The organism is Komarekiella delphini-convector SJRDD-AB1 (genome assembly GCF_014831675.1).
Classification (GTDB): Bacteria; Cyanobacteriota; Cyanobacteriia; order Cyanobacteriales; family Nostocaceae; genus Komarekiella.
The window spans coordinates 1-57671 of the sequence record NZ_VJXY01000014.1; the positions used below are offsets into that span (position 1 = coordinate 1).

At 41.5% G+C, this 57671-nt stretch carries 51 protein-coding genes and 1 pseudogene (1 of these 52 running past the window's edge); 38 read left to right on the forward strand and 14 right to left on the reverse strand.

Features of this window, described 5'->3' with window-relative positions; genetic code table 11:
- Both FNW02_RS14295 and FNW02_RS14300 read right to left on the reverse strand, forming a co-directional pair.
- Positions 1-327 (reverse strand): AMP-binding protein (locus tag FNW02_RS14295; RefSeq protein WP_431356810.1); only part of this gene is annotated, 327 nt, incomplete at its 3' end.
- A 64-nt stretch (positions 328-391) separates the two neighbouring features.
- On the reverse strand, positions 392-1066 hold the full coding sequence (locus FNW02_RS14300) for a DUF6875 domain-containing protein (protein WP_191758207.1): 675 nt from the start codon (positions 1064-1066) through the stop codon (positions 392-394).
- 885 nt (positions 1067-1951) lie between these two features.
- Between FNW02_RS14300 and FNW02_RS14305 the strand changes: the two genes are divergently transcribed.
- Positions 1952-2668: an oxygen-binding di-iron domain-containing protein gene (locus FNW02_RS14305; protein ID WP_191758208.1), complete on the forward strand. Its 717-nt coding sequence runs from the start codon at positions 1952-1954 to the stop codon at positions 2666-2668.
- Between the two features lie 30 nt (positions 2669-2698).
- Here the strand turns inward: FNW02_RS14305 and FNW02_RS14310 are convergent, their stop codons facing one another.
- The gene (locus FNW02_RS14310; protein WP_225225648.1) at positions 2699-3601 is read right to left on the reverse strand and encodes a LysR substrate-binding domain-containing protein; all 903 of its coding nucleotides are present in this window, start codon (positions 3599-3601) and stop codon (positions 2699-2701) included.
- Between the two features lie 298 nt (positions 3602-3899).
- Between FNW02_RS14310 and FNW02_RS14315 the strand changes: the two genes are divergently transcribed.
- The 3 genes from FNW02_RS14315 to rpsU all read left to right on the forward strand — a co-directional run bounded on the left by FNW02_RS14315 (position 3900) and on the right by rpsU (position 6467).
- A complete protein-coding gene (locus tag FNW02_RS14315; protein ID WP_191758209.1) occupies positions 3900-4781 on the forward strand; it encodes an aspartoacylase in 882 nt (293 codons plus the stop codon).
- Positions 4782-5855: 1074 nt separating this feature from the next.
- A complete protein-coding gene (locus FNW02_RS14320; RefSeq protein WP_162397713.1) occupies positions 5856-6161 on the forward strand; it encodes an RNA recognition motif domain-containing protein in 306 nt (101 codons plus the stop codon).
- Positions 6162-6278: 117 nt separating this feature from the next.
- Positions 6279-6467, forward strand: a complete 189-nt coding sequence (gene rpsU, locus FNW02_RS14325; RefSeq protein ID WP_162397714.1) for a 30S ribosomal protein S21 — start codon at positions 6279-6281, stop codon at positions 6465-6467.
- Between the two features lie 302 nt (positions 6468-6769).
- Here rpsU and FNW02_RS14330 read toward each other — a convergent pair whose 3' ends face one another.
- The 3 genes from FNW02_RS14330 to FNW02_RS14340 all read right to left on the reverse strand — a co-directional run bounded on the left by FNW02_RS14330 (position 6770) and on the right by FNW02_RS14340 (position 9004).
- Complete coding sequence (locus FNW02_RS14330; protein WP_191758210.1) at positions 6770-7393, reverse strand: J domain-containing protein; 624 nt, start codon at positions 7391-7393, stop codon at positions 6770-6772.
- 238 nt (positions 7394-7631) lie between these two features.
- On the reverse strand, positions 7632-8225 hold the full coding sequence (locus tag FNW02_RS14335) for an ATP-dependent Clp protease proteolytic subunit (protein WP_191758211.1): 594 nt from the start codon (positions 8223-8225) through the stop codon (positions 7632-7634).
- 116 nt (positions 8226-8341) lie between these two features.
- On the reverse strand, positions 8342-9004 hold the full coding sequence (locus tag FNW02_RS14340) for an ATP-dependent Clp protease proteolytic subunit (RefSeq protein WP_191758212.1): 663 nt from the start codon (positions 9002-9004) through the stop codon (positions 8342-8344).
- A 238-nt stretch (positions 9005-9242) separates the two neighbouring features.
- Between FNW02_RS14340 and FNW02_RS14345 the strand changes: the two genes are divergently transcribed.
- Both FNW02_RS14345 and FNW02_RS14350 read left to right on the forward strand, forming a co-directional pair.
- The gene (locus FNW02_RS14345) at positions 9243-10499 is read left to right on the forward strand and encodes a vWA domain-containing protein (protein WP_191758213.1); all 1257 of its coding nucleotides are present in this window, start codon (positions 9243-9245) and stop codon (positions 10497-10499) included.
- Positions 10496-11776 (forward strand): vWA domain-containing protein, encoded by a 1281-nt coding sequence (locus FNW02_RS14350; protein WP_191758214.1) that lies wholly within the window; start codon positions 10496-10498, stop codon positions 11774-11776. Before FNW02_RS14345 ends, FNW02_RS14350 begins: the two co-directional genes overlap by 4 nt.
- A 21-nt stretch (positions 11777-11797) precedes the next feature.
- Here FNW02_RS14350 and FNW02_RS14355 read toward each other — a convergent pair whose 3' ends face one another.
- The gene (locus FNW02_RS14355; RefSeq protein ID WP_191758215.1) at positions 11798-13948 is read right to left on the reverse strand and encodes a vanadium-dependent haloperoxidase; all 2151 of its coding nucleotides are present in this window, start codon (positions 13946-13948) and stop codon (positions 11798-11800) included.
- Positions 13949-14090: 142 nt separating this feature from the next.
- Complete coding sequence (locus FNW02_RS39570) at positions 14091-14219, reverse strand: hypothetical protein (protein ID WP_263627756.1); 129 nt, start codon at positions 14217-14219, stop codon at positions 14091-14093.
- A 544-nt stretch (positions 14220-14763) separates the two neighbouring features.
- Here FNW02_RS39570 and gloA2 point away from each other — a divergent pair.
- A complete protein-coding gene (gene gloA2 / locus FNW02_RS14360) occupies positions 14764-15150 on the forward strand; it encodes an SMU1112c/YaeR family gloxylase I-like metalloprotein (protein WP_191758216.1) in 387 nt (128 codons plus the stop codon).
- A 72-nt stretch (positions 15151-15222) separates the two neighbouring features.
- Complete coding sequence (locus FNW02_RS14365) at positions 15223-16050, forward strand: Rpn family recombination-promoting nuclease/putative transposase (protein ID WP_191758217.1); 828 nt, start codon at positions 15223-15225, stop codon at positions 16048-16050.
- A 64-nt stretch (positions 16051-16114) separates the two neighbouring features.
- Here FNW02_RS14365 and FNW02_RS14370 read toward each other — a convergent pair whose 3' ends face one another.
- Positions 16115-17191: a PIN/TRAM domain-containing protein gene (locus tag FNW02_RS14370; RefSeq protein WP_191758218.1), complete on the reverse strand. Its 1077-nt coding sequence runs from the start codon at positions 17189-17191 to the stop codon at positions 16115-16117.
- A gap of 255 nt (positions 17192-17446) precedes the next feature.
- Here FNW02_RS14370 and hemW point away from each other — a divergent pair, with 255 nt between their 5' ends.
- The 5 genes and pseudogenes from hemW (at position 17447) to FNW02_RS14395 (ending at position 20188) form a co-directional block, all read left to right on the forward strand.
- Positions 17447-18628 (forward strand): radical SAM family heme chaperone HemW, encoded by a 1182-nt coding sequence (hemW, locus tag FNW02_RS14375; RefSeq protein ID WP_191758219.1) that lies wholly within the window; start codon positions 17447-17449, stop codon positions 18626-18628.
- 85 nt (positions 18629-18713) lie between these two features.
- Complete coding sequence (locus tag FNW02_RS14380; RefSeq protein ID WP_191758220.1) at positions 18714-19046, forward strand: DUF433 domain-containing protein; 333 nt, start codon at positions 18714-18716, stop codon at positions 19044-19046.
- A gap of 60 nt (positions 19047-19106) precedes the next feature.
- Positions 19107-19405, forward strand: a pseudogene (locus FNW02_RS14385) (DUF5615 family PIN-like protein).
- A gap of 70 nt (positions 19406-19475) precedes the next feature.
- The gene (locus FNW02_RS14390; protein ID WP_191758221.1) at positions 19476-19736 is read left to right on the forward strand and encodes a hypothetical protein; all 261 of its coding nucleotides are present in this window, start codon (positions 19476-19478) and stop codon (positions 19734-19736) included.
- On the forward strand, positions 19733-20188 hold the full coding sequence (locus FNW02_RS14395; protein WP_191758222.1) for a PIN domain-containing protein: 456 nt from the start codon (positions 19733-19735) through the stop codon (positions 20186-20188). Before FNW02_RS14390 ends, FNW02_RS14395 begins: the two co-directional genes overlap by 4 nt.
- Before the next feature lie 66 nt (positions 20189-20254).
- Here the strand turns inward: FNW02_RS14395 and FNW02_RS14400 are convergent, their stop codons facing one another.
- Positions 20255-20662, reverse strand: a complete 408-nt coding sequence (locus FNW02_RS14400) for a universal stress protein (protein WP_162397729.1) — start codon at positions 20660-20662, stop codon at positions 20255-20257.
- Positions 20663-20751: 89 nt separating this feature from the next.
- Here FNW02_RS14400 and FNW02_RS14405 point away from each other — a divergent pair, with 89 nt between their 5' ends.
- Positions 20752-21954, forward strand: coding sequence for a phosphoglycerate kinase (locus FNW02_RS14405; RefSeq protein ID WP_191758223.1), 1203 nt, complete (start codon positions 20752-20754; stop codon positions 21952-21954).
- Positions 21955-22126: 172 nt separating this feature from the next.
- A complete protein-coding gene (locus tag FNW02_RS14415) occupies positions 22127-22744 on the forward strand; it encodes an NUDIX hydrolase (RefSeq protein ID WP_191758225.1) in 618 nt (205 codons plus the stop codon).
- A gap of 921 nt (positions 22745-23665) precedes the next feature.
- Here FNW02_RS14415 and FNW02_RS14420 read toward each other — a convergent pair.
- Positions 23666-25801, reverse strand: a complete 2136-nt coding sequence (locus tag FNW02_RS14420) for a serine/threonine-protein kinase (protein WP_191758226.1) — start codon at positions 25799-25801, stop codon at positions 23666-23668.
- A 426-nt stretch (positions 25802-26227) separates the two neighbouring features.
- Positions 26228-27925 carry a serine/threonine-protein kinase gene (locus FNW02_RS14425; protein ID WP_191758227.1) on the reverse strand — a complete coding sequence of 566 codons (1698 nt, stop codon included), beginning with the start codon at positions 27923-27925 and terminating at the stop codon, positions 26228-26230.
- A gap of 270 nt (positions 27926-28195) precedes the next feature.
- On the opposite strand from FNW02_RS14425, the gene FNW02_RS14430 reads away from it, so the two are divergent.
- The 15 genes from FNW02_RS14430 to FNW02_RS14495 all read left to right on the forward strand — a co-directional run bounded on the left by FNW02_RS14430 (position 28196) and on the right by FNW02_RS14495 (position 48331).
- The gene (locus FNW02_RS14430) at positions 28196-29752 is read left to right on the forward strand and encodes a phenylacetate--CoA ligase family protein (protein ID WP_191758228.1); all 1557 of its coding nucleotides are present in this window, start codon (positions 28196-28198) and stop codon (positions 29750-29752) included.
- A gap of 496 nt (positions 29753-30248) precedes the next feature.
- Complete coding sequence (locus FNW02_RS14435) at positions 30249-30866, forward strand: hypothetical protein (protein ID WP_191758229.1); 618 nt, start codon at positions 30249-30251, stop codon at positions 30864-30866.
- Positions 30867-30909: 43 nt separating this feature from the next.
- Positions 30910-31281: a hypothetical protein gene (locus tag FNW02_RS14440; protein ID WP_191758230.1), complete on the forward strand. Its 372-nt coding sequence runs from the start codon at positions 30910-30912 to the stop codon at positions 31279-31281.
- On the forward strand, positions 31235-33982 hold the full coding sequence (locus FNW02_RS14445; protein ID WP_191758231.1) for a hypothetical protein: 2748 nt from the start codon (positions 31235-31237) through the stop codon (positions 33980-33982). The genes FNW02_RS14440 and FNW02_RS14445 overlap by 47 nt, the downstream gene beginning before the upstream one ends.
- Before the next feature lie 129 nt (positions 33983-34111).
- Positions 34112-34915 carry a hypothetical protein gene (locus FNW02_RS14450; RefSeq protein WP_191758232.1) on the forward strand — a complete coding sequence of 268 codons (804 nt, stop codon included), beginning with the start codon at positions 34112-34114 and terminating at the stop codon, positions 34913-34915.
- A 75-nt stretch (positions 34916-34990) separates the two neighbouring features.
- The gene (locus FNW02_RS14455) at positions 34991-36040 is read left to right on the forward strand and encodes a hypothetical protein (RefSeq protein ID WP_191758233.1); all 1050 of its coding nucleotides are present in this window, start codon (positions 34991-34993) and stop codon (positions 36038-36040) included.
- Between the two features lie 134 nt (positions 36041-36174).
- Positions 36175-36999 (forward strand): hypothetical protein, encoded by an 825-nt coding sequence (locus tag FNW02_RS14460; RefSeq protein ID WP_191758234.1) that lies wholly within the window; start codon positions 36175-36177, stop codon positions 36997-36999.
- A 46-nt stretch (positions 37000-37045) separates the two neighbouring features.
- Positions 37046-37732, forward strand: coding sequence for a hypothetical protein (locus FNW02_RS14465; RefSeq protein WP_191758235.1), 687 nt, complete (start codon positions 37046-37048; stop codon positions 37730-37732).
- A gap of 14 nt (positions 37733-37746) precedes the next feature.
- Positions 37747-39360, forward strand: coding sequence for a TrbI/VirB10 family protein (locus tag FNW02_RS14470; RefSeq protein WP_191758236.1), 1614 nt, complete (start codon positions 37747-37749; stop codon positions 39358-39360).
- A gap of 28 nt (positions 39361-39388) precedes the next feature.
- Positions 39389-39970: a hypothetical protein gene (locus tag FNW02_RS14475; RefSeq protein ID WP_191758237.1), complete on the forward strand. Its 582-nt coding sequence runs from the start codon at positions 39389-39391 to the stop codon at positions 39968-39970.
- Between the two features lie 110 nt (positions 39971-40080).
- Positions 40081-41088: a porphobilinogen synthase gene (gene hemB, locus FNW02_RS14480; protein WP_191758238.1), complete on the forward strand. Its 1008-nt coding sequence runs from the start codon at positions 40081-40083 to the stop codon at positions 41086-41088.
- 670 nt (positions 41089-41758) lie between these two features.
- On the forward strand, positions 41759-43534 hold the full coding sequence (locus FNW02_RS14485) for a WD40 repeat domain-containing protein (RefSeq protein WP_191758340.1): 1776 nt from the start codon (positions 41759-41761) through the stop codon (positions 43532-43534).
- A 451-nt stretch (positions 43535-43985) separates the two neighbouring features.
- Entirely contained in the window at positions 43986-47321 is a 3336-nt protein-coding gene (locus FNW02_RS14490; protein WP_191758239.1) for a pentapeptide repeat-containing protein, read from the forward strand.
- Between the two features lie 219 nt (positions 47322-47540).
- Entirely contained in the window at positions 47541-47672 is a 132-nt protein-coding gene (locus tag FNW02_RS39575) for a hypothetical protein (protein ID WP_263627757.1), read from the forward strand.
- 98 nt (positions 47673-47770) lie between these two features.
- Positions 47771-48331 (forward strand): Uma2 family endonuclease, encoded by a 561-nt coding sequence (locus FNW02_RS14495; protein ID WP_191758240.1) that lies wholly within the window; start codon positions 47771-47773, stop codon positions 48329-48331.
- A 118-nt stretch (positions 48332-48449) separates the two neighbouring features.
- Here FNW02_RS14495 and ftsH read toward each other — a convergent pair whose 3' ends face one another.
- On the reverse strand, positions 48450-50387 hold the full coding sequence (gene ftsH / locus FNW02_RS14500) for an ATP-dependent zinc metalloprotease FtsH (RefSeq protein ID WP_191758241.1): 1938 nt from the start codon (positions 50385-50387) through the stop codon (positions 48450-48452).
- A gap of 296 nt (positions 50388-50683) precedes the next feature.
- Between ftsH and FNW02_RS38650 the strand changes: the two genes are divergently transcribed.
- From FNW02_RS38650 to FNW02_RS14525, 6 genes are all read left to right on the forward strand, one after another.
- Entirely contained in the window at positions 50684-50863 is a 180-nt protein-coding gene (locus FNW02_RS38650; protein ID WP_225225649.1) for a hypothetical protein, read from the forward strand.
- Between the two features lie 90 nt (positions 50864-50953).
- Positions 50954-52087, forward strand: a complete 1134-nt coding sequence (locus FNW02_RS14505; RefSeq protein WP_191758242.1) for an AI-2E family transporter — start codon at positions 50954-50956, stop codon at positions 52085-52087.
- A gap of 258 nt (positions 52088-52345) precedes the next feature.
- Complete coding sequence (locus tag FNW02_RS14510) at positions 52346-53035, forward strand: histidine phosphatase family protein (protein ID WP_191758243.1); 690 nt, start codon at positions 52346-52348, stop codon at positions 53033-53035.
- A 169-nt stretch (positions 53036-53204) separates the two neighbouring features.
- Entirely contained in the window at positions 53205-54224 is a 1020-nt protein-coding gene (locus FNW02_RS14515) for an ABC transporter ATP-binding protein (RefSeq protein ID WP_191758244.1), read from the forward strand.
- 168 nt (positions 54225-54392) lie between these two features.
- A complete protein-coding gene (locus tag FNW02_RS14520; RefSeq protein ID WP_191758245.1) occupies positions 54393-55280 on the forward strand; it encodes an ABC transporter permease in 888 nt (295 codons plus the stop codon).
- A gap of 45 nt (positions 55281-55325) precedes the next feature.
- Positions 55326-55718, forward strand: coding sequence for a hypothetical protein (locus tag FNW02_RS14525; RefSeq protein WP_191758246.1), 393 nt, complete (start codon positions 55326-55328; stop codon positions 55716-55718).
- Positions 55719-55802: 84 nt separating this feature from the next.
- Here FNW02_RS14525 and FNW02_RS14530 read toward each other — a convergent pair whose 3' ends face one another.
- Positions 55803-56240, reverse strand: coding sequence for a peroxiredoxin (locus FNW02_RS14530; RefSeq protein WP_191758247.1), 438 nt, complete (start codon positions 56238-56240; stop codon positions 55803-55805).
- Between the two features lie 275 nt (positions 56241-56515).
- Here FNW02_RS14530 and FNW02_RS14535 point away from each other — a divergent pair, with 275 nt between their 5' ends.
- Positions 56516-56920, forward strand: coding sequence for an Npun_F0494 family protein (locus tag FNW02_RS14535; RefSeq protein WP_191758248.1), 405 nt, complete (start codon positions 56516-56518; stop codon positions 56918-56920).
- Positions 56921-57187: 267 nt separating this feature from the next.
- Positions 57188-57671 carry the 5' end (the start) of a cobyric acid synthase CobQ gene (gene cobQ, locus FNW02_RS14540; protein WP_191758249.1) on the forward strand. It continues 992 nt past the right edge of the window, so the window shows 484 of its 1476 coding nt (coding positions 1-484); it begins with the start codon at positions 57188-57190; its stop codon lies off the right edge, out of view.

Consider the following 57671-nt stretch of genomic DNA (forward strand, 5'->3'; position numbering starts at 1 on the left):
AGGATATGCCGGGTCTAAAGGTACATACGCTCCTCCAGCCTTGAGAATTCCCAACAGTCCGATGATCATTTCTAAGGAGCGCTCTAGACAAATACCAACCAGTACCTCTGGTTCAACGCCCAAGGTACGTAGGTGATGCGCTAGCTGATTTGCCCGTTGGTTTAACTGCCGATAAGTAAGTTGGGTGTTTTCAAATACTACGGCGATTGTATCAGGCGATCGCTCTACCTGAATCTCAAACATTTGATGAATGCACAAATTCTGGTAATCAAGTGTTTGGGTGTAATTCAATTCCTGTATAACTTGACCGCCAATGAAGTGAGTCAAGGTATCTAAATGAATATTTTCCTTAATTTCTGAATCTTTAACATTTATACTCATTTTATATATGTCAATATTTCACTAAATTTTCTTCTTTAAGTTGTTCTTTAGCTAATGCTAATGCCTGATAAGCATCGTTTAACTTTGCTTTATCTGTCAGCTTATGAGCAAAATTCTTTAAATAAGCTTCCAGATACCTAATACGTAAGTATGGGTTATCTGGACTTAGAAGAAAAGGCAGATCAGATTCAACCATAAAACGGATAGCCAGTAAGGGAATCGGGCTACGAAGCGGACGGAAATTTGGGTTGTGCAGTCCAGAACTCTCATTTTGCTTGTGAAATTCTCCGAGCATTAGTCCTGACTCGACAAAGGAGGGTTTAAGTTTTTGCTGAATCCCATCAATTAGTTGAGAGGTTTCATGAATTTGGACATCAGGAAAAATAAGTAAAAATGCCTTATTTATAGCTAATTCTTTCTCTTTTGGAGTTATATCCAGGAAAATATCCCGGTAATGTCTAACAATCTCTTCTAATTGTTGTGAATCTAAATTTTTGGCGCGAATAACCGCCATTTGAATACTGTTTGATTTGAGAGCATGAGGCACAAAAGGGCAAACTGGCCCAGGTCTACCTAAATCAGGATGATGCCTTCCTAAAAAACTTTTAACCCACTCCATGATTTCAATTAAGTGGGGAATATCCTGGTGGATTTGTTCGATTTCAATAGGTGTATAAAGTTGCATTATTTTGAGATAAATATAGTAATTGTGTAATTTCTAATCAAGATTAATTTCATAAGCATAGTTAATATGAAACTAATCATCGCTAAGTTAATAAAAACCTTACGTTACATTTTGTTCAGTCAATTACTTAATATTCATATCAAAAAAAATATGAACTTTATGTATAAATGCTTATTGACATCATGAAGTTTTAGTAGAGATTTAAGTGAAATTTAGGTATTGACAGGAAGTATTAGATATGAGATAGAGATTTTAAGGTATTAATGTTTGATTTATCCAATATTAAGCAAGCGATGCCTTACGAAAAACTGCCTAGCGTCTACGCCGCCTATATAAAGGTAGTGGTCAAAAACTTGAAGTTACTAAAATCCGTTAATATATTTAATACATAAAACGTTCTCTTTGTAAAGACGCCTCCAGTAATTTCGGGAGTTTTAAGATGTTGCCATTCCAGTTCAGTTCTAGTCATTTATGATCAATATTTAGGGTGAAAGGAAATATATCTCCTTTGGTTTTCTTACTGAGACATATCTTTTTTGATATTAATAAATTTTATATATGAAATTGTATCTTGGATAAAGCCCTACACGTGCCTAGTTGACAACTAGCTCCTGAGTGATAAATATTGATTATTATTTAATTACTTAGACTGATTAATTAAATCAAACTTGTATAACTCTAGTATTGTTCCCAAAGACATATAATTTAGAGAGTTATTAATAAGAATTGGTATTTAATGTTATCTATAAAAAGTTAAATATTTACTTGGTATAAGGAGATAATTGCATTACAATGGCTTATTTTGCCCGCAGCTAGAGCACTTTGACTGTTATTAATTTGTGAATAAAAAAATACATATATTTTTGAATTACTTAATAAGAAAGTATGTTTACACGTCTCAAGGCTAAGTTCACGCGCATCGATGAGATAGTTCCTGGTATATATAAGCTCTCTGTCTCAAATGATAAAAAATTTGTTTTTAGTCAATTCCTCATCCTTGATGAGCGTCCTATGCTCATTCATACGGGTCGAGCAGAGTGGTTTGACCAAATATATGAACTTGTTTCATCTGTGTGCGACGCTTCAAAGCTTCGATATATCGCCTTCTGTCACCTGGAAGCTGACGAATGCGGCTCCCTTAATCAATGGCTTGAAGTAGCTCCGCAAGCAGAAATCATTGTGAGTCGTCTTAATAAATCGAACATAGATGATTTTGCATTGAGACCGTCAACGGTTCTTAAGAATAACAAAGCTCTTTCTTTAGGCAAAAGAGAGATCATACTTCTTGAAACTCCCCATTTCCCTCATGGATGGGAGGGTTGCATATTTTATCAGCCGCAAGAGGAGATTCTTTTTTGTTCTGATCTTGCGGCTCACCCTGGTCAATTTGAGGAGCCTGTTACTGAAAAAGATCTCACAGAATCCATTATCAAGTTTCAGCAAAAAGTTGGATTCATGTCTGAAGGAAAAAGCTTCACTCGCGGAATTGAGGCAGTAGAAAAGCTACCGATTAAATATCTTGCAACAATGCATGGTTCTATTATTCGCGGAGAGTATATATCAGATTTGCTTTCAAAGATGAAGCAAACTTTTGGTACTTAAGTTTATAGTGAATTACCTTATTAGCAGAAGTTAGTTGAATTTTTGTTGCGCTACAGTTTTTGTCACTTCTAAAAACTCGCGCAAAATTACAGATGAATCATCGCGCCGCCAAACCACAGCTAATTGTAGAGTTAAATTTTGTCCTTGAATTGGTCTGTAAACAACTCCAGTTCGCTGTAGGTTTTGGGCATTAGCGGGAAGCAATGTTACACCTACTCCACCTGCAACCAAGCCGAGTACAGTCACCATCCATGTTGCTTCTTGTACAACTTTCGGCGAAAAGCCTACCTGCTGACAAAGATTAATAATCTGACTGTATGATGGTACTAGGTCGGTAGGAGGTAAAACAAAGGGTTCTTCTGCCAGTGCCTTGAGTGGAATTTCGGTTTGGGCTGCTAGAGGATGCGTTTCTGGCAAAGCAATAATCAAAGGCTCTTGTAAAATCGGCAGAAAACTTAAAGCAGTGTCGTGGCAATTGGGATTAGGTAAACTTTCAAAAGCAATATCAATTTGGCGATCGCGCAGTTGGTTTACCTGCTGAGAAGAATTTACTTCACGCAACACCAGTATCACTTCTGGAAACAAAGGGCGAAAAACTTGCAAAATATCTGGCAAAACGCTGTTAGCAAAAGAACTATTAGTCCCCACCACTAAGCGTCCAATTTCACCCCGGCTAACTTTTTGCGCGGAAGTAATCGCTTGCTCCAACTGAGAGAACACTAAATGTGCTTCTGCTAAAAAGACTTGTCCAGCAGTAGTCAACTGTAGCGGACGTTTTTTCCGTTCAAATAATTGTAGTCCTAGTTCAGCTTCTAACGCCTGGATTTGTTGACTCAAAGGTGGTTGAGCAATATGCAAGCGTTCAGCCGCACGGCTAAAGTTTAATTCTTCAGCCACAGCGATAAAGTATCGTAAATGTCGAAGTTCTATCATTATTTTGGCTACTATATTTTTAAAATATACTTTAGTCCGTAAAAAAATATTGGACATATAGTAGCATTTTGTTTATTGTGATTCTTACAAGAAGTGATAGACAGTGAAAAGTGCATCACTTCATATCGCCTATTTCATCAAACGAGTGACCTTTACTAAATTAAAGTTTTTCACTTACAACATACTAAAGAGCAATAGAACTCTTTAGCACCAACACACACCTGTGCAGTTATGCATTCTCAAAAAACTGACAGAAGGATTCTACTTTTCTTATAAGATTTTTACACACGAGGTTTTTATGACTCAAATCAACCGAGCTGCGATCGTTGGAGGAAGCCACGGTAATGAGTTAACAGGAGTATATTTAGTCAAAAAGTTTCAACAGTATCCAAATTTAGTCAACAGATCAACTTTTGAAACATTGGTGTTACTCGGCAATCCTAAAGCCATCGAAAAAGGTAGACGATACATTGACAAAGATTTAAATCGTTGCTTCACTCATCAAGGTTTGCAAAATTCGTTACTCTCAAGTTACGAAGATATACGAGCAAAGGAAATTCAACAGTTACTACATCCACGAAATCAGCCTTTTGTGGATGTAATTATTGATTTGCACAGCACAACTGCCAATATGGGGTTAAGTCTTCTCCTGAGTAATATGCATCCTTTATTACTACAGTTAGCAGCTCATTTAAGTTCAATCAACCCTTTAGTGAAAGTATATTTTCATCAGCAACTTAGAGGAAGTGGTTTTCTCCGTTCTATGTGCGAATTGGGTTTTGTTATAGAAGTTGGTGCTGTGCCTCAAGGTGTTTTAGATGCTGAATTATTTCGACAAACTGAGCAGCTTGTTTATGCAGTTTTGGACTATTTTGAAAGACACAATCAAGGAAAAATATCGCAAAAAAATAGCACACTTACACTTTATCAATACACTGGAGTCATTGATTACCCCAGAAATGAACGCGGGGAAATTGAAGCCATGATTCATCCCCAGCTTCAATTTAGAGATTATGAACCCTTGAATCCAGGTGAGCCGCTATTTCTGACTTTTGAAGGAAAAGATGTTTTCTATGATGGAGTGTCCACTGTTTATCCCATATTCATCAACGAAGCAGCTTACTATGAGAAAGGAATTGCCATGCACCTAACTCAAAAGCAGTTGATTCATGATTATTAAATACTGAGAGATGAACTTAGTCATAAAATAGTAGACAAAATAAATTTTATGAAATTTGGCAAAATGCTACTCAAATAATTGCGAATATTAATTGGTGTGTGATACCTGAAACTAACCTCGTGTGTAATATTGCTTGATAATAAAATTAACAAGCGATCGCCGGATTAAAAAATCAGAGTTAGGACAGTACGGTTCGGTTAAGTCAAAAACTAGATAGACTGAAGGTTATCACCCAAGTGTACTGAGATCGAATGCAACTCAAATTCTTACTGACATCACCTCTAGTTGAATCAGGTACGTTACTTAAAGCGTTAGAAACAGCTATCCCATAATTAAAAAAACTGCATGTTTGATAATAGACTTTACCAAAATGCAGTTAATAATTGCTTGAATCACCAAATCGATGAGGATACTACAGATATATCATTCATTAAGAATCCTTCCAAGCTTTGTGCAACGCTACTTTTAAAATTTTCTTTTCGCTTTTTTCCGGATAATGCTTGAATAAAGCTGTATACCACTATAGTAACGAATCGTTTGGGCATCAAAACCATGAAGCCCCTATGTAAAACTCCTCTTTTTCAACACTGCTCTGAATCTGCCCCAGAGCAGTTTTATATTTTCGGGGTGTATAAGGCGAATAATGCATAAAAGTTATAGATAGACGAGTTATCTAATGCTCGTAAAATTGCTTGTAAAAAAATTATCCTATTTCGTCTTTGTTTTACACCAAAGTTCCTCTACTCTCACTAAAAAAAGGGATTGAGAGTAAGGTTGCGAATATTACGGGTAATCAACAGGACAGAATTTCACAATATACTTGATTTATATTTTTGATTTATATTTTTGCTAGATAAAAAATACTAAAGCTTAGTTGAAGCTTAGCAGCAGTTTTCGCCTAATGCTTAATATGTTACGGCGAGTGAAAACTGGATACTATGCTAAGGTAGTAGATGAGAAAAAAATTCGGTTGTAGCTTTTGTTTTTAGTATTAATAGGCTTCTACCTTTTGGTATTTACAGGCTTTTCCCCGAAATCTAAATCTCTACAAACCTCTGATTTTGGAAACAATCTATGTCAATTTACGTAGGCAATTTGTCTTACGAGGTTACACAGGATACTCTCACTGCTGTGTTTGCAGAATATGGTTCTGTAAAACGGGTTCAGCTACCTACTGATCGTGAAACAGGTCAGCTACGGGGCTTTGGTTTTGTGGAAATGGGTACAGATGCCGAAGAAACTGCTGCCATTGACGCTCTTGATGGTGCTGAGTGGATGGGACGCAACCTCAAAGTTAACAAGGCTAAGCCGCGTGAAGACAGAGGTTCCTCTGGGGGTAGACGGGGGAATAACGGTGGAGGATACTCTCAACGTTACTAAATGAAATAAAAAATTTAACTCTAACGTCTTCAGGGCAGGCTTGTTGTCTGCCCTTTTTACGCTCCAGTCTACTGGATAAGTTAGCATTGCCAAATACCAATTTAAGTAGGAGACAAAATGACCCAAATAGTTGTGGGCGAAAATGAAGGAATTGAGTCAGCCTTGCGTAGATTTAAGCGGCAAGTTTCCAAGGCTGGAATTTTTTCAGATATGAAGAAGCATCGTCATTTTGAAACACCAGAGCAAAAACGTAAACGCAAAGAAGTTGCTAAGCACAGACAGCGTAAGAGAAGTTTCCGTAATTGAGAACAAGGGAACCAAGAATTCCTTATGCTTTAGCCCTTGTCATTAACAACATCTTTTAAATCTTCCGCTTCGTTGCTAAAAAGCTTTAGAATTTAGTTCCAGGCTAATAGCTAAAGTCCATCCTTAATGGACTAAATATAAGATTTTAAACAATGTCAATGGCTAAACTCTGTAAAAGGGAAAGTTTCAGTACACGTTCCGTGAATTTGAGCTATTAGCCCAGAACTTAAGTTCTGGGCGGAATGTCCGTCAGCGTGACATGACTTATTTCCAATTATTTTTAAGATAATTTATATACTTTATTATAAAATTTGCTCTAAGCGCTGGAAATCGCGCTGTACTTCATGCCAGAGAGTTTTGTTATGGGGGTCTGTCTTCAGGGCTTTTTTGAGATAAATTCTGGCTTTGAGTAGTTGGTTTTCAGCAATTAACGCCCGTCCCCAAATTTGATAGGCAACTGCCAGCCATTGGCGTACTTCTGCATCTTCTGATAATCTTTCTGCTAAAGCTTCCGCCAGGGCGATCGCTTGGGGAAAACGTCTTTCTTGCAAAAACCGCTGTAGTTGCTCATAGGTCTTCCACTTTAGCCGCTGTTCTATTTCCAAAAGATTAGGCGGCTTTGATTTCGGCTGTTGTTGGGGTGTCACCGTTGTGACTGGTGCTTTTTCCCGGTGCGTTTCTTTGGTATCATCAGACTCAGAAGTTGATGACTTACTTAACTCTTTGGTTATTTCCTCTGGCAGTACTACTGTCAATAACAGCTTGTATGCCTCAGTTAAAGCAATAAACTTATCTTTCGCCTTTTTGTCATCTGGGTTGATATCGGGGTGATATTGCTGCGCCAGTCGTCGGTACGACGCTTTGATGTCAGCAAAAGAGGCACCCGACCTTAAACCTAATAAACGGTAACAATCTCCGAGATCCATCTTGAGCTATCAGCTATCAAATACCCAGCTATTAGCTTAAAGCCAGGACTGTTAATTATAAAGACTAATTTTCTAATTTAAAGTTCAGTTTTGACAGTTGTCTGGAAGGGGGCACGAGTCAAGGGTCAAGGAAGGGTCAAGAGTCATAAATTATTTTCTTTCTCTGCCCCTCTGCCCCCCGTCCCGCGTTGGGGGTTCCTGCCGTAGACCTCTGCCCCCCCGTCCCTCTGCTCCAATTCTACGGACGTTCTTCAATCACACGGTCAATTAAACCGTATTCCTTAGCCTCTTCAGCAGACATGAAAAAGTCGCGATCCATGTCTTTTTCAATCTTTTCTATGGTCTGACCGGTTTTATCAGCATAAATTCCATTGAGCTGATGACGAATCCGTAGAATCTCTCTGGCTTCAATTTCGATATCAGTTGCTTGCCCACGAGTACCACCAGAAGGCTGGTGAATCATGATCCGCGAGTGAGGTAATGCCATCCGTTTGCCTTTGGTGCCAGCCGCCAGCAGGAAAGACCCCATTGAAGCAGCTAAACCCACGCAAATAGTTACTACATCTGATTTAATGTGTTGCATGGTATCAAAAATAGCCATGCCAGATGTAACCATTCCACCGGGAGAATTGATGTATAAATAAATATCCTTACCTGGATCATCTGAATCCAGATACAGCATTACAGCGATAATTTGATTGGCAATTTCATCATCAATATCTCGCCCTAAGAAAATAATCCGTTCTCGGTAAAGGCGATCGTAGATGCTAATCCAATCTGTATATTGCCCTCCGGGCATCCGATAAGGAACTTTAGGAACGCCTATAGGCATTTTCGTTACTCCGTTTGTAATTTAGTCATTAGTCATTAGTCATTAGTCATTAGTCATTAGTCATTAGTCATTTTCGGTTATTTACAAAGGACAAATGACAGAGAACAAATGACTAATTAAAGGACACTTGCGGGTAGTGGCGGATTGGCGAGTTCTTCTTTTTCAAATACTCGGTCAATTAGGCCGTATTCCTTCGCTTCATAGGGTGTTAGATATAACAACCTATCCATGTCTTTGGTAATTTTTTCTGGAGGCTGTCCGGTAGTGCGATTTAGGATATCAATCATCGCTCCTTTATTTACCAGAACTTCCCTTGCCCGAATTTGAATATCCGTTGCTTGACCTTGGGCGTAGCTCTTGGGTTGGTGCAGGATAATAGAGGCGTGGGGCAGACTGGCGCGGCAACCTTTTGTGCCAGCACTGAGAAGCATCGCTGCCATACCCATCGCAGAACCGATGCAGATGGTGTGGATAGGAGGCTTAATATATTTCATTGTGTCAAAAATGGCGAAGGCTTCAGTTTCAAAGCCAATAGGTTCGCCACTGTAACCGGATGTGCCGGTGGAGTTTATGTAGATTTTAATCGGCTTTTCGGGATCGTCGGACTGCAAATACAGCAGTTCAGCGACGATCAATTCCGTGACAGCAGGCACCAGGGGCATTCCCAGATAGACAATTCGCTCCTTCAGCAAGAGGGAAGGTAAATCTGGCGGCGGTGTCCGGTAGAAATTATCGCCGTAATATGGGGCTTGAACAGCCTTGATGGGGGAAATGTCCATAGCAACTGATCGCCTGAAACTATGCCGTTAACTGTAATACATCCTAGCGCGATGCTAGCTCTCTTAAAGGTGTGGATTTCTCCCTAATGCTTCAGGAGACTTAGCATCTACCAATGCTTGGCTTCTAAGATATTCTGAATATATTAATGTATTTGTGTTGGATAAGTTTTCCGTAGCGTTAAAGTTGTGCTTTGAAGTTATTGATAAATATGTATATCCCGGATAGGAACTTTGGGTTATGAAGGTTAGCTTGCAGCCTGCCTTGAATGATGGTAATTTAGATGCGAATCAACTGAGCAGTCAACGTCAGTTGGGAATTTCGATTTCTGCGATCGCCGAAACTCTAGATCGCAAAGCCCCGCTAAATTTATGCTTAATTCTTGACCATAGTGGTTCGATGAATGGGCGATCGCTAGAAAACGTCAAAAAAGCAGCGACTCGTCTAGTTGATCGACTCAAGAGCGGTGATCGCCTCAGTGTTGTAGCTTTTGATCACCGTGCCAAAGTCTTAGTACCCAATCAAAGCATCGAAGACCCAGAACACATCAAAAAGCAAATCAACCGCTTAACTGCCGATGGTGGAACTGCGATCGATGAAGGGTTACGCTTGGGTATTGAAGAGTTAGCGAAGGGAAAAAAAGACACTGTTTCCCAGGCATTTCTTTTAACTGATGGGGAAAATGAACACGGTGATAATAATCGCTGTTTGAAATTTGCCCAATTGGCTGCTAGCTATAATTTGACATTGAACACCTTGGGATTTGGTAACAATTGGAACCAAGATGTTTTAGAAAAGATTGCTGATGCAGGCTTAGGTACTTTGTCTTATATTCAACAACCTGATCAAGCAATCGAAGAATTTAGTCGCCTATTCAGCCGGATGCAAACGGTGGGATTGACTAATGCTTATCTGCTATTCTCTCTCATGCCCAATGTTCGGCTGGCAGAACTCAAACCCATCGCCCAAGTTGCTCCAGACACAATTGAGTTACCAGTGCAACAAGAAGCAGATGGACGCTTTGCTGTGCGCTTGGGAGATTTGATGAAAGATGTAGAACGGGTAATTTTAGCTAATATTTATCTGGGACAATTACCAACAGGTAGACAAGCGATCGCTAATATGCAAGTCCGCTACGATGACCCAGCGGAAAATCAGGTAAGTCTATTTACGCCAAATATTACAGTTTATGCAAATGTAGTTGAGCGTTACCAACCAGATCTCAATCCCCAAGTGCAACAGTCTATTTTGGCATTAGCCAAGTATCGACAAACCCAGTTAGCCGAGGCGAAATTGCAACAAGGCGATCGCACCGGTGCAGCCACAATGTTGCAAACAGCTGCCAAAACAGCTCTGCAAATGGGAGATACAGGTGCAGCAACAGTGTTGCAAACTTCTGCCACACAGTTACAATCTGGTGGAGATTTATCCGATAGCGATCGCAAAAAAACTCGGATTGTCTCAAAAACTGTGTTGCAAGATACCCCTCCTAAATGAAAGTTAAATTGCTATCGGCGCTAAATGATACGAATGTTGATGTAACTCAAGCGAGTAGCCAGCGTCAACTGGCAATTTCGATTTCGGCCATCGCTAGTGAATTTGACCAAAATCTGCCACTCAACCTCTGCTTAATTCTGGATAAGAGTGGTTCCATGCATGGACAACCAATTAAAACTGTAATCCAGGCGGTGGAAGGATTAATAGATCGGTTGAAAATAGGCGATCGCATCTCAGTTGTCGCTTTTGCTGGTTCTACTGAAGTTATTATCCCTAACCAAATTGTTCTAGACCCGGAAGACATCAAATCTCAAATAAAAAGCAAACTGACTGCGAGTGGCGGCACAGTAATTGCTGATGGTTTGGCGTTAGGGATCACAGAACTGATGAAGGGGACAAAGGGCAATGTTTCCCAGGCATTTCTCCTAACTGATGGTCATGGTGAAAGCAGTTTGCGGATTTGGAAATGGGAGATTGGAGGGGATGATCACAAGCGTTGCTTAGAACTTGCCCAAAAGGCTGCTAAGCTCAACCTAACCATCAACACTCTGGGATTTGGCAATAGTTGGAATCAGGATTTATTAGAAAAAATTGCCGATGTGAGTGGTGGTACTTTAGCCCACATTGAGCGTCCTGAACAAGCAGTTGAACAGTTCAGCCGTTTATTTAAACGCATTCAGTCTGTTGGGCTAACCAATGCCTACCTGTTACTGTCTCTAGTGCCGAATGTCCGACTAGCGGAACTCAAACCCATCGCCCAAGTTGCTCCAGACACAATTGAGTTACCAGTGCAACAAGAAGCTGATGGAGGCTTTGCCGTGCGCTTGGGAGATTTGATGAAGGATATGAAACGGGTAGTTTTGGCTAATATTTATCTGGGACAGTTACCAGAAGGTAAACAGGTGATTGGGCATCTGCAAATTCGCTATGATGACCCAGCAGAAAACAAACAAGGCATACTTTCCCCGATTATGCCAGTGTATGCGAATGTGGTTCGGGTTTATCAACCTGCTGCCGATCCCCAAGTGCAACAGTCTATTTTGACATTAGCCAAGTATCGGCAAACCCAGCTAGCCGAGGCGAAATTACAACAAGGCGATCGCACTGGCGCTGCAACATTACTGCAAACAGCCGCCAAAACTGCTCTACAAATAGGAGATACAAGCGCAGCCACAGTATTGCAAACTTCTGCCACTCGGCTGCAAGCTGGTGAAGAACTTTCAGAAGGCGATCGCAAAAAAACTAGAATTGTATCAAAAACAGTTTTACAGGAATAGCTTTCTAATAATACCTAATTTTCAAAGTTGGTCTGTTGAAGGTTCGTCTATCGAAAATTGATCTATCAAAGATTGATCTATCAAAGATGGTTCTATCAAAGGTTGGTCTATTGTCTGATTTAGCTTATAGTCAAACAATTTAATTATGCGGTTACTCACTTCTATACCTAATTGGACATCGGGATCTTTGGCGGTATCTATAGCAAAAGTCCCTTTAGAAGTAGTAACGGTATTGCGTATTATTCTCCCGTCTGGAGTTGTAGGTTTTGCGTCTGTTACTGGTATCTGAGTTACTCCAGAAGATGGGACATGAATCCCGCCGAAAATACGGCTTGCAGCATTGTCCTCTATTGCTTCCGAAATAGTGTTGTATGGGAAAGCCTGCCCTGGTAAGTCCTGGGAAGGAACTGTGAAAGGTGTGTTGTCCCCGAAGAAGTTAATCAATACTTGACCTGCTGCCGCGCCGAATGCAGCGTGTCCTGAGTTGTAGTCTGGGAACGGCGGAGTTAAGGGAGTATTAAAGAAGTTTTCAGGATCTTGATATGATAATAGTGGTAGCCAGTTCAGATCACGAACTACTCCTGACACATCAAGGGGATTGTTTTGGCGGATTGCTTGAATCGGTCGCAATTGATTGTAGGTGTACTTAGAATCCCACGTCAGAATACCCACATCAGCTTGTGCAAGGTTTAACTGAGCAAACAAAAGAGCGTTCTGAGATAGATTATTGCCTTTATTCAAAGAGATTTGTTGTGCATACTGGTTCCACTGACCAGGAGGTCTGAAGGTGTTTGGGCGATCAAGTGCCCAGAAAAGAGCATTTTTCGTCTGTCCAGAAGTGCGAGTAATTGTAGTAACGCTAGTGTTCCTGAAGGCCCCTACCTGTCGGACAAGATTTTCTGCGTCTACGAACTGTTGGCTACCAAATTTTAAGGGGCCGGACAGTCCGAACTGTAGCAGTCGAGCTCTAGGATCGGCTGGGTCACGATTGGGTATATTAGGTGAAAAGGGACGAACTGATCCCCACCCTGGCAATAATGCAGCTGTAAAATCGGGGAAAGTTGGTCGCCATTCACCCGGTATATTTCCTCCCATGTAAGGTATCTGCGCCTGAGCCGAACCGTCATTGCTCCGCAAGGCTAGTATTTGCTTTGCTACTTCTCTTCCTATAGACCTACCGTTGGTCTTAGCCGTACCGTTCGGTATTGCTGCTAAAGAGGTTATTAATTGTTGGTTGAGCAGAGCTTTTATAGCTGTTTTAGCTGCTTGAATTTGTGGTGAATCTTGTGGTGTTGAAACTGTAAATAGATTGGCTAGCGTTGTATACGCCGCTTGGATAGCTGCTGCTGGTGCCGACGCGCCGCCCGTAAGCCGAGGATCAGAGGGGCTTATTCTCACAATGTAAGACCGACCGATCCGGTTGATCGCGTTTACAGCATCATAGACTGCCAAGTGAACGATCGCTTGATTGCGTGCTGCTATTGGTGGCGGTGTTCCACCTCTAGCTGTAAGAACGCCATTTGCATCACGGAAAATTCCTGAGACAAGGATGGAATTCAGAAGCGTTGCATTCCAAACAATCACAGGATCACCAGCATTAACTAACCGATTGACTACTTTACCGTTTGTAGTCGCTTGAGGGATGGCGGTATCAATTTCAGCAATCAGATGGTAGGCTCCAGGTGCTACAACACTTGGACTACGAAAGTCAGAGCTAGTAAAGTTTACGGTAACAGTTTGGGATGCACCAGGAGATAAGCTAACACTTGGAAGGCTTTGAGTTCCGAGTAGTTCATCTGTGCCCACCAAAGGGGAATTTGACGTAGTACCCAAAGTCGCTACTGAAGTGATGACTTTAGGGATACTGAGGGGATTTTTATCGAGGATTGAGTCCGGGGAGACGTATATCTTGAGATTTAAAGCTCCTTGATAAATTGCCGTACCCCGATTAGTAACAATCAGGTTAAATCGACCTTGTTTAACTGCTTCACCTAATAATGTAGGCCTCTGAAAGTTATTGTTACTAAATCTGATTTGGATATCTGGTCTTGACTGGGTTATCTGAGCATAAGCAGCTGGGATAACTGCTGTACCAAGTACAGATGCAGTTACCACGCTTTTTATAGAGAACGAAAAAAAGTGGAAGATAGTATTTGTCTGAGAGTTTGCCATGAGTTTGTGTTCTTTTGTTAGAGAAGAATAGATGAAGGATGTCTTTTCGGATAAATGGTTGTGTTGCAACAAAAAATTGAGGATTGAGTAAATTACTCAATCCTTGCTATAATTAGCTCTTTGAATGTGGGCATATTTAATATCAAACTTTTGGTAACATTTCAGCCACAGGCTGTAAGAGAACCAATAATTTGTCTATTAAACTCCAAAAGTTTGCACTGGAAATTAAGCGATCGCATTCGCTAAAATGCCAAAATTGAGTTAATGACATTACTTTTTCACAGTGCAAACTTTGCCCTTAAGAGACTATCGATAAACAAAATTTGTCTCTCAAATGGCTACTCACCATGACTTACGCATTGACAAAAAATATAATTTGTCAATGTGCAAGTCATAAATTGCTATGGGGTAATTCTAAAAACTTGAAACAGGAACTCTACTTGAGCTTTGCTTTCCTTGAGTTTTTTACGAATCTTGTTTGGTGTACTAATTTTTTTAAGTTTATTAATCACCATTAAGTACAATATGTTTTAAAAATTAAATTAAAGTAATTAAAAATTTATGAAAATACTAATATTTAGTTAAAATGAATTTATCTCCAATAACAAATAAAAGTCAACATTTTTTTAAAGTTAAGTGATTTAAATTAATTGCAGAGGATAAATTTAATTCTATTTTATGAACCAAGGTGATAAGTTGACGAGCCAGTGCATTACAGGGATTCTCCCTATTGTAGCAACTGGTATTTGAAAAACGAAATCTAATAATTATCTTTCAATGCTGGGTTTCATGCTAATTCGTAATTGGTAAGTGTTATGAAAACTACTGGTATTCATCATGTAGCTATAATTTGTTCTGATTATCAACGCTCAAAAATATTTTATGTAGAAGTTTTAGGCTTTTCGATTATTCAAGAGACTTTTCGAGCCGAGAGAAATTCTTACAAATTAGATTTACGAGTCGGAGAAAATGCTCAAATAGAGTTATTCTCTTTCCCAAATCCTCCGCAACGATCTAGTAGTCCAGAAGCTTGCGGTTTAAGACATCTTGCTTTTCAAGTTGATGATATAGAGCAAACCGTTGATTACTTAAACTCGAAAGGGTTAGAGGTAGAAACTATTAGAATTGACGAAATTACAGGTAAGAAATTTACTTTTTTTAAAGATCCAGATAATTTACCGTTAGAGATTTATGAGAATTAGAATATATAAATGTTTGTATTAAATAATTTCCGATAACTAGCAAATCAGCAAGTTATTTGGTAGAATTTCCAAATGTTTGACAATATCTGTAAATTTTTAGCTGAAAATTTCTCCAGTGATTTCGCCACTTGGTTATTAGGTGAACCCATTACTTTAACCGAACTAAGTCCAAAAGAATTATCTATCGAGCCTATTCGCGCTGATGCTCTAATTCTGCTACAGTCGGAGCAAAACATCTTACATTTGGAATTTCAAACTCAAGTCGATGCAGAAATTCCTTTTCGGATGATTGACTATCGATTGCGAGTATATCGCCGTTTTCCAGACAAAGCAATGCATCAAGTTGTAATTTATCTTAAGCAGACAAATTCAGATTTAGTGCAACAAAATACATTTACAATTCCTGGAACACGCCATAAATTTGCAGTTATTAGACTTTGGGAACAACCAACCGAAGTATTTCTGAGAACACCTGGACTTTTACCTCTGGCGGTGCTGAGTAGTACAATTGATTCAGAAGCTATACTCAACGAAGTGGCACGGGAAATTAACGGTATTACAGAATCAAGAACTCAAAGTAATATTGCTGCTTCCACGGCGATTTTAGCTGGTTTAGTATTAGATAAAGAGGTTATCAGACGAGTTTTGAGGTCAGACATTATGCGCGAGTCAGTAATTTATCAAGATATTTTACAAGAAGGCAAAGCTGAAGGCAAAGCTGAAGGCAAAGCTGAAGGGAAGGCTGAAGGCAAAGCCGAAGGCAAAGCTGAAGCTTTACTTGAAGTTGCAAGCAATCTATTCAATATTGGTATGCCATTAGAACAGATAGCAAGATTGACAGGGTTATCAATTGAGCAGTTACAGTATTTGCAGGTAAATGAGTCTGGTGAGTCCAAATAAATAATCGGTGCAGTCAACCTGCACCGATTTGATAATTTATCTTTAATTGCACCGGACATCCTTCTCACGCCAATGCTGAAGCTTGGGGCTTGGCAAAAATCATTCTTCCTGCTGTAGTTTGTAAAGCACTCGTGACTACTACTCGTAATTCACCACCCACGTAACTACTACCTTCCTCAACAACAACCATTGTGCCGTCATCTAGGTAGCCAATACCTTGACTTGGTTCTTTGCCTTCCTTGAGAATTTTAAGATCAAGGTTGTCACCAGGTAAATAGCTGGGACGGACGGCGTTGACTAAATCATTAACATTCAAAACAGGCACTTTTTGAACGCTAGCAACTTTAGATAAGTTGTAGTCATTGGTTAGCAGTGTGCCACTAATTTCTTGAGCGAAGCGCACTAACTTGGCATCCACTGTGGGAATATCGTCGTAGTCAACTGCGTTGATCAGGATGCGATCGGGGTAAGTTTCCCTAATTCGGTTGAGAATCTCTAGCCCTCGTCGTCCCCGCACCCGCTTTTGGTCTTTACTAGCATCGGCTACTTGTTGCAGTTCTTGCAAAACGAACTGAGGCACAATAATTTGCCCTTCCAGAAAGCCTGTTTCTAACAGTGCTTCAATACGACCATCAATAATACAGCTAGTATCTAAAACTTTGGTATTAGCAGGTTTTAGTGTCCCTTCCACTACCATCGTTTCCACCGTATTGGGATTAATGAACCGCAATAAGCCGCGTCCGTGAGTATCTGCCAAATTCATGCCAGTGACGGCAAGTATAATACTACCGACGACTGCCACCAGCGGCTTAATAAATCCAAAATCCGCCGGTATAGGTAGCAAAAATAACGGTGCTAGCATTAAGTTAGCTAACAATAGCCCAATCACCAAACCAATGGCACGAGTTAAGATCATTTCAAGTGGCATTTCTCGGACTTGTGCCTCTAAACGACGATATGTCGTCTGGAAACTCAGCCCGATCGCACCGCCAATTATAGCGGCAAAAACAGCAACAATTAAACGTAAAGCTTCGAGATTCGTCACCCGGTCTAGGGTTCCATTAGGTAGCAGTTCAATGCTGTAGAACCCTATTCCCGACGCTGCTAGGATAAATGAGAAAATAATAATGGCGTCAAGCATGGTTGTCTTGTTTTCCTGCAACTGTGTTAACCGATAGAGTCAAGTATTTTTTATCTCATCGGTAAGATAGATTAATGAATTCAATATTGACTTACACTAAGGGTTTAGGCAGGCAATATCTGCAATCATTATAACTAAAGAGTTTTATCTTAATATTTTTCATTGTTTTGTTGTAAAACGATAAAAACTCGTAAACAAACTATTTATTTTCATTGTTTGTAATTAGCAATTGGGTTAATTTAATTCTTCCTCAAAATGAGTCAAAAAGTTAGTGTTTCTAGTATTGCAAGTTCTGCTTATGTACATATTCCCTTTTGCAGACGGCGGTGCTTTTATTGTGATTTTCCTGTGTCTGTTATGGGCGATCGCTTGCGAGGTGAAACATCTGGTACGATTTCCCAATATGTTGAGGTACTGTGTCAAGAAATTGCCATTACACCTGCTTTTGGTCAACCCTTAAAGACAATTTTCTTTGGTGGTGGTACTCCTTCGTTGCTATCAATAGAGCAGTTGCAACGTATATTGGGAGCACTTGAGGAGCGTTTTGGCGTTGCTCCTGCGGCAGAAATTTCAATGGAAATCGACCCAGGCACATTTGATTTAGCACATATAGCAGGCTATCGTAACTTAGGTGTGAACCGGGTAAGCTTGGGTGTACAAGCGTTTCAGGAAGAATTATTGCAAGTTGCGGGGCGATCGCACTCGGTTGATAATGTTTTTGCAGCTGTGGAATTAATCCGCCAAGTTGAGATTCCCGAATTCAGTTTAGACTTGATTTCTGGTTTGCCGCATCAGTCTTTAGATCAATGGCAGAATTCTCTAGAAAAAGCGGTAGCATTAGCACCAACTCACATATCTATATATGACCTTACCATTGAACCAGGGACAGCGTTTGGTCGTTACTACCAACCTGGTGACAATCCTCTACCAACGGATGAAACCACAGTCAAAATGTACCAGATGGCGCAGCAAGTTTTGACTAGTGCAGGTTATGAGCATTATGAAATTTCTAATTATGCCCAGCCTGGCCATCAGTGTCGGCATAATCGGGTTTATTGGGAAAATCGCCCTTATTATGGCTTTGGTATGGGTGCGGCGAGTTATGTAGAGGGAAAACGCTTTACTCGTCCGCGTAAGACTAAGGAGTATTACCAATGGGTGCAAGCTGGTGGTGTGATTGATTGTGAAGTAACTCCTCCAGAGGAAGTATTGTTAGAAACTTTAATGTTGGGGTTGCGTTTAGCGGAAGGTGTGAGTTTGGCGATGTTAGCAGAAAAGTTTGGGGAAGACAAGGTAGAGGAGATTTGCAAGTGTTTGCAACCTTATTTTGATCAGAGTTGGGTGGAAGTTGTTGGGGGAAGGTTGCGTTTGAGTGATCCCCAAGGGTTTTTGTTTTCTAATGTAGTGTTGGCGGAGTTATTTGAGAAGTTGGGGTGACGAATTGCAGTACAACAAGAAATTGAAAAGCATCGGCAGCGGATATAGCTAATAGATTCACTTTATAGTCAAGGCAGCATTAAATATGACACTTAAAGAATTAGAAACACAACTTCAGGCATTAAATCCAACTGAGAAAGCAGAGGCAATACAAATATTGACTAAAACATTAAGCAACGGTTCATTAGGAATTACCAAAACTCCTGGCGTGTGTGGTGGTGATGCCTGTATTGCAAACACTCGCATTCCAGTTTGGTCGTTAGTGAATGATCGCCGTTTGGGTATGAGTGATGCTCGTATTTTAGAGGCATTTCCCCATCTTACCGCCGCTGACTTAGTAAATGCTTGGGCTTATGCGGATGCAAACCCAGAAGAAATTGAACAAGCAATCCGAGAAAATGAGGAAGTAATGCTCTAAAATTTGGAATATTAAAAATTGGCACGTCTTTATACAGATGAAAACTTCCCATTACCAGTGGTGGAATTTCTACGCATTTTTGGTCATGATGTATTAACAGCTATGAATGCAGGGAATGCAAATCTAAGGATTCCTGATGAAAATGTATTAGCTTTCGCTGCGAATAATGAGCGAGCAGTTTGACACGCAATCGCCGTGATTTTATTCGATTGCATCGGTTACAAGCAAACCATGCTGGCATAATTATCTGCACAGAAGACCCAGATTTTGAACAACTAGCAATTCGCATTAATCAGGCTATTTCTGCGGAAGAAAGCTTAAAAGGTAAATTAATTCGAGTCAATCGTCCAGCAGTATGAGGAAGATGCAACAGGAGATTAAGAATAAATTGATAATATTAAATAAAGTAAGGATACTTCAAATTATAAAATGTCTAAAGAATTAAACGAAGTTAAGGAACTTGCTAAACAACTCACACCCGACGAGCAATTGCAGCTAATTGCCTATCTAACCCAAAAGCTGCAACGTTGCGAAATCAAGCGGAAACCGAGCCGCAACTTGATGGAGTTTGCGGGAATAGCACCCAATCTTATGGGAGGAATGGATGCTCAAGAATATGTCAGACGTATACGTAGTGGAGAGCCTTTAGACCCGGAAATTGAAGAAATGCAACCCAACAAACAAGAGTGAACATTACAGACAGTTTACAGGGTGTGAGGCGCTTGTTTCTGGATACAGCACCAGTTATTTACCTCGTTGAGCAACATCCACAATACTTTGCACTTACGAGAGTGGTGTTTGAGCTACTTCAGCAAACTTCGCTAATAGGCATTGCTTCACCTGTTACCTTAGCTGAATGTCTGGTTCGTCCCTATAGTTTAGGACAAATAGAATTACAGCAAGATTTCATTGAGTTGATTACCGATAATGAAAATATTGAATTTGTGCCTATTGCTGACCAAAGCATAGCATTAAATGCTGCTCAAATACGTGCTAAATATAACATAAAACTACCTGATGCTTTTCAAATTGCCGTAGCTTTATCTATAGGCTGTGAAGCTTTTCTAACCAATGATGTTACATTTAGGCGCATCACAGAATTACCAATATTGCTGCTAGATGACTTTAATAATGCCAAATAAACAATAAAGTCATCAAAGTAGTTTTAGGTAGTGCGTTACACGGCGTTAACGCACGCTACAAGTTTTTCACGGCACAATTAATACTGGACAAGGGGAAAGGTTAATCACGCGAGTAGTAACACTATCAGTTGCGCCCTCTTCAGTTAAGCCTAGCCCCCGACAACCCATGATGATTAAATTTGCCTCGATTTCATCGGCGACATCGCAGATGGTAAACGCTGGTTTGCCTTGTCGTTCTAAAACTTCGGCTTGAATTCCTTGCTGAGAAAATAAATTTCGGGCATTTTCTAGCAGTTTGGCAACTACCTCTGGTGACACCATTGGATCTGCACTAGGCTCATCTGGGGAAGGTTCTTCTACCACAGACAGCAGTACTAGGCGACTGCCGTACTTTTGCACAACATTGGTAACTACGTCAGCAGCTTCCCGCGCTTCCCGGCTTTGATCGATTGGAAATAACACTGTCTTGAACATCTGTGTCTCCTCTGCACCCCTGACTCCGGTAAAATCTGGATGGTTCTACTTTCAAAACAATAACAAAAAGGCAATCAGGAGGGTTTGGTGTGTCCAAAAAAACTTTAGCAAATTTATCTGCCGCCGATGTATCTGGTAAACGCGCCTTAGTGCGAGTTGACTTTAATGTGCCTGTGGATGACCAAGGCAACATCACAGACGATACTCGCATTCGCGCCGCTCTGCCAACTATCAAAGATTTGACGCAGAAGGGAGCTAAGGTCATTTTAACAAGCCATTTTGGTCGTCCCAAGGGGGTAGATGACAAACTGCGTTTAACCCCAGTTGCCAAGCGCCTCTCTGAGTTGTTGGGGCAAGAAGTCGTTAAAACTGATGACTGTATTGGCGATGATGTTGCTGCCAAAGTGGGAGCATTGCAAAATGGGCAAGTACTGCTACTAGAAAATGTCCGCTTTTACAAGGAAGAGGAAAAGAACGATCCAGAATTTGCGAAAAAATTGGCAGCAAATGCTGATTTTTATGTAAATGACGCGTTCGGTACTGCACACCGCGCCCATGCTTCCACTGAAGGTGTGACTAAATTCCTGCGTCCTTCTGTGGCTGGGTATTTGGTTGAGAAGGAATTGCAATATCTGCAAAACGCGATTGAAAATCCCCAAAGTCCTTTGGCGGCAATTATCGGTGGTTCCAAGGTTTCCAGTAAAATTGGCGTGATTGAAACGTTGCTGGAGAAATGCGACAAGCTGATCATCGGCGGTGGAATGATTTTCACATTCTACAAAGCCCGTGGTTTGAATGTTGGTAAATCGTTGGTGGAAGAAGACAAGCTAGAACTGGCGAAGTCTTTAGAAGCCAAGGCTAAGGAACGCGGTGTTACCTTCCTGCTTCCCACAGATGTGGTAGTGGCAGATAAGTTTGCTCCCGATGCTAATGCGACAACCGTCAGCATTGAGAACATTCCTGATGATGGTATGGGTTTGGATATTGGCCCAGACTCCGTTAAAGTCTTCCAAGATGCCCTTGCTGATTGCAAGACGGTGATTTGGAACGGGCCGATGGGTGTGTTTGAGTTTGATAAGTTTGCGGTGGGTACAGAAGCGATCGCTCATACTCTCGCTGATATTAGCAAAACTGGCACAACTACGATCATCGGCGGCGGCGACTCGGTGGCGGCTGTGGAAAAAGTCGGTTTAGCCGATCAAATGAGCCACATCTCTACCGGCGGCGGCGCTAGCTTGGAGTTACTCGAAGGCAAGGTATTACCTGGGATTGCGGCTTTAGATGAAGCGTAAGTAGGGATTGGGGACTGGGGACTGGGGACTGGGGACTGGGGACTGGGGACTGAGGACTGAGGACTGAGGACTGGGAAAGATAAGTACCAATGACTAATGCCCAATGCCCAATGTCCCATGCCCAATTCCCAATTCCCAATGCCCAATGCCCCATTCCCTTAAATAAAAATATATGGAACCTAAATGGTTGGAATGGTCGCAAAAGTTACAAGCGATCGCCCAAAATGGTCTAACGTATTCTGAGGGTGTTTTTGATATTGAACGCTATAAACAATTGCGGGCGATCGCAACGGAAATTATGGCGACTTACTCAAATGTGGAACACAATTATGTTCTTGATTTGTTTGCCCGTGAAGTGGGATATGCAACTCCTAAAGTTGATGTGCGGGGAGCAATTTTTCAGGATAATACTATATTATTAGTCAAGGAAAGATCAGACGGCTGCTGGACTTTACCAGGTGGATGGGCTGATGTTGGTGAGTCTCCTAGTGAGGTAGTTGTTAAAGAAGTATTTGAAGAATCTGGATATCAAACACGCGCTATCAAACTACTGGCAGTTTATGACAGAGACAAACAGGGACATCCACCGTTTCCGTTTTATGTCTATAAGTTGTTTTTTCACTGTGAAATTATCGGTGGTGCTCCGTTACCGAGTATTGAAACTGAGGAAGTTGGTTTTTTTCCCGAAGATGCGTTACCAGAACTTTCTCTTGGACGTGTGACATCAGCGCAAATCACCCGAATTTTTCAGCATTATCGCAATCCAGATTTACCGACAGATTTCGATTAGGAACAGAACTTACGCACTCAGATCCCCCAACCCCCTTAAAAAGGGGGCTTTATAAATTCCCCCCTTTTGAAGGGGAGCCAGCGCGGTCTTCTCCCAAAGGGAGAGGCTAGCGCCAAGGGGGTTTCCACGCCACTCCCCACAACGAAGGGAACCTCCGCAAGGGGGTGGCTCCCCATGAGCGACTGGCGTGGGCTAGGGGGGATCTAGGTTTCAGCCTTCAGTGCGTAAGTCCTAAGGAAGTAACCTTCACCAAAACTGGTAGTTACATCATGGTTAGGTAACTCCAACAAATAAATCATCTAATCTTATGGAGTAGGCTTTTGCCCTGCTCAGTTCATAGGACGGACGAGACACTCATATCACAAGAAATATAGCTGTTCTATTTGATTTGTGAAAAATATAAATAAGAAAACGAACCGCAAAGTACACTAAGGGCGCAAAGGGAAGAAAGAAAAAAGAGATATATAATTTTCACAAATGATTTAGGACTGCTATAGTTGGATATTTTTTTACTTGGAAGTTTTTTAATGGTTAAAAAAAACGCCAAGACTAAGCAGTAAAGGCGTAGATTTATTTTTTAATTTCCGAAAGTTAAGGCGCGAGTGTCGTGAGTATAGAAAATATCTAAGTAATTCTCTTTAAGAGGTTAATATTTTTGGCTTTGATCTCGAAGTTCCGAGTTCCGAACACGAAGTTCCGAGTTCCGAACACGAAGTTCCGAGTTCTGAGCACAAAGTTCCGAGTTCTGAGCACAAAGTTCCGAGTTCTGAGCACAAAGTTCCGAGTTCTGAGCACGAAGTTCCGAGTTCTGAGCACGAAGTTCCGAGTTCCGAACACGAAGTTCCGAGTTCTGAGCACGAAGTTCCGAGTTCCGAACACGAAGTTCCGAGTTCCGAGCTTGATGGACTATATTTTTAATGTTTAATTACTCTGGGGCGTTATCTCAGCAGTAGGTGTAGGCGTAGGTGTGGCGGTTTCTGTAGGAGTTGGTGTAGGCGTTATCTCAGCAGTAGGCGTAGGCGTAGGCGTGGTAGTTTCCGTCGGAGTTGGTGTAGGCGATGGAGGAGGGGCGGGGGTTTCCGCTGTGATGCTGAGTTGATAATCTACTGGTTGTGATGCTGTTGAGACGACGACAAACTCATAAAATCCCGACTCTGGCAATTTAGTTGACAAAGTACGCTGTTTAGAATCTTCCAAAAATGCGATTTTGCCTGAAGGGGAATAGACTGAGAGCAAAACTTGGGAATTTGCTTGTAGCTTCAATTCCATAGATTGCTCTTTGGCAAGTTCAGCAATGAAAACTTTACCATCGCCGGATTTGAGAGTACCGCTGACTGTTTTGCTAGTCGCACCTTGATCAAAAACAAGTTTCTGGAAAGCGCTACCAGCGAGAATCGCACTGAGTTTATCGCTAACAAACCCGTACCAGACTTGTCCTATGGGCTGGCTTTGAAAATTTTTACCACGCTGTTCAGGAAATTTACTGAAGAAGGCAGCATCGCCCAAATCATATAAAGAACGACTACCAACGTTAATTCGGTTGACTTCTACTTTCCAGCGATCGCGTTCAGCATTTGTGTAAGTTCCCAGTTGCCTGCGCGAGTTAGCACTAAGTGAGGCGAGCTTTTCTAGTAATTGGGCGGCGGTTTGATCCCATTGGGCCCGTAAACTGTCATCTTCGGGCCCATCGCTGAGAGTGCGTCCCCGTAAACTAGGGTTGGTGTCCCAGAAGACTTGATTTACTAAGTTAACGTAGAAGTTTTCATTAATACCCAATTGTTGACGGCGATCACTTAATCTTTCTTTGCGTTGTCGTTCTGCTGGGGAATATTTCGCTAAAGGATCGACTGGCTGGGTAATAGTTGCAGTTGGCGTAGGATTGATTTCGTCTGGATTGCGATTGCTCCTACTGACTTCCCACCAAACTAGTCCAGCGGTGCTAACTAACGCCAGTGTTGCAATAAAGGTTTTCGTTGGTGTCCACCAGTTTGTTGGCGGAGGGGCGGAGTAAGAAGGAGTGGAGGGGGGAGGGGGAGAGATGGCGACGGTGGCGGATGTGGGAGCTGGTGGGGTGGGATATTGAGTTGGGGCGTAGTAGTTTTGGGGTGGAGTGAGGGCTTCCAATACTTGACGAGCTGATTGGTAGCGATCGCTCGGTCTAGGAGATAGCATTTTATCTAATACCTGTCCAAAATTGGCACTCAGGTTAATTTCTCGTCGCCATTGCCAGGATAGGGTATAAGTATCAATTAAGTCTTGCGGCTGTTTCCCTGTCAGTAGAACTAGCACCGTTACCGCCAAAGCATACAAATCGCTATGAGGAGACACCATCCCCGTTTGCATCTGTTCTGGGGGAGCGAATCCTACTTTACCCAATAGAGTTGGTGATGGAGGAGGCGCAACTTCGCCAGGTTGGTAATATTGGGAAGCAACAGTTGCCACTACTTGTTTGACACCGCCAAAGTCAATTAATACTGGAAGTTGGTCAACGTTGCGAAGAATTAAGTTATCAGGGGAGATATCCCGATGAATTACACCAAGTGAGTGGATGTACTCCAAAACTGGCAAAATTTGCTGTAATAGTTGGCGTCCTTCCACCTCTGTAAACCGCAAACCCTGCTGTATGCGCTCATTTAATAAAGAATTATAAGTTTGTCCTTCTACATAATCTTGCACTAAAAACAGGTATTCTTTGCCCTGTAAGTTGATGCGTAGCAGTTCCCGGAAGCGCGGTATTTGGGGATGTTGGAGCTTGTAAAGAACACTTGCTTCTCGCTCAAACAGTTCTCCAGCTTTTTGGACAACGTAAGCAGTCTGAACTTGAGGAGAGAATTCTTTTAAAACACAAAGTTCACGGAATCGGTTGACATCCTCGGCTAAATATGTTCTTCCAAATCCCCCTTGACCAATTTGACGCACAATTACATAGCGATCGCCTAAAGTTAATCCCGGTTTGATACCGTAACTCACGGGCGTATCTAACTGCTCACCACACTGGAGACAAAAGCGACTACCTAGGGAATTTTCGTGTCCTTTGGAACAATATAATTTTGTCATTTGTCATTTGTCATTTGTCGTTTGTCATTTGTCAAGGGTCAAGGGTCATTAATTATTCTCTCTTCCCAGTCACCAATCCTCAATCCCCATTGCCCCTTATCCCCAAAGCTACGGTGTACACACATCTCTGTACCAAACCAAAATCGTGTAGATCCTCCTAAATCCTCCTTAAAAAGGAGGACTTTGAGAAGTTTTTGCCCCCCTTAAAAAGGCTACGGTGTACACACATCTCTGTACCAAACCAAAATCGTGTAGATCCTCCTAAATCCTCCTTAAAAAGGAGGACTTTGAGAAGTTTTTGCCCCCCTTAAAAAGGGGGGTTAGGGGGATCAAAAGCTTGTGAGGCCACTCTCAAAGACTTGTGTGTACACCGTAGTTATCCCCAAAGGGGGCCCCGAGTTCCCCAGTCCCCAATCCCCAGTCACCTTACTTGCCAGATTGAACTTTACTAACTTGATCAGCTGCGATCGCATACCAAATTTGAATGAAAGCTTGCTGACTTAGTTTCCCACGCCGCTCACCAGGAAACAACTGCTCAAATTTTTCATTTGTATCTTTGTTCAGTTGACTGATGGTATAGTCTCCTAACTGTCTTGCGCGTGCTTGTCGTCTCCAATTGTCGTAATCTTTTGTACTATAGCTTCCGAGTTTACGACGAGATGCTGTACTGAGGTTAGCTTGTTCTAGTTTATTCAACAAGTTGTCAGCAATACCGTACCATTCATCGCGTAAAGCCGCATCTTCGGATTTAGAGGTGAGGCTACGTCCCTTTAATTCGGGCTTGCTAGTATAAAAAGAATTATCTACTAAACGTGTAAAAAATACTTCAGGAATTTCTAACTGTTGGCGGCGACTGAAAATTTCTTGGGGGTTGCGACTTGTGTTTCTGTCGCTTACTGGTTGTCCAAGAGGATTGGGTAACTGTGGGATTTGTGGTAACGAGATTGATGGTACGGTGATGGAAGATACGCTGCGAATGACGGCATTTACTACCGCCCAAGTACCTGCACCAGTTAAAACAACCAAAGCAGTCCCCCCAAGACTGACAGCAAAAGGACGAATCCAAACAGGTAAAGGTATCGCCTTACTAATCGCTTGCGTCTTATTGTGTAATTTACTGACGAGCGCACTAGCGCGTTGTCGTCCAGGGGACACTACCATCGTCTTAAGTTTGGTAGCATGAGTAGTCGGGATTTTGGTAGCATTTGGTGATGGTAAATCTTTCAGGACTTGATCGGCTCGTTGATAGCGATCGCTCGGTTTATAAGACAACATCTTTTTTAACACAGTTTCTAATTTGGGACTGACGTTGATTTCCTTTCCCCAGTACCAAATTCCCTGAAAGCTGTCGTATAGTTTTTGCGGTTCCTTTCCCGTGAGCAACACTAGTGATGTCACCGCCAAAGAGTATAAATCACTATTAATGAATACTTTCCCCTGGCGTAGCTGTTCCTCTGGTGCGTAGCCTTTTTTACCCAACAAAGTGTGATTTCCCACCAACTTGGTGCGCCAAAAACCTTGTGAAGCTGGTAATTGTTTGACACCACCAAAATCAATCAGCACTGGTAAATTATCAGAACGCCGCCAAATCAAATTATCGGGAGAGATATCGCGGTGAACTACATCTAGTGAGTGGATATACGACAGCACTGGTAAAATCTGTTGCAATAGAGTGATTACTTCTTCTTCACTAAAGGTCTTTCCTTGGCTTTCACGCTGCTCTAGTAATTGGTCAAAATTATCACCATCTACATAGTCTTGCACTAAAAAGAAAAAGTCTTTACTACCGATTTTCACTTGTAGCGAGGCGTGAAAACGCGGAATTTGCGGATGCTGGAGTTTTTTCAGCACACTTGCTTCTCGCTCAAATAACTCTTTAGCTTTTTGTAAATCCTGCTGGTGTTGTACTTGGGGTGCAAATTCCTTCAGCACGCATGTTTGATTGGATTTATTTCTATCCTCTGCCAAATAAGTGCGTCCAAAGCCGCCCTGCCCTAGTTGACGTATAATTTGATAGCGATTATCCACAACCTGCCCAACAGCAAGAGGTAATGGCTCACCACAATGGGTACAAAAGCGGTTACTACCATTATTTGTGTGTTGTTTACTGCAATAAACCTGCATGGTGCTGAAGGATGAATTAGGTTTTTATAAGTTACTACAACGGATGCAGTTTGATTTACGGAAAATGGTCAAGAGTCAAAGGTCAAAAAATCTTTTGGCTTATGGCTTTTAACTATTGTCAGATTCTTGGTTCTTTTTGAACAACTGCACTGGGGGAGGGTTTGTTTGCTTTATTTAGGAAAAGAGGTTTAAGAGGATGGGACAATCGCTAAAATACTCAGAGCAAGTAACGGTGGTGTTAGTTTTACTTCAGGATGAGCAATAAGTGTCATGAACTGCAAATCACAAAAGCAGAGAGCAATTAGAGCATTTGAAGATTTTTTATCTACCCCCTTAGAAACGTTACTACAACAGCATTTAGATACTCCTAATGAATCAGCAGCTTTGAGTTTATTTCACGATGTGGCTGCTAATGTACCCGCTTACAAAGCTTTTTTGGCAGAAAGAGAAATTAATCCGGCTGCTATTCAAACCTTGGAGGAGTTTCAAAAACTACCTGCGATCGCCAAAGAAAATTATATACTGCGTTATCCTCTAGCTGACTTGTGTCGTCACGGACAGTTGCAAGCGTGCGATATGATAGCCGCTTCCTCTGGTTCCACAGGTAAACCAACATTTTGGCCCCGTTTTTTTACAGATGAACTGCAAATCGCCACACGCTTTGAGCAGATTTTTCACGACAGTTTTTATGCAGATACTAGACGTACCCTAGCTGTGATTTGTTTCACTTTAGGCACTTGGGTAGGTGGCATGTTCACTACCAACTGCTGTCGCTATCTTGCCAGCAAAGGTTATCCTATCACTGTAATTACTCCTGGTAACAACAAAGAAGAAATCTTGCGGGTTGTGCAAGAACTTGGCTCAGCATTTGAGCAAGTTGTACTGTTGGGATACCCACCATTCTTGAAAGATGTGATTGATACTGGTATTGCTCGTGGTGTAGAGTGGCAGCAAAATCAGATTAAGTTAGTTATGGCGGGAGAGGTATTCAGCGAAGAATGGCGTAGTTTAGTTGGCGAAAGAATTGGTTCCCAAAATCCCTGCTACGATTTTGCATCACTCTACGGTACTGCGGATGCAGGTGTATTGGGTAATGAAACGCCTTTAAGTATTTGCATTCGCCGTTTTTTAGCAGACAATCCCGATGCAGCTAGAGATTTGTTCGGAGAATCTCGTTTACCTACGCTGCTACAGTATGATCCCGTAAGTCGCTATTTTGAAGTCCAAGATAGGGCATTACTGTTTTCTGGTGATAATGGCATACCCTTGATTCGTTATGACATTTTAGATACTGGTGGGTTAATTAGCTACGATGCCATGATCCAGTTTTTGGCACAATGGGGCTTTGATACCGTTGCAGTTTTACAAGATGAAAGACTAAAACAATCATCTATAAAGCTTACTAAATCTTATACTCAACACTCACCCAGAGGTATTCATCCCCTACCTTTCGTCTATGTCTTCGGACGTTCTAACTTTACAGTTTCCTACTTTGGAGCGAATATATACCCAGAAAATGTCACAGTAGGATTAGAACAACCAGTAATTCAAGAATGGGTGACGGGTAAGTTCGTGTTGCAGGTAAAAGAGGATGCTGACAAAAATAGATTTTTATCTGTAGTTGTGGAGTTAGCATCGGGGGTGGAGGGTAATGAAGATAAGCAGCAAACCATAGCATTTTCCATACTCTCGCAACTAGTGCGCCTCAACAGCGAGTTTGCTAACTACGTTCCCTCAGAATATCAAATGCCACAAGTTGCATTAGCTCCAACAGGTGATCCCGAATATTTTCCTATTGGAGTAAAGCATCGTTATACGCGTAAATAAAAGAGGAATAGGTTCGGTTTATAATTTAATACAGTTCAGTTAGAAATCAACATATATTTCGGGAGTTTTGTTAAGAGGCGTCAACACATACAGCGCCAACATAATCAAAACTTTAATTGTTAACCATTGAGAGCAAATTGCTTTGCTATTTTATATGTCAATTAGTCTTTATTGTTAATAACTGTTGAATAATAACTCTGAACAAGGATTATCTTGCATTTACGCGGAACTTAATAACCTGTAATTGGGGCAATTAATCGCTTAAATTGTAGCGATTTCTAGTCGATGTTTGAAAGTAAATTTATTAAAGTTTTACTTATTAAATAAACGTTAATATTTTCTTAACTTAACTCAATCAAGATTAATAGTTATGTATAAAATTTTTTACTGCAAGTTCATAATTTGATTCAAAAATAATGTTAAATCGTGTTAGATTGTGATAGTTGTAACACTAAAATCAACGTGTAATTATAATACATTGTAAGGAAATTGGCAAATGTCTAGACAAAGTTCTCACGAGAGTAACTTTTTCAAAGCTTTAACTGGTAGTGCGGTGAAAAAATCCTATAAGTTGAGAATGACACTGGAATCCTGTCTGGCTATTCTGGTTGAATCTGTACCTTTTTTAATTGCTTGTGCTGTACTTGTAAGCGTTATCAGCCTGAAAAGTCCGATCCTGCTTTTTTGTTTACTAGTTGGTAGTTTAATTGCAGTAATTGTGCAGCAAATTGGTCAGCAGGTGAATTTACCCAAGCGATCGCTTATCCCATTACAAATCTTAGCAGTAGCCATCATCTTAAGTTTGTTTTGGTTAGATTATTTTGCATACCCTGCACAAGCGCAGTTTTTTAAGAAAGCTGAAGATTTTTTTAAAAATACTCTAACCCAAGGTGCAACAACTAACAGTAATACCCAAGCAGCAGTAAGTTTAATATTCAACGTATTACGGGCACTTTATCTACTCTATATAGCCGTTGCTCTAATTGGTGTAATTAACGCAGTGCGTAAAGATGAAGATTGGCAAAGTATTGCTAGAACTCCCTTATTAGTCGTTGTTGCTGTTACCATTGCTGATGTACTCACAGGTTTTGTGATAGGCGATAGCAGCAGATAATTTATATCTATCGATTAGAGGAAGGATAACTAAGATATTTGCAATGTCTCAAGAGCGTGAACAAGAATTTCGTCCAGTCAATCAAATTCTCGGAAGTCAACCTTCATTAGGCCCAATACCTGCCGATCAAATTCTTCCTTGGACGCTAATTTCCCTAACTTCATACTTTATCATCAACGGAATTTTTGGGGGGATTTTTCAAGAGGAGTTTCAAAAATGGTTATGGACGGTACTAATTGCTGGTTGGGGAATGGGGACTTGGTGGATATTAACTGGTGGTAGGAGTTGGAGTTTTTTAAGCAAATTTGTAGGTGTTCCCACTTGGACAAGAGGCTTTGCTCGTTATCAAAGCTTGCTGGAAGTTAACCATGAAGCAAAAAATCGGAAAAAAAAGCGTCGGTATCGCAGGAAATGAAACTAGATTAACACCATTTGAAGACGCTTTACACTTGGCGACAATGTTGCGCGTCTCATTAAATGGACGTGATATTGGCGCTTACGCTTTGACGAAAGGAACACAAAAAGATAGGTTTTGCTTTGTCTTCGGTTTTGAATGTCGAGGTATTCATACCACTTTAAGACCTGAGCAAATCGATACAATTGTCAATAATATTGAAGCGGGTTTAAAAGATATCCCTAGCGATGAAAGAATGACGCTACATTTAGGGTCTTTTAGTTCAGATAAAACCCGCCAGCAAGAACTCGCATCATTGATCAAAAATGCGCCGTCACGAGATATAAAATATTTGTTGATGGCAGAGCGAGCCAGAGTCAAAGAGCTGACTATTTCTGGTATTAGGAAGCCAAAATTTTTACGTATTTATGTCACTTATACTGTTGAGTCTACCAATACCAATGCAGATGATTGGATAGAGAAACTTTTAGCAAAAGCAGAATCATGGTGGTTAAAATTCAAAGGCGAACTATCAGAAGTAGAATATCAGCGCCTCGAAACTATCATTACTAATGCTTATAAACAAGGTTTTCTGCGTTGGGAGCAACTTTTAGCCAATAAAATGGGATTGGATATCAAGCCTTTAACTGCTGATGAACTCTGGGAGGAAACCTGGAGAAGATTTAATAATACGCAGCCAATAGATATTCCCCAATTGATTACTTTAGATGAAAATGGACTACATGAACAAGTTAATTCAGACTTAGCAAGTACTAAATTACTCATCGAAAATATCCATAGTACAACTTTGCTGTTAGAGTCTGGTGTACCTTGTGCTGACCGTCGTTGGGTTAATGTGAATAATCGCTATATTGGCGTAATGACATTTTTAGAAAAACCCGGAGGTTGGTCAAATAAATCCACTCAGTTACGTTATATATGGGAATTGCTAGCAAGGGAAACGGTAGTAGATACGGAAGTATTTTGTGAATTAACTACTGCAAATCCAGCATTTGTTAAAACTACCTTGCAAAGAGTGCTGAAGCAGTCAAATATGACGACAATCATGGCTCAAGAAAAAAGCAAAACCATAGATGTCAACGCTCAATTAAAGTTAAAGAAATCTGTAGCAGCACAAGAGCAATTATATGAAGGTGCAGTACCAATTTATACGGGTATAGCGATTTTGGTACATCGTCAAAGTATAGAGAAATTAGAGGAAGCGACAAGATATATTGAAAACTGTTTTCAACGTCCAGCACGGGTGATTAGAGAAACAGAATATGCTTGGAAAATTTGGCTGCAAACTTTACCAATAGTTTGGGAGGGTTTGTTAGCAAAACCCTTCAATCGTCGCCAACTATATTTAACAAGTGAAGTTCCAGGATTAATGCCTTTAGTACTAACAAAACAAGGTGATAAACAAGGCTTTGAGTTGATTGCTGAAGAAGGTGGAACACCCATACATCTAGATTTGTTTAATCAACATAAAAATTTAGCGCTGTTTGCAACAACTCGTGCTGGTAAATCAGTATTAGTATCAGGAATTTTAACTCAGGCTTTGGCGCATGGCATTCCTGTAGTGGCGTTGGACTTCCCTAAACCTGATGGGACATCAACTTTTACTGACTATACAGAGTTTATGGAGGGGAATGGGGCGTATTTTGATATCTCCAAACAATCAAATAACTTATTTGAGCAGCCAGATTTACGATCGCTTGATCCAGAACAACAACGCGATCGCACACTAGATTATACCTCTTTTTTGGAATCAGCTTTGATGACGATGGTTTTAGGGTCATCTGCTGAGAATCAGATTCTATCGCAAACTGTGCGATCGCTTCTCAACTTGGCTTTAGAAGCCTTCTTTGCAGATGAGGGTATCAAAGAGCGATATCGTAAAGCAATAGCAGGGGGATTTGGTTCTGCGGCTTGGCCTAAAACCCCTACCTTAAGAGACTTTCTCTATTTCTGCTCTCCAGAACACCTACAATTAAATTCTGTAAGTGGGAGAGTTGAAGACGCCTTAAGCCAAATTCAGCTGCGCTTGCGATTTTGGCTTTCTAGTCGCGTTGGACAAGCAATCTCTGCACCATCTAGCTTTCCCACCGATGCACAACTTTTGGTTTTTGCGCTCAGAAACCTATCAGATAATGAAGATGCAGCAGTACTATCTTTAAGCGCCTATTCAGCAGCGTTACGACGTGCATTAAGCAGCCCAGCTTCCATATTCTTCATCGACGAAGCACCGATTTTATTTGAATTCGAGCAAATTTCTGACTTAGTTGGCAGAGTTTGTGCCAACGGCGCTAAAGCTGGAATCAGAGTTATTTTATCAGCACAAGACCCTGATACCATTGCCAAATCTAAAGCTGCATCTAAAATTTTGCAAAATTTGACAACACGATTGATTGGACGCATTCAACCAGTTGCAGTAGATAGTTTTGCAGACATCTTAAAATATCCCCGCAACATCATTTCTCGTAATGCCTCAGAAAGCTTTTTCCCACGCAAAGAAGGTATTTATAGTCAATGGCTGCTAGATGATAACGGTATTTATACATTTTGTCGCTACTATCCAGGTTACGAACAATTAGCAGCAGTTGCTAATAACCCTTATGAACAAACTGCACGCAGTCAAATGATGCAACTTCACACCGATAAATATGAAGCAATTTCTACATTTGCACGTCAGTTAGTGGCTACACTACGCAGTAGTTAACAACGATTCTAAAACTTATACACCACACATTTTTTTAACTCTTTCTCTGCGCCTCTGCGCCTCTGCGTGAAATAAAAATAAATTTAATTAATTTAAACAAATTCGTTCCCCATTCCCAAACACAGAGATATGCAAAAAACCACCTTTTTAACTCTTACTCTAGTATCTCTAGTAATGTTACCAGCAATGGCACAAGTAGGTGAAGTTTGGACTGATTTTCAATCATATTCTGTAGATTTACAAAACTATCTCCAAAATAATCTGAGCGAAAACCTAAAGCCTGTAGAACCACAAAGTAGAAGTGCTATCACTAATGCTACAGGAGAATTGAATATACCTAATCCAATCACTGCTGGACAGAGAATTCGTGATGATATTTTTATCAATTCCATATCAGACCGTTTTGAGAATAATTCAGTAGTCCGCTCAAATTTAGTTAGCAATGAAATTAATCGTCTAATTACCCGTGGAGCTGTGTCAGGTCTTTTAGGTGAAGCTGGGCAGATTCGGACAAAAACAAAGTTAATAAATACTGAAAAAACTCTGAGAAATATTGCGGGATTTAGTGATGTAGACGAAGATAGGACAATATTTCAAGAGCTATTAGAAGGAACTGGTATTAAGCAAGGAAAAGGAGAAGACTTAATCAGTCTAGCCGATAAGGTGCTTGGTCAGGGTTTATTAGCATTATTATCTGCTAACCAAGAAACTATTAAAATTCAAAAGGAACAATCAAAAATTGTAGCTGAAACATTTGCTCAAACCCTACAAACTAATCAATCTCTGCAATACTCTAACTTAAACTTAGCCAATATTTCTCAACAAATGGAAGAGGAAAATCGTGCTCGGAGAGTAGATACATCTACAGAAGCGGCGCGACTTTTGCGAGCCACTTCGCAAATGGATTTGTTTGGGACAAAAATTGATAATTAGAATTCAAAATCAAAATTTTCTATTCTCATTTAACTACGGAAAAGTACGTTCCTTTTAAAAACAGCCACTATCAAAATGCAGCTTGCTACTTTACCAATTTTTGCCCAAATAGGCATAGATGAAATTCTCGGTAATGGTGCTACAACTGCCCAAAGTATTGCCGAAGGTTGGGATAATCAATGGCTGGATTTATTGCAAAATAATACCAGTAATAACTTATATGGAGCGCTCACGAATCTAGGTGTATTCTTTGCAGTCGGAACCCTGCTGTTTTTTATGCTACAATTCCTCAAAGATTTGATATACAGCGAATATGCCCGCCCTATATCAGCTTTGATTTGGCCTTTCCTGGTGGTAATACTGTTAAGTAATTCAGGCAATGGCAGCATACTTTCTAATTTAACATTGGGAGTACGGAATTTGATAAATGCTGTAAATCAGCAAGTAGTGGTAACAACCAATACTGACCAAATTTACCAGCAAGCACTGAATATGAGTATTGCTGAAGAAGTGGCAGGTTCTTTGCTGCGTCCTTGTCAGTCAATTACTGGTGAACAACAAAATAAATGCTTTGTTAAAGCTACGGAAAAAGCTAACGAACTTTGGCAAGAATACAGAAATTTATATGGCAATAAAACTTGGATAGACAGGTTACAAAATAAGGTAAATCAGATTACATATAGCACAGGCAGTGTATCTGAAAGTGCATTTAATTCTTTGCTGGGTTCTACAGTTCAAACAAGCATTAAAAGTTTTTTAGTCTCTTTACAATATGCCTTTCAAAATTTAATAGAAGCGACTATGTTGCTGATAGCAACCTTAGGGCCGCTGGCTGTGGGTGGGTCTTTGCTACCTGTAGCCGGTAAACCTATTTTTGCGTGGCTTACCGGGTTTTTATCTATTGGCATCGCTAAAATTTCATTTAATATTATCGCTGTGTTAACTGCCACAGTTATTGTTAATGGGCCTGGGCAAAATGCTAATGTTGATCCAGATTTAACGTGGTTCATAATTTTTCTGGGAGTTTTGGCTCCGATTTTATCTTTATTAGTGGCTGCGGCTGGAGGTTTTGCAGTCTTCAACGCTATCAGCAATACGGCTTCTCTGGTAAAAGATAGGATATAAGTTGTTAGCTGGAGGAGATTGATAAGTAATTAAAAATAAAAAAATCCAGTCGTGAGCAGCATTTTAGTTAATCACTAAGCACAAGTTAAATCCAAGTTAAATAAGCAATAACTGTTGGGTTGGGAGATAAGTAAATGGTACGATTACTAGAAAAAAGACAACGGACAGGAAGTATTTTAACAGCTTTTGCGATCGCTACCTTCAGTTTGCATGTACTAGTTTTACTTTTGTTCCTATTTCAAGGGATTAAAATTCGCCAACTCAGTTTAAGAAAACCTCCCAACTTTGTGCAAATGATAGATGGTAAATCAGTAGCCGTTACTGATGATTTGGAACGAGAACCAGAAGCAATTCGCCAATTCATCAGTAAAACGATGATATCAATGTTTAACTGGTCTGGAAATTTACCACCACAAACTATTGAAGAAGTCGCAAACCCCAAATCGGATTTAGGAATCCTGATTAGAACAACACAAGGCGGTAGCCAAAAAATTAGCACCAGTAGTTGGATAGCTAGTTTTGGCTTATCAGAAGACTTTCGCAAAGGTTTCTTAAGCACAATTGCAGAAATAACACCGCCAGAAGTTTTCTCTGAAAATCCCAGCCAAGCTATGACATCACAGTTAGTTATTAAGCGGGTTTATCCACCCAAAAAAATTGCCCCAGGAAAGTGGCGCGTGGGTATGGTAGCTGACTTAATTCAAAAAAAACAAGTTAATGATAGTAGAGTTATCACGCCTTTCAATAAAGATTTACTTGTGCGTGCAGTCGATTATTTCGCTAATCCCCAAGCTAACAATGCCACTACCCTCCAAAAAGCAATTTATAGTATTCGTACTGATAAACTAGAAATATATGAAATTCGGAATTTATGTTTGTTAGACGAGTATAACAACCTAAATGAAGAACAACTAAAGCAATGCGGAACTAGAACTAAGTCTGAGAACTTCTTAAGATAATAAATTTTCAAATTAAAGTTAATGTAATTTATATAGATAATTATTAATGCAGTTACTTAAACCCGAAAATAAAAAAAATAGCTTTTTACCACTGTTGGCAGTAGGAACATTTGGTTTACATTTGTTGACCTTACTGTTACTCGTATTTCACGGGTCTATGTTGCAGCAATTAAGTCAGCAACTCACACCTCAAAGTTTAGTGCAACTTATTGATGGTCGTGCCATCACAGTAGACCCCCAACAGAATTTAGAGCGGCAACCAGAGACTATCCGGCGCTTTGTGGGTGAAAGTATAAGCTTAATGCTTACCTGGTCGCAGCAACAACCGCCAAAAACAGTCTGGGATATCACTTCTCAATTGGTAGCTGAAGATTTTAAGCAAAAATTCCAGTTAGAACTTACTAATTTAAATCCAGAGAGTCAATTTGACTCTGTAAATAGAGGCACTGAGAATGTATTAGTAATCCAAAAAGTTTCTCAACCGACAAAGATAGGTGATGGACAATGGAAAGTGGAGATACTTGCCAATCAATTAGTTTTTAGTAGTTCTGACAGGCTAGGAAAATCAATTTCATTTAATAAACAAATTTTAGTCAGAGCAATAGATCAGCCAGCAACTTCACTACCAAATGCAGCAATTCCGTTACACTTAGCAGCTTATCGCCTAGGCGAAGCTAGACTAGAAATTTATAATGTCTGTGAAATTCAAGATAAAAATTGTTCTGTAAATTAAAACTAAGTTGTACTATGACTCGATATTCAATTCCGTCAGAAACTCCTGCACAAAATCTATTTACTCTAACTACCGACGATCGCCAACGAGAAGTAGAATCTCTAGATTGGGAATCACGGATGGCAAGATTGGTTGGCTTTGAAGAAGAATCTCCTCCTCGCATCCAAGAAGTAGAAGATACCATCTCGCAGCCGTCGCCTGAACAGCCGCAAGAAGTTCAGACTAAGCAACCCCTCTCATCCAACCCTTTTGCGAAATTAGGCTTGGTAGGAATGGCTACCCTATCTATAGTTTTGTTAGCTGGCGGGTTTTTGTCCCAGTTAATGAATAGTGGCAATCAAAAACCACAAAGCGAGATTTCTCCCCAAGTGCGATCGCAACCTGTAAATGAATCTCCTTCTCAAAATCTAGAAGCAGAAGTAGAGACTCTCAAAACAAAATTAGCTCTAACTGAACAAGTTGAGTTGGTAAAAGCAGCACAACAAAGGCTGAGAACGGCAAAACCAACACCTGCGGTAGCTTTACAGCCAGAACCCGCAGTTTCTTCTAGAAATAGACCGCGGGTAGTACCGCAAATAACACCAGCACCCGTGCGAACAGTTTATGTGCCTCGCGTAGTTACAGTACCATCTCCCCCACAAAGGCCTGTTGTTTCTCAACCTGCGCCACCATTACCAGTTGTGCAACCAACTCCACCACCTCCACCCAACCCACTTGATGAGTGGTCAAGGTTAGCAAAGTTGGGTAGTTATGGTCAGGTGAATGTCACTGATAAACCTACTGTCATGGCAGCTACCTCTGAACCTCCACAAAATACCCAAGTCGCGCAACAGCCACTAAACCCCAATCCTAACCAAACGCCACCCCAAGAACCTTCTGTAGTCAATCAAGGACAACAACAGAGTCAGAGATCCGTAGCAGTAGGAACTAGTGTTAAAGCTGTGTTAGCAACAGCTGTATTTGGGGAAACTACTAAAGCAAGAAACAACGACGACAACGATGCAAACAAAAATGTATTTGTTGTGCGTTTGAAAGAACCACTCAAAGCTGTAGATGGTGCGATCGCTTTACCTGCCAACACCGAGTTATTAACTGAAGTTCGTTCTATTTCTGAACAGGGTTTATTACAGCTAAATATAGTCAAAGTTATCGTAAAAAATAATGGTACTCCCACAGAAAAGAGCCTACCGCAAAATGCCCTAATTGTTCGCGCTCCCCAAGGTAGACCTTTACTAGCACAGCAATTTCCCAATCAAGGAGGAGCAATTACGGGGATGGATATAGGACTATTTGCCCTAGGTGCTGTTGGTAAAGTAGGAGAGGTATTAAATCGTCCTGATACCAGAGTCGAATGTGTTAATACTCCTACTCTAGATACTAATACTAATACTAATTCTAACGAGAATTCTAATAATCAAACTTACAGAGATAGGTATTGCTTTCAGAGTAGCGACAACAGACGCAACATTTTGGCAGGGTTGTTAGAAGGTGGGATGAACACTGTAGTTCCTCAAATTGCACAACGCAATCAACAGGCTATTTCTCAAATGATGCAACGTACTAACGTTTGGTTTGTGGCAGCTGGCAAAAATGTTGAAATATATGTCAATCAATCTATACAGTTTTAGGAGTAGTGAGTGATACTAAGTTGCATCCATGAAAAACAATACAAACTTACCAGGAAAGTCCCCAAATAATTCTTATTTCCTACATCTAGCTTCCTTGATTTTCTCGGCTGCTATGTTCTTGCTGGCAGGTCGCGCTATCGCTAATAACGCTGTTCTCCGTTCCATGTTTTCTTGTCAAGCACAAGGTTTAGGAGGAGCAACACCTACGATCAATATTTCGTATCAGCAAGGAACAAACCTCAGCTTTATTCAGGCTGGAGAAGTAATTAAAAAAGTTTGGTTAAACGATCCATCACAGGTAACTATAGATTTTGATGGCCCGGTATGTATGCAGTTTGGTCAAGACCGTAATACTAATGTAGGAGATTGTAAAAATTCAGCAGCGAATGTCATGCAACTTAGACGAATTCAAAAACTCAATATTCCTGGACTTCCTGCTACTAACAATACACTTTTAACAGTTGTTACCGAAAAACAAGGTAAAACCAAGCTGTATACTTTCCGAGTGCTATACGAGAAAAGTAATCCCGGATATCACACTTTAGCAATTTTCCCTGATCCTCCCTCGGATAATGAAACGCCTTGCGTGAGATCTCAGTCAAGTTACTAGCCTGACTCTCGTTGTTAAGCATGTGCTATATGTTGGGAGTGGTGCGATCGCTATTATAATTCCGTTTTTGTGCAATGATAATCATTATTATTATCATTGGACTTCGCACCATGGCACTGATAAATTCTAGAGTTACAACCGATATACTACATTATCGTCCCCGTCGTCTGCGTAGTACAGCCTCGTTGCGGCGAATGGTGAGGGAGACGACTTTGAGCGTCAACGACTTGATTTATCCAATGTTTGTCACAGAAAGCGAGGGGCAGAAAGTCGAAATTGTCTCTATGCCTGAGTGCTATCGTTATTCCCTAGATTTATTGTTACAAGAAGTCCAGCAAGCTTTTAATTTAGGAATAAATGCTGTTGCACTCTTCCCGGTAATTCCAGAACAGCAAAAAGATGATATGGCTAGAGAAAGCTATAACCCAGATGGACTGATACAGCGAACCATCAAAGCTATTAAACAAGCAGTCCCAGAAATTGTTGTCATCACTGATATTGCCCTTGATCCTTTCACCACCCACGGGCACGATGGTTTAGTGGATGAAAAAGGGATCATCTTAAATGATCCTACTGTTGAAGTGTTAGTGAAAATGGCAATTTCGCAAGCAACCGCTGGAGCGACTTTTGTTGCACCTTCCGACATGATGGATGGCAGAGTGGGAGCAATTCGTCAAGCATTAGATACAGCAGGCTATTTTGATGTAGGAATTTTGGCATACTCTGCTAAATATGCCTCTGCATATTACGGCCCGTTCCGCGATGCTTTGGATTCGGCTCCCAAATTTGGCGATAAAAAGACTTATCAAATGGATGCAGCTAATGCCAGAGAAGCTTTGAAAGAAGTTGACCTAGATATTGCCGAAGGTGCAGATATTGTGATGGTCAAACCTGCTCTTGCTTACCTAGATATCATCCATCAAGTCCGCAACGCCACACAACTACCTATTGCCGCGTACAACGTCAGTGGTGAGTACGCCATGATTAAAGCCGCAGCGCAGATGGGTTGGATTGATGAAAAGCAGATAATTTTGGAGACTTTAACCAGTATGAAACGAGCTGGCGCTGATTTAATTTTGACCTACTTTGCTAAAGAAGTGGCTTTGATGCTGGCTTAATTTAACAGTAAACAGTAAACGGTAAACAGTCAAGATAATTGAGTTTAAGGGGAACCAGTAAGGGGGCACTCACTTCCAACTGAAAACTAATAACCCAAAGCCGATTAGTGGCAGGCGCTATCTAGCGTGTTTAAATACCCCACCATACCCCTTGATAACTGTTTACTGTTTACTGATTTAAGGTGTAGTAGTTAACGCTACTGTTATTTATAAATCACTGAGATAAGAAACGGGGAGTAAGCGAGATATTTGTCCTGAAATTGTAAAAGCAAAACAGTATCTCGTTGTCCAGGTTCGATAAAATTGACTAACATCATCTAATTATAAAAAGGCGTCGGGAAAACCCATTCCTTCTCGGTAGGTGATGAAAGACGCCCCGACGCCGTTGACAGTTGACGGTTGACGGTTAACAGTCAACTGTCAACTGTCAACGGTCTTTCGTGTTATCCCATCCCCTTTTAGGGGTGGGATGAGCTTAACCATATCTCAGCGGCATTAGTTAATGAAATGCCTTAATCTTATTCAGGTGTATCTTTACCGTAAATGTATGCTGATAGCTGTGTTTTATTAGACTGTTAAAATTACTAGATTTTTAATTAATTAAAGGTTATGGACTTGAGTAATTGCGATGGTGTAGCTTACCGTAGGTATGCAATATTGTGCTGTAGGAATGCAGATGGATTGGATTAGCTTACTAAGATCTCAACAAGCTGACTTCCTTCAACGTGTGAAAAAACCTAAGACTTACGACTTATCTTTGTTAGAAAGTCAAGTCAAAGGTTGCCACACTGAAATTATGGCATTTTGGGGCGAGCCATTAGCAAAAATCCTGGAATTTTCTCGCCAACAAGCAGAAATTCTTGCCAAAAATCCGCCGCCTACGCCGCCTGAGTATCCTGAACCTCCTGACTGGACGATACCCTTTTCCCAATACTTCCAGCAGCAAGCAGAAGATTATCTTTTGCGAGAGCAAGTCGTCGAACAGGTAATGACTGAACGCTTGGGTAAGTTGGTAAAAAAAGTGCCACAAGATACCTTGCAAAACATAACTCTAGATGATGAGGGCAACTTGCGCGGCGAAAGTAAATTTTCTTACGTGCTTAAAGATAATCCTCAACTGAGTATTCAAGTTTGCGTTGCTGATGGAGAAAGCTTTAACGGTATTAAGAAAAACAAAATTAGATGGTCGGTTACTGAAGAGGATTTAAAAAATCATCAAGTATTAATTTTCCTGTGCTTGTTTTATCCATTTGCAGGTAAATTAGGTTACGAAAAACAAACTGTAATCACCGGGTTTTTGCCTGCGAATCAAGTTGAATTTACTGAACCAAAACTTTACATCTCTCCGAGTAACTTGTTATATGCAGGGGGATTGAATTGGTATTTAGAATCACTTACTACTAAAAAAGCAGCGCCACTAATACCAGCAATTAATGAGAGTCTAATGCCTGAGACAATTCAGACTTTGCCACCAGAGCATTCACTTAAATGTATAGTAGGGGACTGGGAATGCTGGCAAACTTTGAAAGGTCACAACAGAGGAATTAATTGTCTTGCTTTCAGTTCTGGGTGTAAGAATGGCAAAACCATGCCCATATTGGCAAGTGGTAGTCTTGGAGAGACGAAACTATGGGATTTAAGCAAGGGTGAATTAATAGATACATTGTCAGAATATCCTTGGGTGATGTCTGGACTAGTGGATGAAGTGAATTCCTTGGCTTTTAGTTCAGATGGACAGACTTTGGTAAGTTGCGGTGCAGACTCCACAATTAAGATTTGGCATGTAGGTGCACTAGATTTAATAGATATCCTGCACAAGCACAATGGGGTGGTGCGATGTGTTGCCTTTACTCCAGATGGCAGAATGTTAGCAACTGGTGGAGATGACAGGAAAATTTTGTTTTGGGATTTGATGCAACGTCGAGTAGCGATCGCTCTCTCTTTAGATGATACCGCTGCTCACTCCCTAGTTTTAAGCCAAGATGGCGAAACGCTGGTTACAGGTAGTTATCGTAAAATAAAAGTCTGGCGTACCTCACCCCAAGGGACGGAGAAAATTCTCAAGGATACACCACCATTACGCACTCTCATGGGTCATTCTCATATTGTTAGCTCTCTGGCTATGAGTGCAGATGCTAAATTGCTTGTCAGCGGTAGCTGGGATAAGACGATTAAAATTTGGCAGTTGGATACAGGGGAATTAATTTCCACTCTTAAGGGACATAGAGATCGAGTGTATGCGATCGCTTTAAGTCCTGATGAGAAAATTATAGCTAGCGGCAGTGCTGATAAAACTATCAAACTCTGGCATCTCCAAACAGGAGAACTACTGGGTACTTTTACTGGACACGCCAACACAGTCACAGCATTAGCCTTCACTGCTTCGGGCGAGATGTTGGTTAGCGGGAGTTTGGATAAGACGATTAAAATTTGGCAACGCAGTTAATGGTAATTCGTAATTCGTAATTCGCGTAATTGTGGAGTCTTTGAAACCAGTGGATGAGGTTCAGAACTCCGTTGACGAGTATTTGAACTGGATGAATCCACTTCTGAACTCCGTTGACGAGTATTTGAACTGGATGAATCCACCTCTGAACTCCATTAACGAGTCTTTTAACCGGATGAATCCACCTCTGAACTCCGTTAACGAGTCTTTGATACTCTTGGACAACAAACTTTAAAAACTCTCTGCGCTTTTGCGCCTCTGCGTGAAACTTAACACCCTGCTAACAGCATTCCCCAGCTTGCAAGTGAAATTATATACAATAGCTTGTCAGTTGCCCATACTCAGTGATACCAAATGAGAACTGACAGTTAAACAAGTTTTTGGCTGCTTGAGTCTAAATTAAGTAATATCAGTGCATTTTTACCAAATTGATGATGTTGGAGAATAGTCTATGGCGATGACCAAACTCTGGAAGTTTTTGCAAAACATTCAGGAGTTGAACTGGACACAAGGCGTAGAGGTAACAAAGACTGGAGCCGAAGCTGCTAAAGCCGTGCTTGATTTGGCAAAAGCAATCAAAGACCAAAAACCCAATGTTCAAAATTTCAAACCATATCTAGAACAGATTTCGTCGCTATTAGATGTATTTAATTCTCCTCTCGGTCAAATTACCAAAGAAATAATTCCCTTTGCACCCATCGCCATTACCATCCTCAAGTTCATTGTTGATGCAACCCACAAAGAGCAAAGTTTAGAAAACTGCGTTTTACTAGTTAGTCAGGCTGCTTACATAGATAGCTTTCAGGACATTCTCAAACAAGATTCGGAACTACTCCAAAAAATTAATCTAAACCTTCCCGCTTCTCATGCTTTAGCCTTGCAGATTCAGAAATTAGGTGAGCAAGAATTCGATGCGCGGGAAGTGAAAAAAGCTATCCTCTATTTCCACGAATCTCAACTAGCAGAATCATTTAATCAGATTTTACACCAACGCTTACAAGAAGCCGGATTAACTGAGACAGAAGCAAAAGCCTTCACTGAACGGGTGGCGCGTCACACCGATGAAAATATGCAAGACGCATTGGTAGAAGTTGGAGAGAAAACAGACAAACTTTGGAAATGGTACAGCGCCGGAGGAAAAAATAAGCTAGAAAAAAATCTGGATATTGAAGATTATTTGGAAAAGGTAATTCAACCAAAGCCAGAACAAAAAATTTTTGATGAAAGCGATATTACCTTTCGGGATTTGTATGTGCCGTTGCATGTCAAACAACTCGATGCCAAAGACGATGCAAATATTGAAGTGGAAGCGTGGGTTAAGGCAATACTGAATAACCCAGACCCAAAACAGAAACAAGTTTTGTTTATTCAGGGCGAAGCCGGACGGGGGAAAAGTGTCTTTTGTCGGATGTTTGCCGATTGGGTGCGGCGAGAATTGCATCCGACTTTTACCCCAATTTTGATTCGGTTGCGAGATTTGCGCGTACTAAAAGATAACTTAACTGATACTTTAGAAAACTATTTACAACACCTTGATTTTGTCACCAGTGATTCAGGCTGGCTGACCGATAAAAACACTCGCTTTTTATTTTTCCTGGATGGGTTTGACGAGTTGTTGCTGGAAGGACGAGCAAGTGGCGGGTTGAAGGAATTTTTAGAACAGGTGGAACAATATCAAAAAGACCGCCTTTGTCATCATCAGTTTTTAGTTACTGGTCGTCCCTTAGCCTTGCAAGGAATTGAGCGCTTTCTTTCACAAACCAAAAGCTTGAAGCGCGTCGAACTTCAGCCAATGGATGACTCGCTGCGGCAAATATGGCTAGAAAAATGGTCAGTCGCGGCTCAAGTTAACAAGAGTGAGTTTGAGGAATTTTTGCAGGCTTGCCCTGATGAAGTCAAAGATAAACTAGCACGAGAACCTTTACTACTCTATTTACTGGCGCGGATGCACCGAGACAACCGTCTCAATGTCCAAATATTTGCAGGTGCAGAGGGTATTAAGGCAAAAATTCGTATCTATGATGAATCAATCAAGTGGGTACTAGAAAAACAGCGTGAGAGTGAAAATCAGAATGATAACTCCCGCTTGACTGGATTTGAGAGCCAAGATTTGCGGCAATTTCTCACGGAAGCCGCGTTGTGTGTAGTGCAGTCGGGGAATGATTCTGCCAGAGTGACGATGTTAGAAGCACGGCTCAAAGACAGCAGCAACCCAACTGCAAAGTTAATTCAGGATGCCAGACAGGAAAATGCCTCCCAAAAAAATCAACAAGATAAGCTACTCAATAATTTGTTGACGGCATTTTATATTAAACCAGCTTCAGGCGATCGCGGCGGCTCCGTGGAATTTGTCCACAAGAGTTTTTGCGAGTTTTTATTCGCAGAACGGTTACTAGAAAGCTTTGTAGATTGGACAGTTAAGGTAAGTAAGCGTCAGCGCGGAGAAGACTTGATTAGCACAATCGTAATGGATTGGCAGATTTACGATTTATTAGGTTATGGGAATTTAACCCCTGCGATCGCGGAATATTTAATGGGGTTGTTGACTGAGAGTTTAGAATTTCAAGACGTGGAACGCTTGTGTAGATTGTTTCAAAGATTGGAGCATTTCTACTTCCGTTGGTGCGATGGCGAATTTATTGATGCAGACGATGTAAACCTGCCTCAGATGAAGAAAAAACAATTGAGGGAGCAATTACCAGAGCGAGAAAATCACTTGGGATTGCGACAGGTGGATGTGTATACAGGGCTGAACGTGTTGATTTTGCTTCTAGAGTTGCATCACTATGCCCAAAGAAAAGACGATCTCAAAGAGAAAATCAACTTTCACCCTTGCGGTAAACCTAATAGCGATGAATTTGACTCACGACGCTTGCTCCGTATTATCCGCTATAGTGACTGTCTGGGTTTCTTGGCTTTTAGGGACAACTTAAGATTATTTTTCAGGGATGCCAACCTCAGGGATGCTGACCTCAGGAATGCTGACCTCTGGGATGCCAACTTCGAGTGTGCCGACCTCAGGGGTGTCAACTTCTTTCATGGCGACTTCTGGAATACCAATTTCAGGGGTGCTGCCCTCAGTGATGCCGACCTCAAATATACCTACTTTGGCTATGCCAACCTCAGCAGTGCCAACCTCAGCCGTGCCGACCTCAGGGATGCCAACTTCGAGTGTGCCGACCTCAGCAGTGCCAACCTCAGCAGTGCCAACCTTAGCAGTGCCGACCTCTGGGATGCCAACCTCAAGGCTGCCAATCTCGAAGCAGTTGTATGGAACAGTGAAACAAAATGGTTTAATGCTAAGAGACTGCATGAAGCAGTGGGCGTATCTCCAGAGTTGACGAAACACCCAGCTTTTGCGGCTGCGGCTTCCTTAAGTCAGGGCATCAGTTGTGTGAGAGAAGGCAAAATTAAAGAAGCACAGGAAGCTTTAAAGCAAGCCCAAATATTTGACCCTAGTTTGATCAACTCTGCTGAATTTTGGAATAGGATTTGCTGGGTTGGCTGTTTATACGGTTATGCTAAGGCTGTTCTCCGCTTCGGAGAAAAAGCTGTCACCTTAAACCCCGACAATAAAATCTATCAAAACAATCGAGGACTGGCTAGAGTACTGACAGGCGATTTGGTTGGGGCATTAGAAGATTTTCAGGCTGCTGTAGGCAGTGGCAGACTCGATCACTTAGACCATATAAAGCAGCGACGGCTACGCTGGATAGAAGCACTCAAGTCAGGAAATAATCCCCTCACGCCAGAGGAATTGGAGCAGTTGCGGCAGGTTGAGGGCTAAGCTAATTCGTAATTCGGGGGTTGCTGATTAAGAGTATGAATTTAATCTCACGCAAAGGCAAGGCAGCGCGGTCTTCTCCCTTGGCGCTAGCCTCTCCCAAAGGGAGAAGGGGAGACGCTAAAAGCGGTAGCGAGTCATCGAGGTCTGGAGGTTTCCACGCCACTCTCTACAACGGATAGCGCAGCGTAAAGCCTTCTCTTCTCCTATCGGAGACACTTCGTGAACGAGAGGCTTCGCCAACGGCATGGCTTCTCTACTTTGAGGCTGCGCCAACGCTTAGAACGAGTCTTGTCTGCGACACGCTGCGCGAACGAGCGTCGGGAACCTCCGCAAGGGGGTGGTTTCCTATGAGCGACTGCCGCGCAAAGACGCAAAGATGTTACTTGGCAATGCCTGCGGTGAGCTTTGCTAACGCACATAATTAAACTATCCTCTCTATCCACTCACTTATGGCGATCGCAACTCAACCCCAACTAACTTTAGACGACTTCCTCAAATCGCCGGAAACTGAACCAGCATCAGACTTTATCAACGGGGAAATTATTCAAAAACCTATGCCTCAAGGTGAACATAGCCGAATACAGGCTAAATTTTGTAATGTCATTAATGACGTAACTGAAAGCCAAAAAATTGCTCTAGCTTTACCAGAACTGCGCTGCACTTTTGGCGGTGCTTCTATCGTCCCTGATGTGGCGGTGTTTCGCTGGGATAGAATCCCTAAAACTTCATCTGGCAGAATTGCTAATCGCTTTGAAATTCATCCTGACTGGGCGATAGAAATTCTTTCCCCAGACCAGAAGTTAAAAAAAGTGTTGAGTAAGTTATTGCATTGTTCGCGCAATGGCACTGAACTAGGCTGGTTAATCAACCCAGAAGATGAAAGTGTGCTAGGGATATTTCCTGGACAGCGAGTGGAATTATACGAGGGTACTAATAAATTACCCATGCTGGAGGGTATCGAATTGGAATTGACGGTTGAACAGATTTTTGGCTGGTTGAGTTTGAGTTGAGATTCAAAGGAAAGCGGAACCATTTCTAGAGCAAAAGTAACTTTTTAGAGTTTAGAAAAAAGCGTAGGCGAAGCCTTCGGCGGGCTTTGCCTACGCTTTTCAATTTCAACTAAAATTGTTAAACCAAAAGCGTTTGCAAGAGCGGCTTATCTTCTGATAACTTACCCGTCCGCAACCATTCTGCCATTTCATCTGGTGCTTTAGCTTGATTGAGATGTTCTCTAAGTTGAGAACCTTCAAGTATCTCTTTTTGCAACAGTTCTTCTGCGGTCTGCTCTAGCAAGTCACGGTTATGTTGCAGAATACTCAAAGCAATGTGGTGAGCATTATCCACTGTCTGCTTGACTTCGCGGTCAATTTCTTCAGCCACCTTGGGACTGATAGCACGACGCGGATTACTGTAACCTTCGATAAACTGCTGTTGACTCTTCTCAAACGCTACGGGCCCAAGTTTATCGCTCATTCCATAGAGAGTAATAGCCCGTTCTGCTAAGTCAGTGGCTTTTTGGATATCATCACTTGCACCAGTAGATACTTTGCCAAAAATGATTTCTTCGGCAGAACGTCCACCCAAAAGGATAGCAATGCGTCCGCGAATTTCGTCTTCCACCATTAAAAAGCGGTCTTCTTCTGGCATCTGAATTGTATAACCCAAGGCTCCTACGCCACGGGGTACAACTGAGATTTTTTCGACTTTACCAGCACCGGGCATCAATGCACCGATAATTGCGTGACCAACTTCGTGATAAGCTACGGTCTTCTTCTCGGTTTCATTCAAGACACGAGAGCGTTTTTCTAAGCCAGCAACCAAGCGCTCAATAGCTTCATTGAAATCTGCCATCGTCACAGCTTGGCGATTTTGCCTTGCTGCTAACAGTGCGGCTTCATTGACAAGATTGGCTAAATCTGCGCCAGCAAAGCCAGGAGTCCGAATCGCAATAGTGCCTAAATTGACATCCTCAGCCAATTTGACATTTCTGGCATGAACTTTCAGAATTGCTTCACGACCGATTTTATCAGGGCGATCAACTACAACTTGGCGGTCAAATCGACCAGGACGGCGTAAAGCGGGGTCGAGAACTTCGGGACGGTTAGTAGCGGCGATGATAATTACACCTGTATTGGCATCAAAGCCATCCATTTCGGTAAGTAGCTGGTTGAGGGTTTGTTCCCGCTCATCGTTACCACCTACGAAACCACCAGCACCACCGCGAGATTTACCGAGTGCATCTAACTCGTCGATAAAAACGATACAGGGAGCTTGTTGTTTAGCTTGTTCAAATAAGTCGCGGACTCTTGCAGCACCGACACCTACAAATAGCTCGATAAATTCTGAGCCAGAGATACTGAAGAAGGGAACACCAGCTTCACCTGCGATCGCTTTTGCTAGTAGTGTCTTACCTGTTCCGGGAGGCCCTACCAACAACGCACCTTTAGGTATTTTCGCGCCCAAATTTGTGTATTTACCAGCATTTTTAAGAAAATCGACAATCTCTTCTAGTTCGGCTTTGGCTTCATCTACGCCAGCTACATCAGTGAATTTTACACCAGTGCTACCTTCTGAATAGATGCGGGCTTTGCTTTTACCTACCGTTAGAGCAGCGGGGCCACCACCTTGGCGATTCATTAAAAAGCCCCAAATCCCAAAGAAAATTAACGGTGGAGCAACCCAGCTAAGTAAAGTAGCAATCCAGCCATTTTGGTTTGGTGGTGGTGCAGCAAACTCAACATTGTGGTCACGGAGAATTCTGGGTAAATCTAGATCAATGGCTACAGGTGTAGTAACGAAAACCTGTTCGCTGGGTTTACCATCTGGGGTTTGGCTGTGAAGTGAATATTGAATGCGATCGCCACCCACAATTGCCCGATCTACTTTACCTGCTTCTACTTGAGCAATAAAGGTACTATAGGGAACTTGTGGCGATGGGGGAGCAAAAAAACTCGGAACTATAAAGTTAAGTAGTAATAGCAGAGTCAGTAAAATTAGGAAGCTACCGCCAAACTGCCGCATCTTGGGCGGTTTGATCTGGCTTTTGTTATTAGTTTCAACAGGCATTTTATTGTACCCTCCAAATTTGAAGTCGTCCTTTGTTCCCTGTAATTAGTCCTTTGTTCTTACAAATGACCAAGGACTACTAACGAAGTTTTGTGGGAAACTATTAGAAATTAGGGAATGTAATATTTATTTTTCTAAGTATTGTGAAGCAACAAACTTAATAGTTTGATTGTGGCAGTTGTGGGTTAGAAAGGTTTGTACTTGGTTAAACCTATTGTAAAAACTAGACAGTGCAGCCCAAATTAGTGTATACCCTACAGAAAAATGTGTATTGCCGTACTTTTATAGAAAATAAAATGGATTTTATTCTGAAACTGCTTCTACTCTCAGCTTTATTATCATTATTGATTAAATATGCAGCTCCGAGTTTAGCAATTCCGGCAACGGCGAGTAACGCACTGATTATAGTTTTATTGCCGCCTGTGATTATAGCGCTCGCTTTACTGTGGCGATTCCAAGCACATAAGCAAAATTGACTCAAACCATATAGACTGAAGTTGTTGAAATCGGCTAACCTAGCTGAATTGTCTGGAAATTGCATCTCGCCAATTATCGGGAGTTAGTCTGTGAACCTTGGTCAATGGATCGGTTTAATCGCCATAGTTCTTTCTTTGTACATCTTGTGGCAAATTCGCGAAGTGCTTTTGCTGATGTTTGCCGCAGTTGTATTAGCCACAACCTTAAATCGTCTAGCAAAACGTTTCCAACGCTCAGGGATGACGCGTGGATTCGCTGTACTGCTATCAGTGGCTATCTTTTTTGCTGGCATCGCAGGTTTTTTCTGGCTAATTGTGCCACCTTTTGCACAGCAGTTCCAAGAACTAACGTACCGCGTACCACAAGGGTTTGAGCGCTTTAATAATTGGCTGGATGCACTAAGAACTCGCATTCCTAACCAATTGGTTCCCTACGTCCCGGATATTAACAGCCTCATCCAACAAGCACAGCCCATTATAAATCGGGCGCTGGGAAACTCTTTTGCTTTTGTCTCTGGCTCTTTGGAAGTCCTGCTTAAGGTTTTGCTAGTGCTGGTTTTAACCGGGATGATTTTAGCTGACCCCATAGCTTACCGAAAAGTATTTGTGCGGCTGTTTCCTTCATTTTATCGGCGGCGGGTAGAAGGGATTTTAAATCAATGCGAAGTTTCTTTGGAGGGATGGATAACAGGCGCTTTCATTGCCATGAGTGTAGTGGCATTGATGAGCGTGGTTGGCTTATCAGTTTTGGGTGTGAAAGCAGCACTCGCTTTAGGGATTTTAGCAGGATTTTTGAACTTAATTCCCAATTTGGGGCCGACGTTAAGTGTAGTACCAGCAATGGCGATCGCTCTGTTAGATAATCCTTGGAAAGTCGTTGCTGTCCTGATTCTTTACTTGATTATTCAACAGGTTGAGAGCAATTTCATCACACCTATTGTCATGGCGCATCAAGTTTCGTTACTACCAGCAGTAACTTTAATTGCTCAGCTATTTTTCGTTACTTTCTTTGGCTTTTTAGGATTATTTCTAGCGTTACCACTGACTGTTGTTGCCAAAATTTGGATGCAAGAAGTTTTGATTAAAGATGTTTTGGATCAATGGGGTAATAATCATCAAAAAGATACTGAGTTAGTGATAGTTTCGGAAGCTCCTATATCTGATGAATTTACCAAAGTTAATGACCCTTGGGAAACGGAAAGTTCAGCTAATGATGATAAGTAGCGGATGGATGCTCCATTAAAGTTTGCATCTTTTAACAGTAATCAGTCAAGATAATTGGCTTTAAAAAGAACCACTAAGGGGGCGATCACTTCCAAAAGTAGATTAGTGGCTGGCGCTATCTAGCGGATTTAAATCCCCCAAATGTTTACTGTTTACTGTTCACTGTTTACTGATTAGCGATTGGGACAAGCAGTGCTTGGGTAAAGAAAAATTTTCACAAAATCACTATATTTATCGTCATTATTACCACACCATGTCATGACGCGTCGCCCTATTATCATTGGTCTTAGTGCTGTTGCCCTGTCTTTAATACTCAAACTTTTATATAATTCTGATAAACAAAAGCAAGCGGTAGCACCTGTAGAGCAACCTCAACAATCTTTGTCCCCGAACCAAGAGAGTTCAGCCTCTCCCTCTGCAACTGAGATTTCTGCTAGCTCTAAAGCAGCGATTTGGTCTGCTATTCAACAGGGAAGAGGCTACGTGGTGCTTATGCGTCATGCTATAGCACCAGGAATTGGCGATCCCCCCGATTTCCGACTTAATGATTGCTCTACGCAAAGAAACCTCTCGGATGAAGGTAGAAAACAAGCAGTACGAACTGGAAAAGCTTTTAAAAACAGGAATATTCAAGTTTCGAGAGTTTTATCAAGCCAGTGGTGTCGCTGCTTGGAGACGGCAAAACTGATGAACTTAGGCGCGGTTGAGCCTTTTCCACCCCTGAATTCTTTTTTCCTCAATCACACAACAGAATCTAAGCAAACAGCACAAGTGCGTCAGTTGATTTTGGATAATCGTAATACTGCTGGTGTAATTGTGATGATTACCCACGAGGTTAATATTAGAGCGATCGCCAGCGATATTTACCCCGAATCTGGAGAATCAGTTGTATTACGAGCTAACAAAAAAAACAAAATAGAAGTGGTTGGACAAATTAGAGCCATGTAAGTTTTGGAGATTCTAAAGAGATTCAGAAGGCGCTGTGGGATTTCAACAGCCAACTCAAACCGAGCCATAAGATTAAGAAGCAGTATCCAAGCGATCGCTTCACCTAACACTACTCAACTACAATATAGATAGACTTTGTTGAGATTTGTATCGTTAGGGATTAGCTGTCATGGCTCCCGCCGTTTTAATTCAAAATCTGCAAAAGCATTACGGTACTGTAGTCGCCGTCAAAGATGTCTCCTTTCAGGTAGAACCAGGAGTAATCTTTGGTTTACTCGGCCCCAACGGTGCTGGCAAAACTACAACTCTGCGTGCTTTGTGTACTCTCACCACACCGGATGCTGGCAAAATCGAAGTATCTGGTATCTCTGTATTAGATAATCCCAAACTAGCAAGACAACGGCTAGGTTATGTCGCTCAGGAAGTTGCCAAAGATAAGGTGCTGACTGGACGAGAACTACTGCAATTGCAAGCAGCGCTTTATCATCTTCCAAAGGCAGTAGCAAAACAGCGTATTAATACCGTATTAGATTTACTTGGTTTACAGGAATACGCCAATAAAAAAACCGGAACCTACTCTGGTGGTTTACTCAAGCGCCTCGACTTAGCTGCTGGGTTACTCCATGCACCGGATGTACTAGTATTAGATGAACCAACCGTAGGACTTGATATAGAAAGTCGTTTTGTGGTATGGGATTTTCTACGGAAGTTGCGGGCATCTGGAACCACGGTACTGATTACCAGCCATTATTTAGAAGAGATTGACGCCCTAGCTGATCGCGTGGCAATTATTGATCGTGGCGTTGTAATTGCAGCTGGTACACCCTCGCAGTTGAAAGATAAAGTAGGGGGCGATCGCATCACTTTGCGAATCCGCGAGTTTTCTCCCATTGAAGAAGCGGAAAAAGCCAAAAACCTCCTGCAACCTTTGCCGTTTGTTCAAGAGGTGATTATCAACAGTGCTCAAGGTAATTCCCTTAACTTGGTAGTAACACCCCAAAATGATGTTCTCATTAGCATACAGCAAGCATTAAATGCTGCTGGCTTGCCCATTTTTGGCATTGCTCAATCTCGTCCTAGTCTCGATGATGTTTACCTCGCTGCTACGGGACGCACGCTCATGGATGCGGAACTAGCAGCAGTTGCGACTCGCGATCCTAAAGCTGAGAAAAAGCAGAATATGAGATAGGGACTGGGGACTAGGGACTAGGGACTGGGAAAGAATTCTTTTAATCCCCAATCCAATACTCAATCCGATCCCTAATACAATCCCCAATCCCCAATTCCCAATCCCCATTGCCCCTTATCCCCAGAGGGGGCCCCGAGTTCCCCAATCCCCAATCCCCAGTACCCTGTCATGAGTGTTACTCCTAAATCTGATATCAATTGGCAGCCAATAGCATCGTCCCAAGCGGATGCTAATGCTCCTCACAATTTTTTCGGTGAATTAGTCCAAGAGACGCTGGCTTTAACTCGTCGCTTGTTTATTCAGCTGCAACGCCGTCCCTCATCTTTGGTTGCTGGAATTATTCAGCCAGTGATGTGGTTAGTGCTATTTGGTGCTTTGTTCCAAAATGCTCCCAAGGGGATCTTTGGCAATACAACAAATTACGGTCAGTTTTTAGCCGCTGGCATAATTGTTTTTACAGCATTTGCCGGAGCGCTGAATGCTGGATTGCCCGTAATGTTTGACCGAGAGTTTGGGTTTTTAAATCGTTTGCTAGTGGCTCCTCTCGCATCACGGTTTTCAATTGTGTTTGCTTCGGCAATCTTTATTATTAGCCAAAGTTTGTTGCAAGCAGCCGTGATTGTGGCAGCAGCAGCGTTTTTAGGGGCAGGGCTACCAGATGCAGCGGGTTTGGGTGCGATCGCCCTAATTGTTTTTCTCCTCGCTTTAGGCGTAACAGCCATTTCTCTAGGCTTAGCTTTTGCCTTACCTGGTCACATTGAACTAATTGCAGTAATTTTTGTCTCTACTTTACCGCTGCTATTTGCTAGTACTGCTTTAGCTCCTTTATCTTTTATGCCTAAGTGGTTACAAATTGTAGCTACTCTTAATCCTCTTAGCTACGCTATTGAACCAATTCGCTATCTCTACCTTCACAGCAATTGGGGATTAGGTAGTGTTGTAATGCAGGCTCCTTGGGGTAATGTTACCTTTGGCGGAGCGTTGCTGGTTTTGCTTGGCTTTGCACTTGTCGCCTTGCTGAGCATTCAACCCCAACTACGGCGAACTCTTGCTTAAGATGGAAGCATGATTGCGTTAAAGCGTTTTTAGGGCCAAAACTTAATGAAAAAACCATTTTTACTAATGACCAAACTCGTTGTAGCAACCGTAGCAGGAATTAGTTTTGCTTCCTTGCTCACAACTCAACCTGGCTTGGCTCAAGTCAATCAGGTAGATTCCTTTCCCGGCGGTGGTAATTCAGATCAAAATACTGATCCTTTTTCCCGCAACTCAAGTGATTTCAATATGTTTGACCTGATTCATCGAGCAAATTTTGGGACTATTAACTGGAATTCTGAACAACAGAACCAAGAACTAGACTCAGCAGCACTAGAGTTTAAAAAAAGGCAACAACAACGAATTCAAGGTCAACAGCAGCAGCCTACCCCAAATTTACCAACAATTACATTGCCATCAGCGACACCACCAGCGATTACACAACCTTCAGGCAATTGAATTTAAACTAAAAACCCCAACCCCCAGAAGGGTTGGGGTTGAAGTTAGGCTGACAAAAAAGAATATCTAATTATCAGGTAAAAACTACAGCCCAAGTGTAGTTAAAACATCTTTAGCATGGGTGCTTGTGTTGACACTGGCATCAACATGGATAATTTTGCCGTTGGGATCGATTATGTAGGTGACGCGCTTGGCGTAACCGCCGCCATCTACATCAAAAGCTTTGATGAGGGCTTTGTCGGTGTCTGCCAGTAGGGGAAAGTTCAGATTATATTTTGCTGTGAATGCCTGATGAGCGGCTTCATCATCTGCACTGACTCCTAACACTACAACATCTTTACCTTGATATTCAGACTGGGCGTCCCGAAAACTACAGGCTTGTTTGGTGCAACCTGGCGTGTCATCTTTGGGATAAAAATACAAAACGACCGTCTTACCCGCAAAATCAGATAATGAGACAGTGTTGCCGTTAGTGTCTTTAGCGGTAAATGCAGGCGCATCCGTACCAACTGCTAGAGGCATAATGAACCTTTCCTGTTTAAGATTGTTGATGCACTTGAAATTTTACAATAATTTACATGATTAAATATAATTGTTATAAAACAGCATAACTATTTTCAGAAAAATAAGTTTTCTGAAACAAGGTAGCTAAAACAACAATAAACATATTCTTAAATCAATACTCAATTAACGATTGGAAATTAAAAATTAGGTAAACTCTTTCCCAATCCCCAATCCCTAGTCCCCAGTCCCCAGTCCCCAATCCCCAATCCCCAATCCCCAATCCCCAGTCCCCAATGCCTGCTGTTGATTCCCAAAACCCAAAAATTTTCGTCTATCCTCGTAGCACAGTAGAAAGAGCCGAGCGATCGCTAATATGTTCACCCTTCAATCTACATTTATTTGAAGTGATGGGACATCAGAGTGTGTCATTGAGTGCGATCGCTCTAGAAAATGGTATCAAACAGAGTTACACTAAACGCCCTTTATCAGAATTAGCCTGTGATAACGCCTTGGGGTGGTTGATCCAAGTGGGGGTACTGCGGCGAGAAGTTGATGGACAGGGGATTACAGATAGTTTTCGCCTCACTCCCCTAGGTCGCCAGTTGGTAGAACAATATCAAGGAAAAAATTGGCCTACTCCTTCTTGGAGCGATCGCTTATACAATGCTGTAATTCGTTGGTTTAGACTACCCTTTTAGAATTGATAAAGTGAAGGTTAGGATAAGGGAGTAAAAGGGAACAATATATACGGAAGCGTCAACCCCCTTCATGAAATCTTTACTGTTAACCATGATTCGTGAGGTGTGGCGGGTTACAGAAGAGAGATGAGGTAACAAAGGGCTAAAAGTCTCGAATTTTGCCTCTGGAACCTTCCCTAACTTTTTAACTTTGGCGAGCGGATTGCATATTACCGTTCACCCCTTTTATTTCAACGCTTAGTTTGAAAAACTGATACTGACTGACCTATGAAATCAATTATGGTGGTGGGGACAACATCCCATGCAGGGAAATCACTCTTAACTACAGCTATTTGTCGTATTCTGTCGCGGCGTGGCTGGCGAGTGGCTCCCTTTAAAGGTCAAAATATGGCTTTAAATGCTTATGTTACTGCCAGTGGTGGGGAAATTGGCTACGCTCAAGCGGTGCAAGCTTGGGCCGCTGGAGTCATCCCTTGGGTAGAAATGAACCCAATTTTACTCAAACCTCAAGGAGATATGACTTCCCAAGTCATAATCAAAGGCAGACCTGTAGGCAAAGTCAGTGCAGCCGATTACTACGAGCAATATTTTGAAATCGGTTGGCGCACAATTGAAGAATCGCTACAGCATTTAGGAACAGAATTTGATTTACTGGTTTGTGAAGGTGCGGGTAGTCCAGCAGAGATTAACCTCAAGCACCGCGACTTAACTAATATGCGGGTAGCAAAACATTTGAATGCGCCAACCATAC

Coding starts and splice junctions, on each gene's coding strand:
- FNW02_RS14300 (WP_191758207.1), bottom strand. CDS start 1,066: ATGCAACTTTATACACCTATTGAAATCGAACAAATCCACCAGGATATT.
- FNW02_RS14305 (WP_191758208.1), top strand. CDS start 1,952: ATGTTTACACGTCTCAAGGCTAAGTTCACGCGCATCGATGAGATAGTT.
- FNW02_RS14310 (WP_225225648.1), bottom strand. CDS start 3,601: ATGATAGAACTTCGACATTTACGATACTTTATCGCTGTGGCTGAAGAA.
- FNW02_RS14315 (WP_191758209.1), top strand. CDS start 3,900: ATGACTCAAATCAACCGAGCTGCGATCGTTGGAGGAAGCCACGGTAAT.
- FNW02_RS14320 (WP_162397713.1), top strand. CDS start 5,856: ATGTCAATTTACGTAGGCAATTTGTCTTACGAGGTTACACAGGATACT.
- rpsU (WP_162397714.1), top strand. CDS start 6,279: ATGACCCAAATAGTTGTGGGCGAAAATGAAGGAATTGAGTCAGCCTTG.
- FNW02_RS14330 (WP_191758210.1), bottom strand. CDS start 7,393: ATGGATCTCGGAGATTGTTACCGTTTATTAGGTTTAAGGTCGGGTGCC.
- FNW02_RS14335 (WP_191758211.1), bottom strand. CDS start 8,225: ATGCCTATAGGCGTTCCTAAAGTTCCTTATCGGATGCCCGGAGGGCAA.
- FNW02_RS14340 (WP_191758212.1), bottom strand. CDS start 9,004: ATGGACATTTCCCCCATCAAGGCTGTTCAAGCCCCATATTACGGCGAT.
- FNW02_RS14345 (WP_191758213.1), top strand. CDS start 9,243: ATGAAGGTTAGCTTGCAGCCTGCCTTGAATGATGGTAATTTAGATGCG.
- FNW02_RS14350 (WP_191758214.1), top strand. CDS start 10,496: ATGAAAGTTAAATTGCTATCGGCGCTAAATGATACGAATGTTGATGTA.
- FNW02_RS14355 (WP_191758215.1), bottom strand. CDS start 13,948: ATGGCAAACTCTCAGACAAATACTATCTTCCACTTTTTTTCGTTCTCT.
- FNW02_RS39570 (WP_263627756.1), bottom strand. CDS start 14,219: ATGTCATTAACTCAATTTTGGCATTTTAGCGAATGCGATCGCTTAATT.
- gloA2 (WP_191758216.1), top strand. CDS start 14,764: ATGAAAACTACTGGTATTCATCATGTAGCTATAATTTGTTCTGATTAT.
- FNW02_RS14365 (WP_191758217.1), top strand. CDS start 15,223: ATGTTTGACAATATCTGTAAATTTTTAGCTGAAAATTTCTCCAGTGAT.
- FNW02_RS14370 (WP_191758218.1), bottom strand. CDS start 17,191: ATGCTTGACGCCATTATTATTTTCTCATTTATCCTAGCAGCGTCGGGA.
- hemW (WP_191758219.1), top strand. CDS start 17,447: ATGAGTCAAAAAGTTAGTGTTTCTAGTATTGCAAGTTCTGCTTATGTA.
- FNW02_RS14380 (WP_191758220.1), top strand. CDS start 18,714: ATGACACTTAAAGAATTAGAAACACAACTTCAGGCATTAAATCCAACT.
- FNW02_RS14390 (WP_191758221.1), top strand. CDS start 19,476: ATGTCTAAAGAATTAAACGAAGTTAAGGAACTTGCTAAACAACTCACA.
- FNW02_RS14400 (WP_162397729.1), bottom strand. CDS start 20,662: ATGTTCAAGACAGTGTTATTTCCAATCGATCAAAGCCGGGAAGCGCGG.
- FNW02_RS14415 (WP_191758225.1), top strand. CDS start 22,127: ATGGAACCTAAATGGTTGGAATGGTCGCAAAAGTTACAAGCGATCGCC.
- FNW02_RS14420 (WP_191758226.1), bottom strand. CDS start 25,801: ATGACAAAATTATATTGTTCCAAAGGACACGAAAATTCCCTAGGTAGT.
- FNW02_RS14425 (WP_191758227.1), bottom strand. CDS start 27,925: ATGCAGGTTTATTGCAGTAAACAACACACAAATAATGGTAGTAACCGC.
- FNW02_RS14430 (WP_191758228.1), top strand. CDS start 28,196: ATGAACTGCAAATCACAAAAGCAGAGAGCAATTAGAGCATTTGAAGAT.
- FNW02_RS14435 (WP_191758229.1), top strand. CDS start 30,249: ATGTCTAGACAAAGTTCTCACGAGAGTAACTTTTTCAAAGCTTTAACT.
- FNW02_RS14440 (WP_191758230.1), top strand. CDS start 30,910: ATGTCTCAAGAGCGTGAACAAGAATTTCGTCCAGTCAATCAAATTCTC.
- FNW02_RS14445 (WP_191758231.1), top strand. CDS start 31,235: ATGAAGCAAAAAATCGGAAAAAAAAGCGTCGGTATCGCAGGAAATGAA.
- FNW02_RS14450 (WP_191758232.1), top strand. CDS start 34,112: ATGCAAAAAACCACCTTTTTAACTCTTACTCTAGTATCTCTAGTAATG.
- FNW02_RS14455 (WP_191758233.1), top strand. CDS start 34,991: ATGCAGCTTGCTACTTTACCAATTTTTGCCCAAATAGGCATAGATGAA.
- FNW02_RS14460 (WP_191758234.1), top strand. CDS start 36,175: ATGGTACGATTACTAGAAAAAAGACAACGGACAGGAAGTATTTTAACA.
- FNW02_RS14465 (WP_191758235.1), top strand. CDS start 37,046: ATGCAGTTACTTAAACCCGAAAATAAAAAAAATAGCTTTTTACCACTG.
- FNW02_RS14470 (WP_191758236.1), top strand. CDS start 37,747: ATGACTCGATATTCAATTCCGTCAGAAACTCCTGCACAAAATCTATTT.
- FNW02_RS14475 (WP_191758237.1), top strand. CDS start 39,389: ATGAAAAACAATACAAACTTACCAGGAAAGTCCCCAAATAATTCTTAT.
- hemB (WP_191758238.1), top strand. CDS start 40,081: ATGGCACTGATAAATTCTAGAGTTACAACCGATATACTACATTATCGT.
- FNW02_RS14485 (WP_191758340.1), top strand. CDS start 41,759: ATGCAGATGGATTGGATTAGCTTACTAAGATCTCAACAAGCTGACTTC.
- FNW02_RS14490 (WP_191758239.1), top strand. CDS start 43,986: ATGGCGATGACCAAACTCTGGAAGTTTTTGCAAAACATTCAGGAGTTG.
- FNW02_RS14495 (WP_191758240.1), top strand. CDS start 47,771: ATGGCGATCGCAACTCAACCCCAACTAACTTTAGACGACTTCCTCAAA.
- ftsH (WP_191758241.1), bottom strand. CDS start 50,387: ATGCCTGTTGAAACTAATAACAAAAGCCAGATCAAACCGCCCAAGATG.
- FNW02_RS38650 (WP_225225649.1), top strand. CDS start 50,684: ATGGATTTTATTCTGAAACTGCTTCTACTCTCAGCTTTATTATCATTA.
- FNW02_RS14510 (WP_191758243.1), top strand. CDS start 52,346: ATGACGCGTCGCCCTATTATCATTGGTCTTAGTGCTGTTGCCCTGTCT.
- FNW02_RS14515 (WP_191758244.1), top strand. CDS start 53,205: ATGGCTCCCGCCGTTTTAATTCAAAATCTGCAAAAGCATTACGGTACT.
- FNW02_RS14520 (WP_191758245.1), top strand. CDS start 54,393: ATGAGTGTTACTCCTAAATCTGATATCAATTGGCAGCCAATAGCATCG.
- FNW02_RS14525 (WP_191758246.1), top strand. CDS start 55,326: ATGAAAAAACCATTTTTACTAATGACCAAACTCGTTGTAGCAACCGTA.
- FNW02_RS14530 (WP_191758247.1), bottom strand. CDS start 56,240: ATGCCTCTAGCAGTTGGTACGGATGCGCCTGCATTTACCGCTAAAGAC.
- FNW02_RS14535 (WP_191758248.1), top strand. CDS start 56,516: ATGCCTGCTGTTGATTCCCAAAACCCAAAAATTTTCGTCTATCCTCGT.